The organism is Campylobacter concisus (assembly GCF_002914195.1).
Taxonomy (GTDB): Bacteria; Campylobacterota; Campylobacteria; order Campylobacterales; family Campylobacteraceae; genus Campylobacter_A; species Campylobacter_A concisus_M.
The window spans coordinates 1-57,671 of sequence record NZ_PPAU01000140.1; the positions used below are offsets into that span (position 1 = coordinate 1).

50 protein-coding genes, 4 tRNA genes, 1 other RNA gene and 2 pseudogenes (1 of these 57 running past the window's edge) are annotated in these 57,671 nt (G+C 37.6%); 26 read left to right on the top strand and 31 right to left on the bottom strand.

Translation table 11 applies throughout. The features are described 5' to 3' along the window. Positions 1 to 363: 363 nt before the first annotated feature. From CYP28_RS10935 to CYP28_RS09535, 4 genes and pseudogenes are all read left to right on the top strand, one after another. Positions 364 to 975 (top strand): annotated as a pseudogene (locus CYP28_RS10935) (nitrate- and nitrite sensing domain-containing protein); the annotation flags it as partial. Positions 976 to 1,530: 555 nt separating this feature from the next. Continuing rightward, positions 1,531 to 2,142 (top strand): annotated as a pseudogene (locus CYP28_RS10940) (methyl-accepting chemotaxis protein); the annotation flags it as partial. 194 nt (positions 2,143 to 2,336) lie between these two features. Continuing rightward, positions 2,337 to 3,053, top strand: a complete 717-nt coding sequence (locus CYP28_RS09530) for a transporter substrate-binding domain-containing protein (protein ID WP_103593984.1) — start codon at positions 2,337 to 2,339, stop codon at positions 3,051 to 3,053. Between the two features lie 74 nt (positions 3,054 to 3,127). Next, positions 3,128 to 5,866, top strand: a complete 2,739-nt coding sequence (locus CYP28_RS09535) for a M16 family metallopeptidase (protein ID WP_103593985.1) — start codon at positions 3,128 to 3,130, stop codon at positions 5,864 to 5,866. A 167-nt stretch (positions 5,867 to 6,033) separates the two neighbouring features. Here the strand turns inward: CYP28_RS09535 and CYP28_RS09540 are convergent, their stop codons facing one another. From CYP28_RS09540 to CYP28_RS09550, 3 genes are read right to left on the bottom strand one after another with little or no spacing between them, the layout of a single operon-like run. After that, the gene (locus tag CYP28_RS09540; protein ID WP_103593986.1) at positions 6,034 to 6,921 is read right to left on the bottom strand and encodes a hypothetical protein; all 888 of its coding nucleotides are present in this window, start codon (positions 6,919 to 6,921) and stop codon (positions 6,034 to 6,036) included. A 51-nt stretch (positions 6,922 to 6,972) separates the two neighbouring features. Then, positions 6,973 to 7,194 carry a hypothetical protein gene (locus CYP28_RS09545; protein WP_021091847.1) on the bottom strand — a complete coding sequence of 74 codons (222 nt, stop codon included), beginning with the start codon at positions 7,192 to 7,194 and terminating at the stop codon, positions 6,973 to 6,975. 33 nt (positions 7,195 to 7,227) lie between these two features. Next, positions 7,228 to 7,521 carry a putative quinol monooxygenase gene (locus CYP28_RS09550; RefSeq protein ID WP_103593987.1) on the bottom strand — a complete coding sequence of 98 codons (294 nt, stop codon included), beginning with the start codon at positions 7,519 to 7,521 and terminating at the stop codon, positions 7,228 to 7,230. Between the two features lie 161 nt (positions 7,522 to 7,682). Here CYP28_RS09550 and CYP28_RS09555 point away from each other — a divergent pair, with 161 nt between their 5' ends. After that, positions 7,683 to 10,136, top strand: coding sequence for a molybdopterin-dependent oxidoreductase (locus CYP28_RS09555; RefSeq protein WP_103593988.1), 2,454 nt, complete (start codon positions 7,683 to 7,685; stop codon positions 10,134 to 10,136). 48 nt (positions 10,137 to 10,184) lie between these two features. Here the strand turns inward: CYP28_RS09555 and CYP28_RS09560 are convergent, their stop codons facing one another. The 14 genes from CYP28_RS09560 to CYP28_RS09625 all read right to left on the bottom strand — a co-directional run bounded on the left by CYP28_RS09560 (position 10,185) and on the right by CYP28_RS09625 (position 26,089). Next, entirely contained in the window at positions 10,185 to 12,017 is a 1,833-nt protein-coding gene (locus tag CYP28_RS09560; RefSeq protein WP_103593989.1) for a dynamin family protein, read from the bottom strand. Continuing rightward, on the bottom strand, positions 12,010 to 14,097 hold the full coding sequence (locus tag CYP28_RS09565; protein WP_103593990.1) for a dynamin family protein: 2,088 nt from the start codon (positions 14,095 to 14,097) through the stop codon (positions 12,010 to 12,012). The genes CYP28_RS09560 and CYP28_RS09565 overlap by 8 nt, the downstream gene beginning before the upstream one ends. A gap of 96 nt (positions 14,098 to 14,193) precedes the next feature. Continuing rightward, positions 14,194 to 15,201 (bottom strand): tRNA (adenosine(37)-N6)-threonylcarbamoyltransferase complex transferase subunit TsaD, encoded by a 1,008-nt coding sequence (gene tsaD, locus CYP28_RS09570; RefSeq protein ID WP_103593991.1) that lies wholly within the window; start codon positions 15,199 to 15,201, stop codon positions 14,194 to 14,196. After that, complete coding sequence (locus CYP28_RS09575) at positions 15,198 to 16,490, bottom strand: M99 family carboxypeptidase catalytic domain-containing protein (RefSeq protein ID WP_103593992.1); 1,293 nt, start codon at positions 16,488 to 16,490, stop codon at positions 15,198 to 15,200. Before CYP28_RS09575 ends, tsaD begins: the two co-directional genes overlap by 4 nt. Beyond that, a complete protein-coding gene (locus tag CYP28_RS09580; RefSeq protein ID WP_103593993.1) occupies positions 16,490 to 17,725 on the bottom strand; it encodes a uracil-xanthine permease family protein in 1,236 nt (411 codons plus the stop codon). Before CYP28_RS09580 ends, CYP28_RS09575 begins: the two co-directional genes overlap by 1 nt. Further along, positions 17,712 to 18,821 carry a 1-deoxy-D-xylulose-5-phosphate reductoisomerase gene (dxr, locus tag CYP28_RS09585; RefSeq protein WP_103593994.1) on the bottom strand — a complete coding sequence of 370 codons (1,110 nt, stop codon included), beginning with the start codon at positions 18,819 to 18,821 and terminating at the stop codon, positions 17,712 to 17,714. Before dxr ends, CYP28_RS09580 begins: the two co-directional genes overlap by 14 nt. Continuing rightward, positions 18,803 to 19,534, bottom strand: a complete 732-nt coding sequence (locus CYP28_RS09590) for a phosphatidate cytidylyltransferase (protein WP_103593995.1) — start codon at positions 19,532 to 19,534, stop codon at positions 18,803 to 18,805. Before CYP28_RS09590 ends, dxr begins: the two co-directional genes overlap by 19 nt. A 232-nt stretch (positions 19,535 to 19,766) precedes the next feature. Then, on the bottom strand, positions 19,767 to 20,330 hold the full coding sequence (locus CYP28_RS10710) for a restriction endonuclease (protein ID WP_343219161.1): 564 nt from the start codon (positions 20,328 to 20,330) through the stop codon (positions 19,767 to 19,769). Between the two features lie 51 nt (positions 20,331 to 20,381). After that, positions 20,382 to 20,666: a winged helix-turn-helix domain-containing protein gene (locus tag CYP28_RS10715; RefSeq protein WP_180997966.1), complete on the bottom strand. Its 285-nt coding sequence runs from the start codon at positions 20,664 to 20,666 to the stop codon at positions 20,382 to 20,384. Positions 20,667 to 21,028: 362 nt separating this feature from the next. Further along, entirely contained in the window at positions 21,029 to 21,748 is a 720-nt protein-coding gene (locus CYP28_RS09605; RefSeq protein WP_021091811.1) for a fumarate reductase iron-sulfur subunit, read from the bottom strand. Continuing rightward, the gene (locus CYP28_RS09610; protein WP_072595155.1) at positions 21,741 to 23,759 is read right to left on the bottom strand and encodes a fumarate reductase flavoprotein subunit; all 2,019 of its coding nucleotides are present in this window, start codon (positions 23,757 to 23,759) and stop codon (positions 21,741 to 21,743) included. The genes CYP28_RS09605 and CYP28_RS09610 overlap by 8 nt, the downstream gene beginning before the upstream one ends. Before the next feature lie 14 nt (positions 23,760 to 23,773). Then, complete coding sequence (locus tag CYP28_RS09615) at positions 23,774 to 24,472, bottom strand: fumarate reductase cytochrome b subunit (RefSeq protein ID WP_103580243.1); 699 nt, start codon at positions 24,470 to 24,472, stop codon at positions 23,774 to 23,776. A gap of 119 nt (positions 24,473 to 24,591) precedes the next feature. Next, on the bottom strand, positions 24,592 to 25,407 hold the full coding sequence (gene lgt / locus CYP28_RS09620; RefSeq protein ID WP_103593997.1) for a prolipoprotein diacylglyceryl transferase: 816 nt from the start codon (positions 25,405 to 25,407) through the stop codon (positions 24,592 to 24,594). A gap of 40 nt (positions 25,408 to 25,447) precedes the next feature. Then, entirely contained in the window at positions 25,448 to 26,089 is a 642-nt protein-coding gene (locus CYP28_RS09625) for an IMPACT family protein (RefSeq protein ID WP_103593998.1), read from the bottom strand. Positions 26,090 to 26,215: 126 nt separating this feature from the next. On the opposite strand from CYP28_RS09625, the gene galU reads away from it, so the two are divergent. From galU to CYP28_RS09705, 16 genes are all read left to right on the top strand, one after another. After that, positions 26,216 to 27,037: a UTP--glucose-1-phosphate uridylyltransferase GalU gene (galU, locus tag CYP28_RS09630; RefSeq protein WP_103593999.1), complete on the top strand. Its 822-nt coding sequence runs from the start codon at positions 26,216 to 26,218 to the stop codon at positions 27,035 to 27,037. Continuing rightward, complete coding sequence (locus CYP28_RS09635; protein WP_103594000.1) at positions 27,034 to 28,254, top strand: glucose-6-phosphate isomerase; 1,221 nt, start codon at positions 27,034 to 27,036, stop codon at positions 28,252 to 28,254. The genes galU and CYP28_RS09635 overlap by 4 nt, the downstream gene beginning before the upstream one ends. A 3-nt stretch (positions 28,255 to 28,257) precedes the next feature. Then, positions 28,258 to 28,803 (top strand): DUF1287 domain-containing protein, encoded by a 546-nt coding sequence (locus CYP28_RS09640; RefSeq protein ID WP_103594001.1) that lies wholly within the window; start codon positions 28,258 to 28,260, stop codon positions 28,801 to 28,803. Positions 28,804 to 28,864: 61 nt separating this feature from the next. Beyond that, entirely contained in the window at positions 28,865 to 30,454 is a 1,590-nt protein-coding gene (gene abc-f / locus CYP28_RS09645; RefSeq protein ID WP_103594002.1) for a ribosomal protection-like ABC-F family protein, read from the top strand. A 660-nt stretch (positions 30,455 to 31,114) separates the two neighbouring features. Beyond that, complete coding sequence (locus CYP28_RS09650) at positions 31,115 to 32,515, top strand: aspartate ammonia-lyase (RefSeq protein ID WP_103594003.1); 1,401 nt, start codon at positions 31,115 to 31,117, stop codon at positions 32,513 to 32,515. Between the two features lie 91 nt (positions 32,516 to 32,606). Beyond that, entirely contained in the window at positions 32,607 to 34,094 is a 1,488-nt protein-coding gene (locus tag CYP28_RS09655; protein WP_103594004.1) for an anaerobic C4-dicarboxylate transporter, read from the top strand. Positions 34,095 to 34,387: 293 nt separating this feature from the next. Then, positions 34,388 to 36,661, top strand: a complete 2,274-nt coding sequence (phsA, locus tag CYP28_RS09660) for a thiosulfate reductase PhsA (protein ID WP_103594005.1) — start codon at positions 34,388 to 34,390, stop codon at positions 36,659 to 36,661. Between the two features lie 9 nt (positions 36,662 to 36,670). After that, entirely contained in the window at positions 36,671 to 37,234 is a 564-nt protein-coding gene (locus tag CYP28_RS09665; RefSeq protein WP_103594006.1) for a 4Fe-4S dicluster domain-containing protein, read from the top strand. Beyond that, the gene (gene nrfD, locus CYP28_RS09670; protein ID WP_103594007.1) at positions 37,227 to 38,162 is read left to right on the top strand and encodes an NrfD/PsrC family molybdoenzyme membrane anchor subunit; all 936 of its coding nucleotides are present in this window, start codon (positions 37,227 to 37,229) and stop codon (positions 38,160 to 38,162) included. Before CYP28_RS09665 ends, nrfD begins: the two co-directional genes overlap by 8 nt. A gap of 90 nt (positions 38,163 to 38,252) precedes the next feature. Continuing rightward, positions 38,253 to 38,921 (top strand): response regulator transcription factor, encoded by a 669-nt coding sequence (locus CYP28_RS09675; RefSeq protein WP_054196949.1) that lies wholly within the window; start codon positions 38,253 to 38,255, stop codon positions 38,919 to 38,921. Beyond that, positions 38,905 to 40,011: a sensor histidine kinase gene (locus CYP28_RS09680; protein ID WP_103594008.1), complete on the top strand. Its 1,107-nt coding sequence runs from the start codon at positions 38,905 to 38,907 to the stop codon at positions 40,009 to 40,011. The genes CYP28_RS09675 and CYP28_RS09680 overlap by 17 nt, the downstream gene beginning before the upstream one ends. A 49-nt stretch (positions 40,012 to 40,060) precedes the next feature. Further along, positions 40,061 to 41,071: a Holliday junction branch migration DNA helicase RuvB gene (ruvB, locus tag CYP28_RS09685; RefSeq protein WP_021090089.1), complete on the top strand. Its 1,011-nt coding sequence runs from the start codon at positions 40,061 to 40,063 to the stop codon at positions 41,069 to 41,071. A gap of 23 nt (positions 41,072 to 41,094) precedes the next feature. After that, positions 41,095 to 42,174: a cytochrome C gene (locus CYP28_RS09690; protein WP_103594009.1), complete on the top strand. Its 1,080-nt coding sequence runs from the start codon at positions 41,095 to 41,097 to the stop codon at positions 42,172 to 42,174. A 202-nt stretch (positions 42,175 to 42,376) separates the two neighbouring features. Further along, positions 42,377 to 43,417, top strand: a complete 1,041-nt coding sequence (locus tag CYP28_RS09695; RefSeq protein ID WP_103594010.1) for an AI-2E family transporter — start codon at positions 42,377 to 42,379, stop codon at positions 43,415 to 43,417. A gap of 14 nt (positions 43,418 to 43,431) precedes the next feature. Beyond that, positions 43,432 to 43,803 carry an HIT family protein gene (locus CYP28_RS09700; protein ID WP_103594011.1) on the top strand — a complete coding sequence of 124 codons (372 nt, stop codon included), beginning with the start codon at positions 43,432 to 43,434 and terminating at the stop codon, positions 43,801 to 43,803. A gap of 85 nt (positions 43,804 to 43,888) precedes the next feature. Then, on the top strand, positions 43,889 to 44,683 hold the full coding sequence (locus tag CYP28_RS09705; protein WP_180997923.1) for a cache domain-containing protein: 795 nt from the start codon (positions 43,889 to 43,891) through the stop codon (positions 44,681 to 44,683). Between the two features lie 44 nt (positions 44,684 to 44,727). Here the strand turns inward: CYP28_RS09705 and ssrA are convergent. Both ssrA and CYP28_RS09715 read right to left on the bottom strand, forming a co-directional pair. Then, positions 44,728 to 45,086: a transfer-messenger RNA gene (gene ssrA, locus CYP28_RS09710) on the bottom strand. 26 nt (positions 45,087 to 45,112) lie between these two features. After that, positions 45,113 to 45,517, bottom strand: a complete 405-nt coding sequence (locus CYP28_RS09715) for a histidine phosphotransferase (protein ID WP_035167557.1) — start codon at positions 45,515 to 45,517, stop codon at positions 45,113 to 45,115. Between the two features lie 86 nt (positions 45,518 to 45,603). Here CYP28_RS09715 and panB point away from each other — a divergent pair, with 86 nt between their 5' ends. Further along, positions 45,604 to 46,413, top strand: a complete 810-nt coding sequence (gene panB / locus CYP28_RS09720; protein ID WP_103594013.1) for a 3-methyl-2-oxobutanoate hydroxymethyltransferase — start codon at positions 45,604 to 45,606, stop codon at positions 46,411 to 46,413. 37 nt (positions 46,414 to 46,450) lie between these two features. Here the strand turns inward: panB and CYP28_RS09725 are convergent, their stop codons facing one another. The 11 genes from CYP28_RS09725 to CYP28_RS09775 form a co-directional block, all read right to left on the bottom strand. Beyond that, positions 46,451 to 47,470, bottom strand: a complete 1,020-nt coding sequence (locus tag CYP28_RS09725) for a bifunctional 3,4-dihydroxy-2-butanone 4-phosphate synthase/GTP cyclohydrolase II (protein WP_103594014.1) — start codon at positions 47,468 to 47,470, stop codon at positions 46,451 to 46,453. A gap of 265 nt (positions 47,471 to 47,735) precedes the next feature. After that, positions 47,736 to 47,812 (bottom strand) — tRNA-Asp (locus tag CYP28_RS09730). A gap of 9 nt (positions 47,813 to 47,821) precedes the next feature. Beyond that, positions 47,822 to 47,897 (bottom strand) — tRNA-Val (locus CYP28_RS09735). An 18-nt stretch (positions 47,898 to 47,915) separates the two neighbouring features. Continuing rightward, positions 47,916 to 47,991 (bottom strand) — tRNA-Glu (locus CYP28_RS09740). Between the two features lie 13 nt (positions 47,992 to 48,004). Further along, positions 48,005 to 48,080 (bottom strand) — tRNA-Lys (locus CYP28_RS09745). A 567-nt stretch (positions 48,081 to 48,647) separates the two neighbouring features. Continuing rightward, positions 48,648 to 48,908 (bottom strand): 30S ribosomal protein S18, encoded by a 261-nt coding sequence (gene rpsR, locus CYP28_RS09750; protein WP_021091467.1) that lies wholly within the window; start codon positions 48,906 to 48,908, stop codon positions 48,648 to 48,650. Between the two features lie 15 nt (positions 48,909 to 48,923). Then, a complete protein-coding gene (locus tag CYP28_RS09755; RefSeq protein ID WP_103594015.1) occupies positions 48,924 to 49,481 on the bottom strand; it encodes a single-stranded DNA-binding protein in 558 nt (185 codons plus the stop codon). Between the two features lie 13 nt (positions 49,482 to 49,494). Beyond that, on the bottom strand, positions 49,495 to 49,914 hold the full coding sequence (rpsF, locus tag CYP28_RS09760; RefSeq protein ID WP_103594016.1) for a 30S ribosomal protein S6: 420 nt from the start codon (positions 49,912 to 49,914) through the stop codon (positions 49,495 to 49,497). 77 nt (positions 49,915 to 49,991) lie between these two features. Further along, positions 49,992 to 50,990, bottom strand: a complete 999-nt coding sequence (holA, locus tag CYP28_RS09765) for a DNA polymerase III subunit delta (RefSeq protein WP_103594017.1) — start codon at positions 50,988 to 50,990, stop codon at positions 49,992 to 49,994. Continuing rightward, positions 50,983 to 52,902, bottom strand: coding sequence for an RNB domain-containing ribonuclease (locus tag CYP28_RS09770; RefSeq protein ID WP_103594018.1), 1,920 nt, complete (start codon positions 52,900 to 52,902; stop codon positions 50,983 to 50,985). The genes holA and CYP28_RS09770 overlap by 8 nt, the downstream gene beginning before the upstream one ends. After that, positions 52,899 to 53,717, bottom strand: a complete 819-nt coding sequence (locus CYP28_RS09775; protein ID WP_021091523.1) for an HDOD domain-containing protein — start codon at positions 53,715 to 53,717, stop codon at positions 52,899 to 52,901. Before CYP28_RS09775 ends, CYP28_RS09770 begins: the two co-directional genes overlap by 4 nt. A 142-nt stretch (positions 53,718 to 53,859) precedes the next feature. Between CYP28_RS09775 and ilvC the strand changes: the two genes are divergently transcribed. From ilvC to ruvX, 4 genes are read left to right on the top strand one after another with little or no spacing between them, the layout of a single operon-like run. Continuing rightward, a complete protein-coding gene (gene ilvC / locus CYP28_RS09780; RefSeq protein ID WP_103594019.1) occupies positions 53,860 to 54,882 on the top strand; it encodes a ketol-acid reductoisomerase in 1,023 nt (340 codons plus the stop codon). A 3-nt stretch (positions 54,883 to 54,885) separates the two neighbouring features. Further along, positions 54,886 to 56,277 carry a divergent polysaccharide deacetylase family protein gene (locus tag CYP28_RS09785; protein ID WP_103594020.1) on the top strand — a complete coding sequence of 464 codons (1,392 nt, stop codon included), beginning with the start codon at positions 54,886 to 54,888 and terminating at the stop codon, positions 56,275 to 56,277. Beyond that, positions 56,274 to 57,044: a DNA-processing protein DprA gene (locus tag CYP28_RS09790; RefSeq protein ID WP_103594021.1), complete on the top strand. Its 771-nt coding sequence runs from the start codon at positions 56,274 to 56,276 to the stop codon at positions 57,042 to 57,044. Before CYP28_RS09785 ends, CYP28_RS09790 begins: the two co-directional genes overlap by 4 nt. After that, entirely contained in the window at positions 57,041 to 57,424 is a 384-nt protein-coding gene (gene ruvX / locus CYP28_RS09795) for a Holliday junction resolvase RuvX (RefSeq protein WP_087583917.1), read from the top strand. The genes CYP28_RS09790 and ruvX overlap by 4 nt, the downstream gene beginning before the upstream one ends. 21 nt (positions 57,425 to 57,445) lie before the next feature. On the opposite strand, the gene CYP28_RS09800 is transcribed toward ruvX, so the two are convergent. Further along, on the bottom strand, positions 57,446 to 57,671 hold the end of the coding sequence (locus CYP28_RS09800) for a hypothetical protein (RefSeq protein WP_103594022.1). It continues 575 nt past the right edge of the window; only the last 226 of its 801 coding nucleotides appear in the window; its start codon lies beyond the right edge, outside the window; it ends in the stop codon at positions 57,446 to 57,448.

A 57,671-nucleotide genomic window follows, 5' to 3' on the forward strand; every position in this document is an offset into this window, starting at 1 on the left:
TAATAACTTTGTTAAAAAACTACTACTATTTAATAAAGCTAAATATAAATTAAAATTTTACATAAATGCGTTAATCAATATTTTTTATAAAAATAACCAAAAGTATTTTTTGGTTGATAAATTTTAAGTATTAAAGTCATACGACTTTATTTTTGAAGCAGATATTAAGAAAAACTAAAAGGAGAGAAAATGAATAATCTAGGTATTAAATCTAAGATTATGGCGATAGTTATCGTCAGTCTTATTGGCCTTGGTATCATGAGTGCATACATGCTAAATGGTATCTTAAAGACTCGCTCAAAAGCAGAGTTTAGTGAGAAAATCGTGGATACAATCATAAATCAAAATAATTTTATCCATGAGATGCAAAAAGAACGCGGATTTAGCTCAGGTGTGTTAGCAGGAGGGGATAATAAAAATTTATTAGAGCAGCGTAAAAAAGTAGATGCTGCGCTTGATAAGCTTGAAGAGAAAAATGAAATAGCTCCAGAGATAAATAGTATCCGCTCAAATGTAGATCAAAAAAGCGGCAATGATCTAATTAGTCGTATAACAAAAATTTTAAGAAAAGAGGTCATTGCTATAAATGGATATAGTGATAAGCTTGAGCCTAGCTTGGTAGATGATCTAAAGCGTATCATTATTGTTGGTGAGATAAAAGAGTCTTTTGGTATTTTGCGTGCTACTTTAAATGGAATTTTTACTAAAAAGAGCATAAGTAAAGATGACTATAACAAAGTAGTTGCACTAAATAGTGTTATAAATAAATTTATGCAGGATTTTGACGATTACAATCCAAAAGAATTTAGCGATGAATTTGATGCCATCGCTAGAAAAAAGGCCGATTTTATAGATGCTATAAATATTATTAAAAATGTAGTTACTACTGAAGATGCATCTTATGACGCAGCGAGTTGGTTTTCAAAGATAAGCATTTCAATAGATGCTATGAGAGAGCTTGAGCTTAAACTACTTGATAGTATGCAAAAAGATGCACAACATATAAAAAGTGAAGCAAATGCCCAACTTATTTTTAGCTCAATAGTGATTGCGATTTGTATTTTGCTTATGTTGCTAGTATCTACATTGATAGGTAAAAATTTGATCTCTGGCATAGATCAGACTAAAAATGGCTTAGTTAAGTTTTTTGACTTTTTAAATAATAAAACTAATAAAGCTGAATTTTTGGATCGTAGTGGTAGCGACGAGATCGGACAGATGAGTGCGCTGATAAATGAGAATATCAAACAAATCGAGGCAAATTTATCTGAGCAAAATAATTTCATTAAAGAAGCAAATACTTTTGTAAATCAAATCGGCAAAGGTAACTACGTAGCTCAGCTTAATGCAGATACTTCAAACCCTGCACTTAGCCAGCTAAAACAAACTTTCAAAGACTTACAAATCGCACTTAAACATGCTATTGCGGAAAATGGCGATGACGTGTTAAATCTACTAGAAAGCTTTAAAAAACAAGACTTTACTAAAAGGCTTGAAGATGATGGCAAAATGGCGGTTGGTATAAATGCTCTTGGTGAAGAGATAGCCAAGATGTTAAGGGCAAATTTAGATCAAGCTCATGTGCTAGAAGAAAAGGCTGAGGCTTTAAGCCAGTCAATGAAAGAACTAACTCAAGGCGCAAATGTACAAGCAAACTCACTTCAAGAGTCTGCTGCCGCAGTAGAGCAAATGTCAAGTTCAATGAATGCAATATCTCAAAAAACATCTGATGTTATTAGACAAAGTGATGAGATTAAAAACATCATAACTATTATTAGAGATATAGCTGATCAAACAAATTTACTAGCTCTTAATGCCGCAATCGAGGCAGCACGTGCAGGAGAGCACGGCAGAGGCTTTGCGGTTGTTGCAGATGAGGTTAGAAAACTAGCAGAGAGAACTCAAAAATCTCTAACAGAGATCGAAGCAAATACAAATGTACTAGCTCAATCAATCAATGAAATGAGTGAATCTATAAAAGAGCAAAGTGAAGGAATTAACATGATAAATCAATCAGTTGCTCAAATAGACACACTTACAAAAGAAAATGTAGTAATTGTCAATAAAGCAAATGAAGTAACATCTGATGTTGACGATATGGCTAAGGCAATAGTAAACGAAGTTAGAAAAAGTAAATTTTAATCTTTGACTTACTCTTAGAGCTCCTATTATTCTATCCCTTAAAATAATTAAGGGATAGAACTTATCTATAAAAATTTATATGCTACTTTGCTATACGATTATTTATAGCATTTTTCTTTTATTACGGATTTAAACAATTTTTAATATAGAAATACTGATAATTAAGCCACTAAATCACCTTAAAGGACACTATTATGAAAAAGATCTTTGCTCTTTTACTCACAGCTTTTGTTGCTCTTTGTGCAAATGAGCTAAAATTTGGCACAGCGGCGAACTACCCACCATTTGAATATATCGATGAAAATAACAAAATAACAGGCTTTGACATCGAGCTAATCGATGAAATTTCAAAGCGTGCAGGCTTTTCATATAAGATCATAAATATGAGTTTTGACGGCCTTATCCCAGCACTTAAAGCTGGCAAAATAAATGGCATCATAAGTGCGATGAGTGCGACTTCAGATAGATTAAAATCGATTGATTTTACAAAGCCATACTATCTAACTGAAAATCTTTATCTAAAGAAAAAAGATAATGACGCATTAAAAGCTAAAGAAGAGCTAGCTGGCAAAAGAGTTGGCGTGCAACAAGGCACCGTCCAAGAGATAGCAGCAAATGCTATAAATGGCGTAAAAGTAGTGCCTTCAGAGGATACTGTGCCACTTATCATGGGATTAAAAGTTGGTAAATTTGATGCAGTCATCCTTGATAGCTCTATCGGATATGGCTTTATCAAGAAAAATCCAGAACTCGAAGCATTTTTCAAAGAAGTTGATGGTAGCGAGGGCTTTTCAATAGCTTTTGATAAAGGAAAAGAGAGCGCGTTAATAGAAAAAATAAATCAAATTTTAGATGATATGAAAAAAGACGGAAGCTACGAAGCTTTACTTAAAAAATACGATCTAAAATAATCTTCTAGCCTGCAAATTTGCAGGCTTATACTAAATTCTGCTTTGTCTATCGATTAAAATTAAAAAGGAAAATAATGAGAAAAATTTTGTTGCTTTTTTGTCTAGTAATGGGTCTTTTTGCGCTTCAAAACGATAAAGATATGTTAAATGGAGAGCTAAAAAACGGGCTAAAATACTATATCAAAGAGAATAAATTTCCACAAAAAACAGCTATTTTTTATCTTGTTATAAATTCTGGTTCAACTGATGAAAAAGATGGCGAGCAAGGTCTTGCTCACTTTTTGGAGCACATGGCATTTAATGGTAGCCGTGATTTTAGCAAAAATGAGCTCATTAAGCAGCTTGAGAGCCTTGGTGTAAAATTTGGAGCTGATCTAAATGCACAGACGAGCTACGATCAGACGAGCTATGTCTTAACGATTAATGTAAATGAGAAAAATTTACAAGATACGTTTAAGGTCTTTTCGAATTGGATAGATGGCGTTAAAATCGATCCTAAGGAGCTTGATAAAGAGCGTGGCGTCATAATGGAAGAGGAGCGTCAGAGAAATACGCCAGGATATAGGCTTTATTTGGCTCAAACAAAGGATATTTTTGAGGGCAGCATCTATCTAAAAAGAGTACCAATAGGCGATATGAACGTCATCAAAAGCGTAGATGCTAAGCACATGCAAGAATTTTACGAGAGGCTTTATCAGCCAAGATTTATGAGCTTTGTTGCTGTTGGCGACTTTGATAAAAATGAGATAAAAAACTTAATCGAAAAAAGCTTTAGCCAAGCAAAAAATACAAATTCTTACATTCATCCAGAAAAAAATATTAGCTTTAAAAATGGTTTAAATATTTTTAACTATGACTCGAATGAAACTGGAATGGAGCTAGTTAGACTTAGCTATTTTGATAAATTTAGTCCAGTTTTAAATGAAGCTGATGCAAAGAGAAATCTAGAAGATGCACTTATCGCAAGCCTAATAAATATGCTTTATGAGCAAAAAAATGCAAATAATTCATCAAATTTAAGCACTGATTTTATAGCTCAAACACTTCAAGCAAAGCAGAAAATTTATAGTTTTGAAACAAATGTACTTGGAGGCGATTTTAACGCAAGCCTTAAAGATATGCTTGGTGTTATAAAAGGCATTAAAGAGTTTGGCTTTAATAAAGATGATTTTGAAGATGTAAAAAAGGCGTTTGCGGCAAATGTAGATGCAAAATTTAAACGCTCAAAGACTAAAAAATCAAGTGCTTACGCAGGACAAATTTTAAATATGATAGAAAATGGTGGCTTTGTGTTAAGCGACGAAGACGACAAAGAGCTTAGTTTAAAGCTATTAAACGAGATTACATTAGCTGACGTGAATGATAGATTTAGGCAAATTTTGGCCATTTCTGATGAACGTGTAAGAATTTTTAGCAAAGATGGTTATAAGCTTAGCAAAGATGAGTTTTTAAAGCTTTTTGCCAAGGCTCCTGCTTATAACACAAGTCTATCTGCTAGCAACAACGATAAGAGCCTAGGCAATGAAAATTTAGAGCCAAAAGAGATAAACTCAAGAAGTTTTGATGAAAAAAATGGAATTTATACCTACAAAATGTCAAATGGCTCGCAAGTTATCTTTAAGCCACTAGCTACTAAAAAAGATAGCGTTTTGTTTGCAGCCGTCAGCAAAGGAGGCACATCAAATTTGACTGATCCAAAGCTTGGTAGCTTTGCAGTTGCGCTTACGAACGAGAGTGGCGTTGGTAAATTTAATAACTATGAGCTCTCAAAGGCACTAAATGGAAAGATCGTAAGCTATGAAAAGGGCATAGAAGCGCTCACACAAGGTATTTATGGCTCATCAAGCACCAGCGATCTTAGCTCACTGCTAGCTGTTATAAATTTAGAATTTAACGCTCCAAAAGCCGATGCAAACGTGCTTGAGAGGATAAAGCAAAGAGCAAAAGATGAGCTAAGTAAAGAGCAAAATTTGCCTGAATATAAATTTAGCACCGAATTTAGCAAGTTTTTTTATGAAAACAATAAACGTGTCGCGCCGCTTGAGATGGCTGATATCGATGCGTTAAAGCTAAATGAGCTAAAAGAGATTATCAAAGATAAATTTACAAACGCAGCCTCATATACTTTTGTAATCATCGGTGATACCGACGAAGAGAGGCTTTTGCCGCTTGTTAAAAAGTATATTACCACTTTGCCAAAGCTTGGCGAGGCTGAAAATTTTAAAGACGATGGCGTGCGAAGTATCAAGGGGCAGCATACATTTACAAGGGAGTATCAAAGCACAAAAAGAAGCGATGTTAGCATAAACATCATAAATTCTGATGCAAAATATAGCTTTGAAGGAGCGATTAAACTAAGGGCATTAAGCGAAATTTTAAAAACAGCGCTTCGAGAAAAGATCAGAGAAGATAAGGGCCAAACATACGGTTTTAGCCTAAATACCAAGCTCTCACGCTATCCTTTTGAGCATTCAGATATGCTAATTAGCTTTACTTGCGATCCTGCAAATACAGACAAGATCATCGCCGAGATAAAGCAGATAATAGCTAGCATAAAGCGTAGTGGTGCGATCTTGCCAAAGCATTTGGAGGACTATAAAGCACAGAGTGAAATTTCTATAAAAAAAGATTACGAAAAGCCTGAGTTCTGGCAAAAGCTCATCATCTCAAATAAAATTTTTAACACGCCACTTTATACGGCTGATGAGTACATAAGTGCGGTAAAAGCTATCACAAATGAGGACATCAAAGAGGCTGCAAAGCTATATCTTGATGAGAAAAATATGGTGATAAGTATAAATAATCCGAAGTAGAAATTTTGGGGGCAGCTGGCTGACTCTTAAAATTTAAACGCGAGTAAAAATTTATTAAGATAAGCTAGCTTTTTAAATTAGTTGGCTAAATTGGCTTTTTAAATTCAAATCTAAGTAGAAATTTAAAGAGCCAAGCTAGCCCCTAAAATTTCAGCCTAAAGCCAAAGCTAAGCGAGAATATCCTTTGGCTTTAGCTTGTTTAGCTTTTGTACTAGATCATCAAAGCTCGCTCCATTTTCGACCTCGCGCCTGATAAATTCCTCAAAAAACTCACGTTTGATATCTTTATCTGTGTAAGTTACGCTCTTTTTGGTAACTTGCATAGGCTTAAATTTCTCTTCTTCTATCTCTTCATCGCCATTTTCTCTAACTGGCGTAAGAGCGATATTTTGAAGCACATCAGCGATGCTCTCGCCCTTTTCATAACTTGTTTTTAGAAATTTTAAAAACTCATCTTTGCTATTTTTATCAGCGTAGCTTACGCGGTGCAACATAGGCTGACCTAAGAATTCTATACGTTTTTTATCCGAGCTTTGCTCGTAATGTAAAGCCCCGTCTTTAAAAGAAATTTTTACATTTGCATGCTCGCCAAGTATCCTTTCGGCGGTAAATTCCAGCCATTTATCTTTAAACTCATCGATACTTAGATCAGAGTCTAGTAAATTTGTAGCCTCACGGCTTAGATAAAGAGCACCAAAAGCATTGTTAGTTATTTTGTTATTTACGTTCATTTTGTGATTTTTGATGAACTCATCTACGCTAAAGCCGTTTTTCTCGCTAGTGATGATGGAGTTTAGTCGCCAAAGCTTCGTACTATCAATGAAATTTTTAAGGCTAGAGATTTCATCTTTGTTCACCCCACTATCAAGTCCATTTATCTTGCCCCAGATAGAAATTTTATCATTTGATGAGTAGCCAGAGAGCGGTAGATGCTTGATGTCCGCAGTTTCAGCGGGAATTTCTACTTTGTTTAAATTCGTGTTTGTGGCTTGGCGCTTACTAAAAGCGTCTTGATAGCTAAAGCTTTGGTTAAATCCATTTAGTGCGTTTATCATGTCAAATCCTTTAACACTATATCGGCAAATGGATTTAAATTTTAAGTGGAATTATTTTTTATTGCGGTATTTTTCAAAAATGGCGATCATTTGGTATGAGTTTTGGGCGATTTTAAATTTATTTGGATTTTTGCCAAGTAGCTCTTCTCTTAAAGAGTCGATAAATTCCCTATCTTTTTTGCAAGCCTCAAAGCTTACTCGTCCCCTAAGTACGGCCATAAATATAATATCAGCAGTCGCATTTATCATCTCAAGCATTTTTTCTTCGCTCATTTTTTGTGGATTTTGCCCTTTTTAAAGCAAATATTATTCCTTTACGCTTACAAAATTTACTATTTTTACCTCTTGGCTCTCTTTGCAAGCCTCCAGCGCAGCTGCGTTTTTCACCATATGAACGCTTTTCATATGCTCTTTTTGGCTTGCAAGATCTTCCCAAATTTCCATAAAGCAGTATTCATTTTTACCGCCCACAACCATGCCGCACTCGTAGCTTATGCAGCCTTTATCTTTCCTTGAAGCTGGCACGATCTCTTTTAAAATTTCTTCAAATTTTGCTTCAAAACCAGCTTTAATTTTTAAGTTTACATAAAATCCAATCATCTGCCCATCCTTTAAAAATTTTTGGCTAAAATAGCACAATTTAGATGCAAGTTTGCGTATTACATTACAAGGCCTTTAAACGATGAAATGATACAAAACCCTAAATTTATAATTTCTAAAACCAATCAAAAACAATAAATTTAACCAAAATCGGAGAGAAAATGAAAAGACGAGACTTTTTAAGATTAAGCGCATTAGGCGCGGCTAGCCTTCAAGCAAAAGAGCTTGGAAGCGCAGAGCAAGCGTTATTTGACAAACAAAGCGGACTAAGCGCAAATAAATTTGGCCCATTTTACGTAAGAACTATCGCAGGGCGCGTGGTCGAGACCGTGCCATTTGAGGGCGATGCTTATCCAAACGAGCTAAATAACGCAGTCATTGACTACATCCAAAACGAGAGCAGAGTAAAATATCCATTTGTTAGAAAGAGCTTTTTAGCCAATCCAAACAACCCAAAACCAGAGCTTCGTGGTAAAGAAGAATTTGTGCGTGTGAGCTGGGACGAGGCCATAAAGCTAAGTGCAAAAATTTTAAAAGAAAATTTTGATAAATACGGTGCTGAAGCGATCTACGGACAGGTTTATCAGTGGGGTAGCCTTGGCAAAGTTGGCCACAGCCAAAAGACCGCAAAAAGGCTACTTAATGTGCTTGGTGGCTACGTAAATGAGCTAGGTGGCTACTCATACGGCGCAGCGACTGTCATTATGCCTCACGTCACTGGCTTTGTCGATCCTGCGCTAGTGCCAACAAAGTGGGAGGCTATCTTAAAAAACGCCAAAACGATCGTATTTTGGGGCACAAACCCAGTCGTTTCAAACAAGATCGCCATTGGCGTGCCACTTCACAACTCATATAAATACTATGATGAGATCAGAAAAAAAGGCGCGAGTGGCGAGATGAAAATTTATAGCGTCGATGTTTATCACAACGATAGCGCAAAGTACTTTGACTCAAAATACCTTGAAGTCGTGCCTTGCACCGATACAGCTATGATGATAGGTATGTGTAACTACCTTTATGAAAAAGGGCTTTACAGCAAAGAATTTATAGAAAAATACACAGTTGGCTTTGATAAATTTAAAGACTATATGCTTGGCAAAACTGACGGGGTCAATAAAAATTTAGCTTGGGCAAGCAAAATTTGTGGCGTGAGCGAGCAGGATCTTGCTAAATTTAGCGAAGATCTAGTCAAAAACGACTCAGTGATAATTAGTGGCTACGCCATTCAAAGACAAGATCACGGTGAGATGGCATACTGGGCGCTTGTGACACTAAATGCGATGCTTGGACACATCGGTAAAGAGGGTTGTGGTTTTGTCACAAATGACGGCATGCACAAAAATGCTGATGAGAGCTTCATAGCGCCTAAACTAGCGACATTTGAGACGAAGGTACCTCAAAAATTTATTGATAGCGGGCTGGTACCAAGGACAAAGGGCTATGACATGCCAAACTCAAGGCTAATAGACGCGCTTCTAAGCCCAGGCAAGGAGATAACAAGAAACGGCAAGAGCTATAAACTGCCAAAGATTAGAGTGATGTTTAACGCAAATGGCTCGACTTTCACAAGGCATCCTGACGCAAATAGAGCGATAAAAGCTATGCGAAACGTTAATGCTATCATCACTTGCGAGCCGTTTTGGACAAGTACAGCTAAATTTAGCGACATTGTCTTGCCAGCTGCGCTTGAATATGAGCGAACAGACATCGAGATGGCAAACTCAACGAGTGAGTATCTATTTGCGATGAAGCCGCTTGTTAAGCCATTTGGCGAGAGCGAGAGTGACTTCGAGATCGCAAGGCTGATTGCCAAAGAGTGGGGCAGGGAAGAGGCATTTAGCGAGGGTAAAAGCGAGCTAGAGTGGGTCAAGACAATATATGAAGATGCCGTTAAAAAGGCTATCGAGCTTGGGTATGAGAGTATGCCAAGTTTTGAGGAATTTTGGGAGAAGGGATACTTTAGATTTGACAAGATCGATGAGAAAAAACGCTACTTTACAAACTATAAGAAATTCCGTGACGATCCAGTGGCAAATCCGCTAAAAACGCCATCTGGCAAGATAGAAATTTACTCTGAGACGGTTGCTGGCTTTGGCTATGATGACTGCCCACCGCATGCAGCTTGGCTTGAGCCATTTGAGTGGCTTGGCGCAAAAAATAAAAAATACCCTATCGCCATCAGCGGCGCGCACTCTAAATTTAGGCTTCACTCACAGCTAAATAACTCCGTGCTTCGCAACTTTAACGAGATCGCAGAGCGCGAGCCAGTGCTTATAAATCCAAAAACAGCTGAGGCTAGAGGGATAAAGATGGGCGACGTGGTGCGTGTATTTAACGACAGGGGAGAAATTTTGTGCGGTGCCTTTGTGACCGAGGATGTGCCACAAAATGTCGTAATAGTAAGCGAAGGTGCGTGGTATGACCCTGAAAAACCGGGTGAAAAGAGCCTTTGCTTGCACGGAAATTTAAATGTGCTCACAAAAGACGTGCCATCAAGCAAGATGAGCCAGAGCAACACCGCTCACACAAGCCTTGTGGATGTCGAGAAATTTAAAGGCGTGCCAAAGCGTGTAACTGCATTTGACGCACCAAAGATCGGCATAATGCACGCATAAAATAAAAGCTATCCTTAAATGGATAGCTCTAAGTTTTAAAAATTTTATTTATCTTAATAGCAATGAATTTTCACAAAGCTCTTCAATCTTTGAAATTTGCTCTTTAACTCTTGCTTTTAAGTCATCAAGCATTGCTATTTTTAAAGTATAAATTTCATTAAAATCGCTCTTTATATCAAGCAAAATTTTATTTAAAAACGAGCTATTTGAGCACATTAAAGCTTCAAATTCATAAAGGCTAAACGCATCAAGCATACGCTCATAGACGTCTTTTGCACTTGGAATATAAAGTGGCGTATTCATCTGCAGATGCGACTCTAGCGTCTTTTCTATCTTTTGTTTTATAAAATAAACCGCGAGTTTGAGCGCGTTTTCATAGTTTGAGGCTAGCTTTATATCAAGCTTTTCAAAGAACAAAGAGACCTTTTGTATAGCCTTAAATTTAGCCGTTTCATACTCTCTTAAAAAATTTTCATATGTCCGTCCGGCATAGGTATTTATGGATTTTGTTTCGTAAGCCAAGACTTGATCATCAAAGCTAGCGTAATTTTCATAGCGAGATTTGTATATTAAAAATTTATCCTCTAAATTTTTATAAAGCTCATTAAATGCCGAGGTTATTGCATTTTCTAGCTCTTTTAGATCTTTTTTGTAGCGTTTAAAAAATTTATTAAAAACCACATCTTCGTATATAAGTTTTGAAAAGACTTCGTCGCTATCAAGACTTATTACCTCAAAATTTTCACGCTTATAAATTTCTTTGTTTAAAAGCGTCTTTGAAGCGTTAAATTTTGTTTTTGAAAAAGGCTTAAGTAGCTTAAATACCTCATCGGCAGCAAGTTTTATAACTTCACTCATTTGACTATATCTTAAAGCGATCTTTGGTTTAAACTCCTCTTTTATCGCCTCCAGCCTATCATCTAATGAGCCACTAAATTCATCTAAAATCAACTGCGCATTATCATAAATTTCTAGATGTTTTTTCTGCTCGTTGGTTAGGAGTTTTACGATCTTTTTTGCCCTTGCTTTTATGAAATTTTCTTTAAAGCTCTTGTCTAAAAAGCACTCTTTAATAGCCTTTAGAGCTTCATTAAAATTTGAAGCTTCAAGTAGGCTTTTATCATTATTTATAATGCCAAGAAGGGCTTGCTTTGATGATATAGCGATGATATCCTCAAAAAGCTCGCCATAAGTTTGCCCAGCGTGTTTTAGCAAACTTTCAAGCTCTTCCTCACTTAGCTTATCTTTTTGGTTGATTAGGCAGATCGCTTTTAGATCATTGGCTTTTAAAATTTCTTTGATACTTTCAAGCTCGCTTGCCTTTGCGGCGTTATTTGCAAGGCTTAGCCATATAGCGCCACTAACCTTTTTTAGTGTATTTTTTGTCTCTTTTGTGTCAGCGTCTCTTAGCGAGTTTAACCCAGGAGTGTCGATGAAATTTATCTCTTTTAAAATTTCACTTGGCGCATAAAGCGTCATACCAGAAACTTGCTCGCCTAGCTTATTTAGCTCGGTTAGATCGCTACTTGCTAGCAGGCTTTCGCTACCGTTTATAAATTTCACGCTTAGAAGTGGCATCTTTGCAAATTTTAGCCTCACAGCCTTTGCGGTGACTGGAGTTAGTCCTGATGGCAAGATATCTTGACCAAGAAGTGCGTTTAAAAACGTTGATTTTCCACTTGAAAATTGACCAATAACAGCTATTAGCGGTGGTTCATTTAGAGTGTCTATTAGTAAATTTAAGTTATCTTTTATCTGCTCGCTTATATGCAAACTAGGATCGTTTAGGTCATTTACGAGCCTAGCTAGCTCACCCTTAAAATCATTTGTAAAGACCTTAAAATATCTCGCTTTGTAGGCATTTATAAACTCATTAAACATTTTTAATATCCTCTAAAAGTGAGCAAATTTCATCTTGCAAGGAGGTCTTTTGCTTAAGCTTTGAAATTGAGCTTTGATTTTGTAAATTTAGCTCATTAAGTTTTTCATTGAGAACTAAAAGCCTTTTATTTAAAGCCTCTTTTTGACTCATTTCATAAGCCTTTACTCGCTCTTTTAGCAGCTTTTTTTCATGTTCTGCTAGCATCTCACAAAACCGCGATATGCTTTTATTGTTAAGTAAATTTTGTCTTAAACTTAAAAGTGCCTCATCTGGCTCATTTTTGCTTAAAATTTTGGCTTCAAGCTCATCTAAAAGCTCACTAAAATCAAGATCCACGCCCATTTGCTTTAAAAAGTCATTTATACTAAAAATTTTATTTTCACTCACATTAAAGCCATCAAAACTTAAAGCGATATTTTGCTCGCATGACTTTATCTGCACCAAAGTTTCATTTCTAGCCTCTCTCATGAGTACCGCAACTCCGTCACAAAGTGTAGTTTTTGCTATTTGTGTAAGACGTTTTAGATTTAAATTTTCTCTTTTATTTTTGCAGTAAGTGATCTCGCTCTTAAGCTTTTCATTTAGATTTTGTAGTAGTGCTTCAAGCCCCATTTTATAGATATCTTTTGCATTTTTATCATCGAGTTTTTTTAGCTCGCTTTCTAAAAGCCTTTCAAGTTTTGTGAAATTTTCATTAAGAGAATTTTTGATATTTGCTTGCTCGTTTTGCAAAGCTTCTAGCTCTAAACCAAAGGCCTTAAGCTCTAAAATTTCAGCCTTTGTGACTTCGAGCTTTGCTTTTAAAATATTTTGCAATTCTTTTTGATATGAGCTTAAAATTAGAGCTGATTTTTTAGAGTCTTTGCCAAAAAGTACATCGTAAAGATACTCTTTAAACTCCGGCACACCACTATTTAAAGCGCCATCAAGATAAGCTTTCGCGCTAAGCACAAAATAATCTATCTTTATATCATTTATCTGCTCGCCAATCGCCTTTTTTACGTAGTTAAGCGTTTCATTAATATCCTTTGCGTCTAACTCGTCAGCGTGAGTTAGCACGATAGCAACTCTTACGATGTGCGAGTTTTTAAGGCATTTTTTCAAAAATAGTGCGTCTTTTTGCGTTGCACTTTGCGAAGCATTCATGAGATGAGCCAAAAGGTCGCACTCTTTCATAAAATTTGTAGTTATTTGCTCTCTTAAAACGATCGCATCATCTATGCCCGGAGTGTCTATAATGCAGACATTATCTCTTAAAAGCTCCAAGTCATCATAAAGCTCAACGCTTTTTACGAGATTTGCTGTTTTTGAGCTTGAAGACGTATAGTTTTTGATCTCATCTAGGCTGATCTCTACGCTACTAGCTGGTAAATTTTCGCTTGAAAGTCCAAGCTTTTCTAGCTCGTCTGGGCTATAAAAATTTACCTTTGCATGGCTATTTGATGTGTACTTTAAGATGGTTAAATTTACAGTCTCAGGTACATTTGAAGCACCAAGAACACGTTTGTTTAAAAGGGCATTTAAAAGGGTTGATTTGCCAGAGTTTATGACGCCACTTACTGCGATGTTAAAAAGCGTTTCATTTGATCTTTTTTTAGCGTTTTTTAAAGCTAGTAAAAATTCTTTATCTTCATCAAGCATGCTTGCTTTTTCATTTATCTCATTTAGAAAATCCAAGCTCTTGTGAAAGTGATCTTTTGGCTTCGCATTAGAAATTTCAGCTTTATTTTGATTTGAGTTTTTGCTTATAAATTTTATTAAAAAATCAAATTTTTCATGGCCAATTATCTTTTCATCACGTAGCTTTTGTAAGCGGGTTACAAGTTCATCGCTTGAAATTTTTGCCTCATTTAGTGCTTTTAGCGTAGCTAGCTGGGCACTTTGTATGCTAAAGATATCAAGTCCAACGCCTAGCTTTTTTAAGATAGTTCTAAACTCGGCAAGGGCCATAAACTCATCTAAATTTTTCTCATCACAAGATAAAAGAAGCGCCAGTAGATCTGGGTAGAAAGGCACGCTCGCATCAGTGTTGGCGTAAATTTTATTTAAATGCCAAGCGTGATTTAAAAACTCGTCCATTAAAGATTCTTTTTTTGAAATTTTTTAGATTTTATTACGTTTTTACTTACGAAGCTATCAAGATTTAGGCGCAAAATTTTATGTTTTTTAAAAAGTTTAATTTAACTCAAGCTTTTTAAAGCTAACTCTTGGATTTATATTTAGCTCGCTATGGCTTACAAACTCGCCTTTTAGGTACTTCTCACGCCCCGCTCTTGCTATCATCAAGGCGTTATCAGAGCAAAACTCAAGTGGAGCTAGTAAAAGCTCGCACTCATTTTTTTGACAAAGCATCTCAAGCCTTTTTCGTAAATTTAGATTTGCACTTGCTCCGCCAACTACGCCAAAACGCTTAAAATTTCTTAAACAAAAGACCTTTTCAAGCTTGTTTAAAATGTGCTCACAGGCAGTATTTTCAAAGGCGTAGCAAATATCTGCGATATCCTTTTGTGTGATACTTTTTAGCTTTGAAATTTCAACTCTGACTTGGTTTTTAAGCCCTGAAAAACTATATTCAAGGCGTTTGTCATGAAGAAGTGGAATGGTAAAATGAAACCTCTCTTTGTCTTTGCAAAGTAGGGCATTTTGCTGAACTACGACACCGCCTGGATAGCCAAGATCAAGCATTTTAGCAATCTTGTCAAAGCTCTCACCAAAGCTATCATCGCTAGTGCTTGCTAGCTCAATGATTTCACCCTTTTCGTCAATCTCTAAGATCATCGTATGCCCGCCACTAACTAGCAGGACGCCAAGTGGAAAGGTGACTTCGCGATTTAAAAATAGTGAGTAGATGTGGCCAACTAGGTGATTTACAGCGATTAGCGGGATATTAAGAGCCACGCTTAATGCTTTTGCCATGCTGACGCCACCTATTAGGCTCACACTAAGACCCGGCTCATTTGTTACAGCGATCGCTTTTATTTCTTTAAAATTTGGCAAGATATCCTCTAAAAGTGCCGGTAGTGCCTTTGTATGAAGTCTTGCTGCAAGCTCAGGAACCACGCCACCAAAGATAGCGTGCTCCTCCTCTTGAGAAATTTTTTTATAATAAGTCTTCTCTAAAGTGCGTTCATCTATTAGTGCGACCGAGCTATCATCGCAGCTACTTTCGATGCCAAGTATCATTTAAACTCCGCTAAGATCATGCCAGCAAATTTCTCTTTGCCATCTTCGTTTTTATAAAACTCGACTCTATAAATTTTGCTATCTTTATCGATGCTATAGCTTTTATTTAGGCTATTTTTAGCCACTTCTTGCTCGCTCTCATCTATACTTTTTGTGCCATATCCTATGACGTTTACGCGCACGTTTTTAAGTGATTTTATTTTAAAGCTCTTTTTCACGCTAAATTTATCGCCACTTTTTAATTTAAACTCGCTACCGTCGCTTATTAGTAAAATTTCCTCAAGTGGCTTTGCAAACTCAAAATATTGTGGTTTTAATCTAGTAACAAAGCGGTTGCCGTATTGCACTTTGAAGCTACCATTTTCTTTTATGACGGCTATTAGCGGATTTGGTGAGCTGTAATTTAACTCGCCTTTTTTAAGCGGGACAAAATTTATTAAAGGCTTTAGATTTTTAAGACTTATCGCGTATGAATTTTCAAGCTCGAGTCTAATCTCTTTTTCGATTGCCTTTTTTACGCTTTTAACATCAAGATTAAACGGCCTAGTAAAGCTAATGCCAGCCTTTTTCATATATTCTTCAATGGCGATTAGATGATAATAAGTCCTTTGCTCGGCGTTTAAATTTTTACTAGCTTCGTTTGCAAAGGCTGATTTATTTTGAGTGATAGCATAGTAAGTTAGGCTTTTTAGCATCTCTTTATCACCCATTGCAGTATGCGTATTTTTGATGTGATACTGGTGTTTTTGATCTATTAGATGCTTATTTAGCACATCTTTTACGCTTGAGGCGATACTTTCAAGCTCTGGATATTTTGAGCCAGGAAGCGTGCTTTGATCTATTATGCAAGTATTGCCCCATTTATCTGGATTTTCGTCTTTATTTATAAATTTATCTCTGTAATAGCCACTTCCATCGTGTAAATTTAAGATGAGCGTGACGTTTTTATCGGTGATGACATCTTTTATCTTCATTACTGAGTTGTAATCAGGATCGTTTTTATCGACATGGGCAAATTTTCTATTCATATCGCCTTTTGTGCCACGACTTCGCTCGATTATGCTTGGGAAATTTAAATTTGGCACGACCCAAAGCGAGCCTTTTGTGATGTTGTAGTCGGTGGCTACGATAGAGGCTGCCAAAAATCCACCTGGCTCATCGCCTTGAATGCCACCGATTAACAACATCGTGTTTTCGCTTGGCTCACCTTTTTTGATAAGCGCATAGTCTAAAGTATTGGCTAAACTAGCAGTGGCAAAGGTTAGTAAAAAAAGTAAAAATTTACGCATTAATATCCTTCGTAATGCTTTGTTTTTGGTAAAAGCAAATTTAAAACTATGCCAGTAACTGCACCAAGTCCGATACCTGAAAATTTAACCGCTCCAAGGTCAAGCACCATGCCACCGATGGCAAAGATGAAGATGAGGGCTACGATTATCATGTTTCTAGGGTCTGCAAGATCGACTTTATTTTTTATAAGTGTTTCCATACCAACGCTTGCGATGATGCCAAAAAGTAGCAGCATGATACCGCCGATGACTGGGGCTGGGATAGTTGAGAGCACCGCTCCTAGCTTACCAACGAAGGCTAGTACGATGGCAGTGATCGCTGCAAAGGTCATGATCGCTGGATTATAAGCTTTTGTAAGGCTAACTGCGCCTGTGACCTCTGAGTATGTAGTGTTTGGCGGGCCACCAAAAAAAGCAGCAAGCGAAGTGGCAAGACCATCTCCAAGGAGCGTGTTTTTAAGGCCTGGATTTTTTAGAAAATCTTCTTTTGTAACATTTGAGATAGCAAGCATATCGCCTATATGCTCGATCGCTGGAGCGATAGCGATAGGTATCATATAAATGATCGCTTCAAACTCAAATTTTGGTGTAGTGAAATTTGGCATTCTAAACCAAGGTGCATTAAAGATAGGGGCAAAATCAACCATGCCAAAGCAGTAAGCTACGATGTATCCGACGATAATACCAAGCAAAATAGGTATAAGCCTAAACATGCCACGCCCAAGCATCATTACCAAAATAGTAGCCACTAGCGAAATGCCAGCGACAATCATCGCCTCATTTTGAGTATAAATTTCAGTGGCCGATGTTGCCATTTTGACGGCATTTGGAGCAAGGATAAGGCCTATTGTCATGATGACTGGACCAACGACAACTGGAGGCAAAATTTTATGCAAAATTTTCTCTCCGCCAAATCGAACCACAAGGCTTAAAACAACGTAGAAAAATCCAGCAAATATAACTCCACCCATCGTCACGGCTATGCCCCATTTTTCGATACCGTACTGAAGTGGCGCGATAAAAGCAAAGGAACTTGCTAAAAAAATAGGCGGAACATTTTTTCTAGTGATTAGCTGAAAAAGTAGCGTGCCAAGACCGGCTGTAAAGAGAGCTACATTTGCATCTAGTCCCGTAAGTATCGGCACTAATACCAGTGCACCAAAGGCGACAAATAAAAACTGAACGCCGATTAAGCTTTGTTTGGGATCAAATTTATAACCCTCATACCTTTGCATTTAACATCCTTTTTGCGTAATTTCTAACTTCTTTATCAGCTTCAAAAATTTCATCAATATTTGAAATTTTAATATTTCTAAAATTTTTAACAGAGCTTAAAACGAGCCTTGAGATATCCAAAAACGAGCATTTTTTCTCTAAAAAGCTAAATACTCCAATCTCATTTGCAGCATTTATCACTACACCTAGATCAGGGTTTGCTAGTACTTCATCTTTTAGCGAAAAAATGGGATATTTTTTAAGGCTGATTTTATGAAATTTTATATTTTTTAGATCAAGTAAATTTGCATGTGAAACGATATTTTTACTGATATTTTCAAACATAGCATGAGCGATAGCTAGCTTCATATCAGGTCGCGAGAGGTGCATCGTACTTGAGCCGTCTATAAAATCAACTACGGCATGTATCGCAGAAGTTGGCTCTATCACAGCCTCGATCTCCTTGATACCATAAAGCCAGTAAGCTTCCATCACCTCAAAAAGCTTATTTGCCATCGTCGCACTATCAATCGTTATCTTTGCGCCCATATCCCAGTTTGGGTGTTTTAGTGCGTCACTTGGCGTGGCGTCTTTTAGAAATTTGATCGACTTTTTATAAAATGCGCCGCCACTTGCTGTAATGATGAGTCTTTTTGGTACAGTTTTGTTTTCAAGTAGAAATTTAAGTCCAAAATGTTCGCTGTCTATTGGTAAAATTTCTCTAGTTTTTAGAAATTTGCCGCCAACAACAAGGCTCTCTTTGTTTGCAAGCGCAAGTCTTTTGCCAAGAGCTTGTGTCTTTAGACTAGGAGCAAGGCCGGCAAAGCCAACAAGGGCGTTTATTACCTTTTTTGAGCTTGAAATTTCTAGCATTTGTAGTAGTCCAGCCTCACCAAAAAAGATATTTTTAGCTTCTACGTTTTTTACATTTTTAGCTAGTTTTTCATCGCCTATACAGACAAATTTTGGTTTAAATTTTAAAATTTGCTCATTTAGTAAATCTACATTTTTAGCGCAGCTTAACGCCTCAACCTCTACGCCAAATTTTTCGCAAAGATTAAGGGCGTTTTTGCCTATTGAACCAGTTGAGCCAAGTATTACCACGAGAGCGACCAAAGTAGGGCAACTACGCCAAATAAATAGCCATCTATCCTATCAAGCATGCCACCGTGTCCTGGGAAGAGCGAACCACTATCTTTGACGCCGCAAAGTCTTTTTAGGTAACTCTCAAACAGATCTCCCCAAACCGCAAACACGCAAACTAAAAAGCTTGAGAATAAAATTTGAAAAAATCCTTCAGTTACAAAATTTCCAACAATGCAGCCAATTACAGTGCCTATCGCCACACCGCCTGCTGCACCTTCGATTGTTTTATTTGGTGAGCTTGGGCTAAATTGATGTTTGCCAAACATTTTGCCAACAAAAAATGCGCCACTATCGCTTGCAACTACGCTTAAAATAAGCCATACAAGATAGCCTACGCCATACTCTGAGTAAAGCATCCACATCATAAAGATAGGCGTGGTTGGATAGACAAAAGGTGCGACTAGCTTTAAATTTTCACTTTTTATGTGAGCTAGGATCGAAGCAACCAGCATGATAGCAAGGATCGCTATGAAAATTGGATTTGTAAAATATGTAAGCACATAAAAAGCAAGTGCGGCAAAAACTAGCTGTTTGTGATCGATATTATAAAGCTTGAGCGACTCATTAAATGCAAAATAAAGCACAGCGCCGAGCAAGATAAAATTTAAAATATAATTATCAATAAAAAAAACTACTAAAATAGCAACAAACATCAAAACGCCAGTGATTATGCGAGATTGCATATCCTCTCCTTAAAATCGTTATTTCACTGTAATTATAACACTTAAAATTTAGACGGCGTTTATAAGAGTAAAATTTGGTTTAAAAAGCATTTTAAGCTGGTAAATTTAGACTATTTTGGCATTAGTAAAGATTTAAATTTGTCTTTTAAACTCACAAATAAAGCAAGACCGAAATGATCCCAAGTAGCAACTTGCAATAAATATACGTAGTAGTGCTTTATGGCTTAAAATTTTAAAAATTATTTTCCTCAAAAAAGTCGGTGTCGATTTTGCAAATTTCATATATTTGGCTTGTCTGAATTCCGACTTTGTATTTTATCATTAGCTCTGCAAGCTTGTCGCCATCTATCAAAACCACGCTAAAATTTTGATTATCTTTGGCGAAATTTTCAGCTTCTTTAGTAAATTTTGCCGTAGTGATAAAGACGCCTTTTTTAGTATTTTTATTTGAAATAGCGCCGATAAACTGCTGAATTTCTGGCCTACGGATATTAATGCCGTCTTTGTATCTTTTTGCTTGGATATAAATTTTAGAAAGCCCAAGTTCATCTTCGTCTATGATGCCATCTATCCCGCCGTCTGGGCCTTTGTTTGTGAGGTTTCCAGCTCCATAATTCATCTTTTCAAGTAGCTTTGTTACAAGGTATTCAAAAAATCTTGGCTCTTTTTCTAAAATGCTAGATAAAATTTCACTTTTTAGCTCTTCTTTTATCTTGCAAAGCGCTTCATCTATATTGTCATCTGGAGTATTTTCTGTGGCTTCTTTTTTCTCTTGCCTTATCTCTTGTTTGTAAATTTCATCGTACCAAGAGAGAAATTTGCTCTTTTTGTCCTTGCTACTTACTAGCTATTTGCCAAAATTTGTTATGGCAAATAGGCTTCTACCAACTTTTTGAAGCGGTACTTTTTCTGGCTTTGATTTTACTTGTGCTGTTGTAGCCAGATAGGATAAAGCCCAGCCCGTCCTGCTTATATATGTAAAAGTTCCACTTTTTATTTTTTGTAAAATATCTTCGTCTTTTAACTTAAAATACTCAATTATAAATTTAGAAATTTCAGCTCTATTTGCCTCTTTCTTTTGTGCGACAAATTCTAAAATAGGTAGCATCATATCTTTATAGCTTGGTAACATTTTATATCCTTAAATGAAGCAAATTTTTGAAATTATATAAATTTTTTGGCTTAAAAGCTATAATCAAAACATGAGATGTCTTGGCCTAACAAATTTTCTTTTAGAAAATAGTAGCTTATTTGTAAATACCTTTGCTACGATATTTGCGCTAATTTTTTGTTTTGTTTCTGGTGTTGGAATCGTCTTTATATTTATCGCATTTCCACTTGGTTATATAATGGGCACACTCTTTTCAATCCCATTTTTGATATTTTTATTTTTCTTATTTTTATCTATTGATATCTTTTTATGCCTTTTGGCATCTATTTGCAATCTTTTTTAATAAATTTAGAAGTAAATTTGGGGCTTTTACAGCCCCTTTGCTACTTTATAGCAGCCATTTTTCTACGCATATAAGCTATGCGGCTTTGAAGTGGTAAGTGTTTAGGGCAGTTATCCTCGCAACCTAGTAGCGTCATACAGCCAAACACGCCGTCATCGTCGCCGATAAGCTCATAAAAGTCCTCGTCGGTTCGTTTATCTAATGCGTCGATTTTAAATCTAGCTACGCGGTTAAGTCCGACCGCACCTATAAAATCAGGCCTCATGATAGCCGTACCGCACGCAGCTACGCAGATACCGCACTCGATGCAGCGGTCAAGCTCAAATACTTCCTGCGCTACTTCAGGTTCAACCTTTTCCTCAAGCTTAGAGATATCGGTCTCGTGATCTGTATGTATCCAGCTCTCCACACGCCTACTCATCGCATTCATCCAGTTGCCGGTGTCTACGCTTAAGTCTTTTAGTAACTTAAATACCGGCAAAGGCATAAGCTCAATTACTCCGCTTTCAAAATCTTTAGTAAGAGTTCTACACGCTAATCTTGGCTTGCCATTTACAAGCATGCCACAACTTCCACAAATTCCAGCACGACAAACAAAGTCAAAGCTAAGATCTGGGTCAAATTTCTCGCGAATCATATTTAACGCGATAAATAATGTCATACCATCAGTCTCTTCTAGCTCGTAGGTCGCAAAATGCGGCTTTGAAATTTTGCTTAACGGATTATATTTAAATGCTTTTATGGTTATTTTTCTACTCATATCCTATTCCTGCTCTTTCGTTCGGTGCTTTGTATTTTGGTTGAAGATCATAGTGCATTAAAGCCTCTTGAATTTCTTGTCTGCTCTTACCTTCAGCTTGCATTTTCTCACGAATTTCATCAACCTCTTTTTGGCGGATGGCACTATCTGGATGCTCAATAATATTACCTTTCGCACCATAGCCTCTAAATGCTGGTGGCATCTCCATTTTCATAATATCAAGTGGCTCATACACGATAGTCGGTAGCGTATCGCCCTCCTTCCAACTGGTTAGGGTTCTGTTTAGCCAGTTTAGGTCGTCGCGTTTCGGATAGTCCTCGCGGCAGTGAGCACCACGGCTCTCGGTGCGATCAAGCGCGCCTTTTGCGATACAAAGGGCCAGTTTTAGCATCTTTGGTACGCGGTAGGCCTCCTCAAGCTCAGGGTTGCCAAATAGCGCCTTGTTTGTAACTTTGACGTCTAAAGATTGTTTATAAAGCTCTTCTAGCTCTTTTACCGCTACGGCTAGACCTTCGCCTGTTCTAAAGATCGCCACGTGCTCCCACATGATGTCTTTCATCTTGTTTTTAATCTCAAATACGTTAAATTTGCCCTCTTTTTCGACTAGGCTCTTTAGATAGTCTTCCTCTTTTTTAACGAATTTTTCGATATCTGCGGTATTTATATCTATCTCGTGGCTGCCGCAGTAGTCGGCAAAATAGTCCCCAACGATCATACCAGCGACCACCGTTTCTGAAACGGAGTTACCGCCTAGACGGTTAAATCCGTGCATATCCCAGCACGCAGCCTCGCCGGCGCTAAATAGACCCGCTAGCGTCGGGCTCTCGCCAGTTGGCTTAGTTTTTATGCCGCCCATAGAGTAGTGCTGCATAGGAAGGATCGGCGCCCAGCCTTTACCGCGTTGGCGACCGTTTTCGTCGGTATATACTTCGGTATCGGCAGGGTCGATGCCGTTAAAGATTTCACAAATTTCTTGAACATCGCGTAAATTTTTCTCTATATGCTCGCGTCCTAGGATCGAGATATCTAGCCAAACGTGATATCCGTACGGGCTAGGTACGCCCTTACCAGCGCGGATATGCTCCATGATACGGCGACTTACGACGTCGCGGCTAGCTAGTTCTTTTTTCTCAGGCTCATAATCAGGCATAAAGCGGTATCCGTCCACGTCGCGTAAAATTCCGCCGTCGCCGCGGCAACCTTCGGTTAGCAAAATTCCGCTTGGAACGATCGGAGTCGGGTGAAACTGCACCGCTTCCATATTTCCTAGCTGAGCAACGCCGGTCTCAAGAGCAATGGCCGCGCCGATACCCTCGCAAACTACTGCGTTTGTGGTGTGTTTATAAACCCTACCGTAGCCACCCGTAGCGATTAGCGTGCCTTTTGCGACGTAAGCCGTGATCTCGCCGTTAACTAGATCGCGAACGATCGCGCCGTAACAGCGGTTGTTTGCGTGGATTAGTGCGATAGCTTCTTTTCTGTCATGAATTTCGACGTTGTGCTTTAGAGCTTCGTTCGCTACGGCAAAAAGCATAGTGTGACCAGTGGCGTCGGCCGTAAAGCATGTTCTCCATTTTTTAGTTCCGCCAAAGTCGCGTGAGTGGATAAGGCCGTGAACCTCTTCTTTTTCTACGATAGTCGTTTTTTGAGCGTTGATGATAGCGCTTCTCTCGCCTTTTGTTATACGAGTCCAAGGCACGCCCCAAGCAGCTAGCTCGCGGATCGCCTTAGGCGCGGTTTGACAAAACATACGCGCGACTTGCTGATCGCAACCCCAGTCGCTACCTTTTACCGTGTCGGCAAAGTGTACGTCCTCGTTGTCGCCTTCGCTCATTTTTGAATTTCCCAAAGAGGCTTGCATACCGCCTTGCGCAGCCGCAGAGTGTGAGCGTTTTACAGGTATTAGGCTTAAAACGACGGTGCTTAAGCCCTTTTCTCCAGCAGCCACAGCAGCTCTAAGACCAGCTAGACCACCACCAATTACCAATGCATCATAATATTTTACATTCATCTTCTAGCTCCTTTTTAATGGCTGATCCACACGAAATCGGCGATTAGCGCAATTATAGCAAGTATGCCATAAACGGCAAATACAATTGTTTTTGCCTTATTTCTTTTGGCAAACATTTCGTGCTTATTTGCACCATCAATGCTTATCCATTTGACATACAAGCGGTACATACCGATACTAGCGTGAACGACCATAAAAACAAGTAGCGCGAAGTAAAAAAATTCTAATTGATGAAATGCAGCCGCTGATTTGTCGGCAGTGATGTGTCCACCAAAGACTATATCCACTAGGTGTGCGCTGGCTGCAAAAAATAGAGCAAAACCGGTTAAAAACTGAAACCACCAAAGCGTAGTATCAAGGTGCTTCATGCGGTCTTTGTGGCCTCTAAACATTAGATATTGTCTGTAGTTTGCTGGAAATTTTCTCATAGCTAAAAATGCATGAGCGATAAAAATGGCAAATATTACCGCAGCTATGACGTTAGTGATCCACCAAGTAGCTTCTCCAAATAAAAATTTAGCCTCCGCAAACCCTACGACAGCGTTAAATGCGTCTTTACCAAGTAGTATAGTAGAAGTAAAAACCATATGGCACAATATAAAACAGGCCAAAATAAACCCTGTAATACTTTGCCATCTATCCCAAGCGGCTGGAGTGCGACTTTTTTTGTCGTCCGACCGTTTTCCCAAAAAACCTTCTATAAGCCCGGTCATGAGCCCTCCTAAGAAATTTGAAATAAATTATCATTTCTTAATACTAATTTAAATATTAGTATTAATTGATAAAGCTAATACTATCAGATTTTTACTTTAATATTTTTTAAACACTTATATTAGAGCTTTGAAAATTTTTTATAAAGCATGGCATAAATAAAAATTCCAAAACCACACATGATAAGTGATAAAATTTGACCCATTGAAAGATTAAAAATAATAAATCCAAGCCCTGAGTCAGGCTCTCTAAAAAACTCGCAAATAAATCTTGCAAAAGTGTATAAAATAGCATAAAGCGCGATCAGCTCGCCATTAAATTTCTTAAATTTTCTATATAAAAATAAAATAATAAAAATAACTAAACCTTCTAAGAATGCCTCATAAAGCTGACTAGGATGTCTTGGTTGCCCAAAAACATTTATCGCCCAAGACACATCCGTAACTCGTCCAAAAAGCTCTTGATTTAAGAAATTCCCAATCCTGCCAAATGTATAGCCAAAAGGTATGCAAACGGCACAAAGGTCAAGTAGCTGCCATAAATTTTGTTTATACCTTTTGCAAAATAGATATGTCGCAAGCAAAAAGCCAACTACTGCTCCGTGGTAACTCATGCCACGAATTCCTATAAACTCGCCGTTATGAAATGGATTAAAAATTTGCCAAGGTTGTGTCAAGTAGTAGCTTACTTCGCCTGAATAGACTAAAACCCAGCCAAGCCTAGCGCCTAAAATAACGCCTATCTCTACCCAAAAAAAGTAATTATCCAAAAGCTGATTTGAGATTGGGATTTTATCTTTTTTAACGAGATATTTTGCCATGGCAAGCGCCAAAACAAGGGCTAAGATATACATAAGCCCATACCAGTGCACGCTAAAGCCAAAGACGCTAAAGGCGACTGGGTTAAAGTGGTTATAAATGTCGTTCCAAATTTCCATTTTTACTTTCTTTTTAAAATTTTTGCGATTTTACAATGATTTAGCTTTGATGAGCGAATAAGCTCTTGCCACTAAGCGCAAGGGCTAAAAATTTAAACTCACTTGCTTCAAATTCTTTGCAAAATTTAAACAGCTCGGCAAACTCAGCCTCGTTTAAATTTATGCTCCAAATCGCTCCAAGGTCATTAAATTCTCTTTCAAACTCGCTTAAATTTTTAGTAGCAAAATAGTGCTCAAAGCGGCTCATCAGCGAAAATGGCGTAAAAAATTTGATCTCATCTTTTATCTCAAATTTCATCACGCCACCATCTTTTATCGCTTCATTTATCACCTCATTTACGGCTCCTGAGTAGGCTCTGACTAACCCTCCAGTGCCAAGCTTTATCCCGCCAAAATACCTGACTATTAAGACGCCAACATTTATAAGATCAGCGCCCCTTAGCGCGTTTAGGCTTGGCTGACCGCTAGTGCCCTTTGGCTCGCCGTCATCACTTTGATTTTCAACGATTTGTCCGTATTTGTTTAATTCCCTTGTCGCCCAAACTACATGAACGGCCTTAAAATGCTCCTCTTTTAGGCGTTCATGCAAACTTTTAAATTCGCTTATCGGGCACAAAAATGCTAAAAAATTTGACTTTTTTATATCAAGCTGGGCTTTAAAAATCCTATCAATCGTCTGCAAATTTGCTCTTTTTTTAAAATTTTAAAAATCTTATCAATTTGCTAATTAAAGCCTTGTAAATTCAGAGAAATTTATATTATTAAGGAAAAGATAGTAGAATTTTGCAATTTTTTATGAAGGACTAAAATGATACAAACTTGCCTATTTCCAGCAGCTGGATATGGAACGAGGTTTTTGCCAGCCACAAAATCGCTCCCAAAAGAGATGTTGCCGATCCTTACAAAACCGCTCATTCACTACGGCGTTGATGAGGCGCTTGAGGCTGGCATGGATAATATGGCCTTTGTCACAGGACGCGGAAAAAGGGCGCTTGAGGACTATTTTGACATCAGCTACGAGCTAGAAAAAGAGATCGCAGGCAGCTCAAAAGAGTCACTGCTAAGCGAGGTTAGAAATTTAATGAGTTCGTGTACATTTTCATTTACGAGACAAAATGCTATGAAAGGGCTTGGGCACGCCATTTATACGGGCAAAATGCTAGTTCGAGATGAAGCATTTGGAGTCATTTTGGCAGATGATTTATGCATAAATGAAAATGGTGAGGGCGTGCTTTCACAGATGGTTAAAATTTATGAAAAGTATCGTTGTAGCGTCGTTGCAGTAATGGAAGTGCCAAAAGAGCAGACCAAGTCTTACGGCGTCGTAAGTGGTAGGTTTATAGAAGATGATCTTATAATGGTCGATGATATGGTTGAAAAGCCTGATCCTACCGAGGCTCCGACAAATTTAGCGATAATCGGGCGCTACATCCTAACGCCAGATATTTTTAACATCTTAGAGCGAACAAAGCCAGGCAAAAACGGCGAAATTCAGATCACAGACGCGCTAAAAACGCAGGCAAAAGAGGGTATGGTGATAGCTTATAAATTTAAGGGCAAGAGGTTTGACTGCGGCAGTATCGACGGCTTTGTCGAGGCTACAAATTTCTTTTACGAGCGCAGTAAATGATAGAGACTTCATTTAAATTTAACTTTGCAAGCAGCGATGTCATCGACTCCTACGCCAAACGCATAAACGACGAGTACGAAAGCGGCGAGATAGGCTACTACCACCTGCCAGCTCTTGGGCAAAATTTACTTGGCGAGACCCAGGAGTATGAAAAAGGGCTAGCTCATATCAAAAATGTCGTGTTAGTTGGCATTGGCGGCAGCAGTCTTGGCGTAAAGGCGCTAAAATCAATGCTTGAGGGCACAAAGGGGATAAAAAGAGAGCTTTTATTTTTAGACAACGTCGATCCTTGCAGCTACAAAAGCACGCTTAGTGGGCTAAAATTTGACGAAACACTTTTTATAATAAGCTCAAAATCAGGCAACACGATCGAGACGATCACTATTTTTAAGTGCTTGCTTGATGATTTTAAGCCTCAAAATTTAGGCAAAAATTTCCTCATAATCACCGATCCAGGCACAAATTTAGAAAATTTCGCTAAAGAAAATGGGATTAAATTTTTTAATATCCCAAAAAACGTGGGCGGGAGATTTAGCGTGCTAAGTGCGATAGGTCTTGTGCCTCTTGGTATCTGTGGCTACGATATAAAGGCACTTCTAGAGGGCGCACTTGCTTGTAAAAAGCAATACATCGAGCAAAAAGATAGCTCAATAGTCGCTAAAGCCTACCACTACGCCACTAGCAGAAATGCCAGTATAAATGTCATTTTTAGCTATTGTGATAGATTTTTTGAATTTAACGACTGGTACGTGCAGCTTTGGGCGGAGAGCCTTGGTAAAAAAAGAGGCTATAAAAGAGTCGGTCTTACGCCAGTTGGACTTGTCGGCAGCCGTGATCAACACAGCTTTTTGCAGCTTATCATGGACGGCGTAAAAGATAAGAGCGTGACATTTATAAAGATAAAAGATCACGCGAGCGACAAGGCTATCCCAAATTTGAGCCTAAAAGGGCTTGAAGAGTGCGATTTTGTCGCAGGTCTAAGCCTAAATGAGCTTATAAATTTGCAGTGCGACGCGACGGCTATGGCACTGGTGCAAGAGGGCATAAGTGTCGATACGATCACGCTTGAGAGGCTTGATGAGTTTCATGCTGGCTGGCTCATTTTTTACTACGAGCTATTAACCTCGGCCACTGGTATCATGCTAGGCATCAACACCTACGATCAGCCAGGCGTTGAGATAGGAAAACGTATCTTAAAAACCATGCTTTTAAAGTAGCAAATGAAGAAATTTCTACTTTTGGCTCTTTTTGCCACGCAAATTTTTGCCTTTTCGGCGAGTAAATTTGTAAATGACGCTAGGTCGCAGATCGGTGTGACGCTAAGTTACGATCCAGGCTATGAGCGGCTCGCCTATCCTATGGGTGACGTAGATATCAAAAAGGGCGTTTGTACCGACGTTGTGGTAAGGGCACTGCGTTATCAGGATATGGATCTGCAAAGGCTTATTTTTGAAGATATGAGTAAAAATTTTTCAGTTTATCCTAAAAAATGGGGGCTTAAAAAGGCTGATAAAAACATCGATCACAGGCGTGTTTTAAACATCGCTACCTATCTAAAAAGAAAAGGTTTTGAGGTGAGTGATGATAAATTTTTACCAGGGGATATCGTCACATGGATGCTGCCAAGAAATCTACCTCACATCGGTGTGATCTCAGATAAATTTGAAGGCCAAACACCGCTTGTCATCCACAATATCGGCTCTGGCGTCCAGGAAGAAAATATACTTTATAACTACAAGATCACAGGTCATTTTAGACTAAAGTAGCAAAATGGCTTTTTAATCAAATTTTAGGCAAAATCGCAAAAAATAAATTCAAGGAAAAATAATGTTAGAAGTTAGGGGACTTACTCAAAGATTTGCAAGCAGTTTGCTATTTGAGGATGTAAATTTAAAGCTAAATCGTCACAACAGATACGGACTAATCGGTGCAAATGGCGCTGGCAAATCGACATTTTTAAAAATTTTAAGCGGAGCTATCGAGCCAACTAGCGGCGAGATCATCATAGAAAATGGACTAAAAGTTGGCGTGCTTGGGCAAGATCAGTTTGCGTTTGAAAATTTCACGCTAAAAGACGCGGTACTTTATGGCAACAAACGCTTATACGACGCTGTCAAAGAGAAAGAAAAGCTCTATATGAGCGAGGAATTTACAGATGAGATAAACGAGCGCTTAAGTGAGCTTGAGATGATAAGTGCCGAGGAGGACCCAAGCTACGAGTACGAGACTAGGATAGAAAAAATTTTAAGCTCGCTTGGGTTAAATGAATTTGATAAGCTAATGAGCGAGGTCGAAAACTCAGATAAAGTTAAGGTTTTGCTAGCTCAAGTACTATTTCCAAAGCCAGACATCTTATTCTTAGACGAGCCGACAAACAACCTTGATATAGACGCGATCGCATGGCTAGAAAACGAGCTAAACCGCCACGAGGGCACGCTTGTGGTTATCAGCCACGACAGACACTTTTTAAATAGAGTTTGCACAAACATTTTGGATGTGGATTTTAAGAAAATTCGCGAGTTTTCAGGCAACTACGACGACTGGTATATGGCTGCAAATTTGATCGCAAAGCAGCATGAGATGGAACGCGATAAGAAACTAAAAGAGAAAGAGGAGCTGGAGAAATTTATCGCGAGATTTTCAGCAAATGCGAGTAAGGCAAAGCAGGCGACCTCTCGTGCAAAACAGCTTGAAAAGCTTGATATCGCAGAGATTGCAGTATCAAGCAGGCGTGATCCAAGCATACTTTTTCGTGCAAACCGTGAGATAGGAAACGAGCTAATAGATCTTAAAAATGTAAGTAAGAAATTTGATGATAAGGCGATATTTGAAAATTTTAACTTTAAGCTTGAAAAGGGCGACAAGCTAGCCATCATCGGCCATAACGGTGTTGGTAAAAGTACGCTTTGCAAGATCATAATGGGCGAGCTAAAGCCTGATGCGGGCGAGGTACATATAGGCGCAACCATCGAGCTAGGATATTTTGCGCAAGATACGGTAAATAAGATAGATGGCGAGCTAAAGCTTTATGAGTACTTGCAAGATGCTAAAAACAAGGACATAGACGAGATCAGAAAGTGCCTTGGTAGGATGCTCTTTAGCGGCGCTGAGCAAGAAAAGGCAGTAGGCGCGCTAAGTGGTGGCGAAAAACACCGAGTAAGGCTAGCTCAGCTCATGCTTCATAGACCAAATTTACTTGTCATGGATGAGCCAAATAACCACCTAGACCTTGAAGCTATCATCGCGCTTGGCGAGGCGTTTTATAACTTTAACGGCTCAGTCATCTGCGTGAGCCACGATAGGGAGCTAATAGACGCCTTTGCAAATAGAATTTTACACCTAAAAGGCAATGGCGAAGTGGTTGATTTTAAAGGCACATACGAAGAGTATAGAGCAAATTTAGGGCTTGAGAGCTAAAATTTGTTATTTCTTGCTCCTGATTGTGGGGCAAGATCAAAAATTTATATTTACTACAAATTCTTGCAAATATTAATCTAACCATATAAATTAAAAATAGCTTATAAAAATTATTAATATCCAATAAAAAGACTTTATAAATAAGAAAAAAAATTAATAAGAAATTTCTAAAGTATTAGTAAGATTTATAAAATGAAATTTATTAAATAATATTTTTACGATGCTTAATTTAAGGGATTTATTTAAAAAATTAATAAATTTACTTTGTGATATGGTGATATTTACTTAGTTTTTACTTTCTAAAGTAATATTAGAAATAAAATTTAACTTTATTTTTTATATTTTTGGATATAAAAAGTGTGATTTAATATTTATTTTATATTATTTTTCTATATATTTACCTTTTAAGCTTAAAAATTTAAATAAATTTGAGCTAATTATGAGCTTTTTATATAATAAAAAAGTGATATTATTATTAAAATAACAATTTATCTAAGCTATATTATTAAATATAGCTTAAAAGCTACTATAAATTTTTCTCCAAAAGTCGTTTTATCTAGGCTAAAAGTCAAAGCTTAAAAAAAATAAGTAGTAATTAATATTTAAAATATTAAATATCTATATAATTTCATTAATACATTTTTTATAAGGAGAATGGTTATGGCAACCAGAAAAGAACACGATTTTATAGGTGAGTTGGAAATCTCTGACGATTTTTATTATGGTATCCAAACATTTAGAGCTACCGAAAATTTTCACATGAGCGGTAGAACTTTAAAAGAGTATCCATACTTTGTAAAAGCATTTGCGCAAATCAAAAAAGCAGCCGCACTTGCAAATAAAGAGGTTGGCGTTTTAGATCCTAAGATCGCTGATACGCTAGCAAAAGCCGCTGATAGAGTAATAGCAGGTGAGTTTTTAGATCAATTTGTGGTTGATATGGTTCAAGGTGGTGCTGGAACTAGTACAAACATGAATGCAAATGAGGTTATTACAAACATCGCGCTTGAGAGCATGGGTCATAAAAAAGGTGAGTATCAATACATCCATCCAAACGATCATACAAACCTTGGACAAAGCACAAACGACACTTACCCAAGCTCAATAAAAGTAGCAACTTATGCAAAACTTACTGATTTGCTTGCTGCGATGAATCTACTAAAAGACGAACTTGAGAAAAAAGCAAAAGATTTTAAAGATATCATTAAAATGGGTAGAACTGAGCTTGAGGACGCAGTTCCTACAACACTTGGAAATACATTTAACGCATTTGCAAGCTATATTAAGAGCGATATAGAAAAGATAACAGCTGCACGCGAGTCAATGACATATCTAAATATGGGTGCAACTGCGATTGGTACAGGTATTAACTGCCACCCTGATTATAAAAATGTAGTTGTTAAAAAGTTAAAAGATATCACTGGTGTTGATTTCAAAAAAGCTGATGATTTCATCGCAGCCACACAAGATACAGCAGACTTCGTTCACGTAAGTGGAGCGTTAAAAACTGCAGCAGTTAGACTTTCAAAAATCGCAAATGACCTTCGTTTGATGAACTCAGGTCCAAGATGTGGCCTTGGTGAGATAAATTTACCGCAAATGCAACCAGGTAGCTCAATCATGCCAGGCAAAGTAAACCCAGTTATTGCTGAGGTTGTAGGCGAAGCGTGCTATGAAGTAATCGGTAACGACGTAACTATCATGCTTTGCTCAGAAAGAGGCGAATTTGAGCTAAATGCATTTGAGCCAGGCATCGCTTATGCGCTATTTAACTCTATATTTATCCTTGAAAACGCGATGAAAACACTAGCTGAAAAAGCTGTAAGAAAACTAACAGCAAATCCAGACGCTTGCTTAAAATCAGTTCTAGGCTCAGTTGGTATCGTAACAGCATTTAACCCATACATTGGCTACGAAAAATCTGCAAGCATCGCTAAAGAGGCTTTGCAAACTGGTAAAGCAGTTGGTGATATCTGCCTAGAGAGAGGTTATCTAAGCAAAGAAGAGATCGATAAAATTTTAGAGCCAAAAAATATGCTAAATCCAAGCATGGTTAGGTAGAAATTTAAGCAAAGTATTATTAAAAGCGTGTCAAAATTCTGACACGCTTAAGTAAAAATTTTAGTTATAAAATTTAATAGAGGAGTTTTCAATGGATATTTCATTGATATTACAGTTGATCGTGCTCTTTGGTGCGATATTCTTGGGTGTTAGACTAGGCGGTATGGCCATTGGTTATGCTGGTGGCATTGGCGTCGTAGTTTTAACTTTAGGACTTGGATTAAAAGCAGGTAGTATACCTTGGGATGTTATTTTAATCATTATGTCCGTTATAGCTGCTATTACAGCGATGCAAGTAGCTGGTGGCCTTGATTATTTGGTGCAAATAGCCGAAGGGATACTAAGAAAACATCCAAAATACATAAATTTCTTAGCCCCAGTTGTCACTTACTTGCTAACTGTATTTGCCGGTACTGGACACACAGCTTTTTCTATGATTCCAGTTATTACCGAAGTTGCAAAGACACAAAATATTAAGCCTAGCGCGCCTCTTAGTATAGCTGTTGTTGCTAGTCAGATAGCTATTACTGCAAGCCCAGTTTCAGCAGCGGTTGTATTTATGGCTGGTGAGCATGCTTTGGGTGGACTTGGCATTAGTTATCCATTACTATTAGCTATCTGGATACCTACAACTTTTATTGGTTGTATGCTAACAGCTCTTGTTATAAATATATTTTATAATCTTGATCTAAGTAGCGATAAAGAGTATCAAAGAAGACTTAAAGAAGGGCTAATCAAAGATGTTAAAATCGAAGAGAAAAAAGAGCTTCCAAAAGGAGCTAAACTATCTGTTTTAATATTCTTAGTCGGTGTCATCTCTGTCGTTTTATATGCTACTGCTATTAGTAAAAACGTAGGCTGGATAAAACCAAGCTATGTAACAGGCTATGAAAAAATTTATGAGACCAAAAGTCCAGATAAATTTAATGAACTTGTCGCAAAAGATATAAAAGTCAAAACTGACTCAACTACTAATGTAAAATATGTAGAAGATCCAGGTAAGCCTACAAAGACGTTGGTATTAACTAGAGATAACGCCATTATGAGCTTTATGCTAGTTATCGCTACTTTAATCACACTAACTTGTGGCGTTAAAGTCGATAAGCTATTTAATACAGCTACATTTAAAAGCGGTATGACCGCGTGCGTCTGCGTGCTAGGTGTAGCGTGGCTGGGAGATACTTTCGTGGTAAATCACACCGATGCGATCAAAAATTTTGCCGGCGATTTTGTTAAAGACTATCCGTTTATGCTAGCTGTTGCGCTATTTTTTGCTAGTATGCTTCTTTACTCTCAAGCCGCTACCGCAAAGGCGCTTATTCCTACAGTTATAGCCGCACTTGGTTTAACTACTGCAAATAACGGTGACGCATATATTTTAGTTGCATCATTTGCTGCAGTTTCAGCATTGTTTGTGCTACCAACATATCCGACACTACTTGGAGCCGTTCAAATGGATGATACTGGAACAACTAGGATAGGTAAATATATATTTAATCACTCATTTTTTATTCCAGGCGTTTTAGCTATTGCTTTTTCTGTTGCACTTGGATTTTTGATAGCTCCGATACTTTTATAAGTATTTTAAATCAAACTTAAGCCGAGATCTCTCTCGGCTTTTTAAATCCCTTTAAAATTTTTAATTTCTATTCAAAATCCTTAATTAAAATTTTATATTAAAAATTTTTATAAGATTGCGCTAAAAATTATATTAATTAAATTTATCATTTTTAGAATTATATTCATTTTGATATTAGAACAACAATTATTTAAAATTAAAAATCTAAATATAAATATTAAGTAAAATTTAATTTTATTTTCAACTTTAAATACTAGAATAACTAAAGGCAAATATCTTTTAAAGGGAGAAAGATGAGCTTAAATAGACGAGAATTCTTAAAATTCGGCGCTGGAGTTAGTATGGTTGCATCGTCCTTACCGGGTGGTGCTTTAGAAAATGCTGCAAAGCAAGATGAGAAGTACGTCCATAGCTTTTGCGAGATGTGCTCTTCAAGATGCCCCATCGAAGCAAAGGTCGTTGATAATAAAATTTGCTTCTTAAGTGGTAATCCAAAAGCTGGCGGTACGGCAACTTCGCTTTGTGCAAGAGGTGGCTCTGGTTTTAGTCAGCTTTATGACAAAAATAGAGTCAAAAAGCCGTTGATTAGAGCTGGCGAGAGAGGAGAAAATAAGTGGCGCGAGGCCAGCTGGGACGAAGCACTTGATCTAGTTGCTTCAAAAATGCTTGAGATCAAGCAAAAGTATGGCCCTGAAAGTTTCATTTTTACCTGTAAAAGCTCGCAAACACATAAGCTAATGGTAAATTTTGCCTCATCTTATGGCTCGCCAAACTGCTTTTCACACTTTTCATGCTGTCCTATCACATATCAAATGGTCTGTGAGCAAATGTATGGCATAGCTAAGCTAAAAAGAGACTTTGCAAACGCAAAATATGTTGTAAATTTTGGTCACAACCTCTTTGAAGGTATCGTCATAGCCGATGCTAAAAAGCTTGCTAAATTTGCAGCCAAAAAAGATACAAAGCTACTTGTGCTTGAGCCAAGATTTAGCGTGGTGGCTTCAAAGGCTGATGAGTGGCTACCAGTTAGACCTGGCACTGATCTAGCTTTTGTGCTAGCTATCATAAATACATGGATACAAAATGGCACTTACGATAAAGAATTTATTGAGAAATTTACAATTGGCTTTGATGAGATCGTTAAAAGCGTAGAGGGCAAAACGCCTGAATGGCAAGAGGCAATCACTGGCATAAAAGCAAGTGATGTTAGACGCATCGCTGATGAAATTTATAAAGCTGCCCCAAGAGTTATTTTTGATTTTGGGCATAAGACAACCACCACAAAAGCTGAATATATGAGGACAAAGGCCATCATGGTGGCAAATGCGATGATGGGTAACTGGGAGGTTAAAGGTGGTCTTTTTGGTGGCAAAAACGCAAAAACCTTTAACAAACTAGTCGGTGAGGATAAATTCCCAGTTCTTAAAAATCCAGATGAGAAATTTAAAGTGCCAAAAGTCACTAGACTAGACTTTGCTGGCGAGACTGGTAGGCATAAATTTGTAAGTAGAAAACATGGCGTTTTGATGGATATAAATGACGCTATCTTAAACGAAAAGCCTTACGCCATAAAAGGCTGGTTTAACATTCGCTTTAATCACCTAATAAACGTTGCTGAGACGATGAAGAGCATAGAGGCGATGAAGAAGCTTGATTTTATCGTGGTAAGCGATGTTTATCTAAACGATATGGCGACATTTGCTGATGTTATCTTGCCTGAGAGTAGCTACCTTGAGCGCGACGAGGGCATAGAGGATAAGTCAGGTCTAAAGCCAGCTTATATGATAAGAAATAAAGTTATTGATCCAGTTGGCGACACAAGAGATGGGGCGTTTATCTTTAGAGAACTAGCACGCCGCATGAAGATAGATGAGCTTTACACTTGGAACGACATACGTGAGTTTAGGATGCAGCAAGCTGGCGGAGATGTAAATTTACTTGCTACGCTGGAAAAAGATGGCTTTATCACGTGGGATGAGCCGGGAATTTTGTTTAGAGAAAAAGGTATGATCGATAAATTTGTCGCTAAATATCCAGTTGCTTCTAAATTTGTAGGCGAAAATGGTCTAATGGATGATATGGCTAAGCTTAAAACAAAAAGCGGCAAGATAGAGCTATTTTTGCCTGATGTTGAGGCGCAGTTTGCAGGATATGGCGCGCTAAATGATAAAGATATGGATACATTTGACGGACATGATCTTTGTCTAACTTGTGGCAAAACGCCTATTCATACCAATGGACATACTCAGGCGGTGCCGTCGCTTCATGATCTTATGAGTGATAGCCCTATCTGGATAAATCCAAAAACAGCTAAACGTAAAAATTTACGTGATGGCGATATGGTTGTGGTGAAAAATAAATTTGGCGAGCAAAAGGGCAAACTCATGGTAACTGAGGGCATTAGGGAAGATACGCTCTTTATCTATCACGGCTTTGGACACATCACTCCAGCTCTTAAGAGTATAGATCACGTGGGGCTAAATACAAGCGTGCTTCTTAATCCAGCCGAAGGACCAGTAGCTGCGACTATGGTTACAAATGTTGGCGTTAGTATAAGTAAAGCGTAAGGATAGAAAATGAAAAAATATATGATGATACATGATGAAAATTTATGCATCGGCTGTCAAGGCTGCTCGGTAGCTTGCAGAAGTGCAAACAACGTACCAAGGGGACTTTACCGCTTACAGGTGCATGCGAAGATGAGTGGGACATTTCCAAATTTAAAGACTGATTTTTTACGTCAAAGCTGTGTTATGTGCGAAGATGCACCTTGTGTTGAGGTTTGCCCAACTGGCGCTAGCTTTAAAACAGCTGACGGCGTGACGCTGCTTGATCATAGAATTTGTGTTAGTTGCAAATACTGCATCCTGGCCTGTCCATACGACGCTCGTTACGTCTTACCAAATGGTGAGATAGGCAAATGCACATTTTGCTATGAGAGTAGGCTAGAAGAGGGCAAAGAGCCAGCTTGCGTTAGCGTCTGCCCTACAAATGCCCTAACTTTTGGCGATGTAAATGATGAAAACTCTAAAATTTCAAAGAAATTAAAAGAGAGTAAATACTACTTGCCAAAAGCGGAGTTAAACACAAAACCTTCACTTGCGATGATCGCAAATACAAAAGGAGCATACCATGAATAACATGTCAGGAAGCCTAGCTCAATACTCTGAAATTTACTGGGGCTGGCCGATAGCCGTTTATCTATTTTTAGCAGGACTTAGTGCGGGTGCTAGCATCGTTGCTGTGCTCATTTCAAAAAAATATGGCAAAGAGAACTACTACTTTAAAGCAGCCACTCTTATCGCTCCAGTGGCGATCGTCCTTGGACTTGCTCTTTTGGTGCTTGATCTTGGCAAGCCGCTTAGCTTTTACTGGATACTCTTACTTTACAACTTCGACTCAGTTATGTCAATAGGCGTTGCGCTACTTCTAGTTTATACGCCTCTTAGCGTTATATACGCGCTTGGTGCATTTAAAAACGAGATCGCAATGATTAAAATTTCTCTTTTTGACGTGGTTGCAAATTTTGCTAGCAAGCTTTCAAGCCTACTTGAAATTTTGCTTTTTATCCTAGGCATTGGCGTTGGTGCATATACAGGCTTTTTGCTAAGCGCGGCTCACAAGATCGCACTTTGGAATACATCAGTCTTGCCGGTATTATTTTTAGTATCAGGCTTGAGCTGTGCTGGTGCATTTACGTTACTTGTTGGCGTGCTAAAAGATAAGGCAAAAAGGCAAAACGATATTGCACACTATTTATTAAAATTTGATTTTTTTGCGATTATTGCCGAGTTTTTGCTCATAGTCGCTCTATTTATGGTTGTAAAAAGCGCAAGCACAAGTGGTGCGGAGAGCGTAGCAAACGCACTTAGCGTAAATTCTCTTGGGCTGATGTTTTATATTGGCGTCATTGGTTTTGGTATGGCTTTGCCTATCATTTTAGACTTAAGCGTTTTAAAGGTGCATGATTTTAAACGCGAATTTGCCGTGATCAACGCATTATTCGTAATATGTGGTGTCTTTTTACTAAGGTGTTACATTGTCTATGCGGGGCAAATTTTTATTTAATGCTTAAAAAATAATTTTAATTTTGAATTTACCTATTAAATATTACAATAGGGCTAAATCTTAATAAGACTTATTTTTTAGGAGAGAGATTTGAAAATTTTGCTTTTAGAAGATGATTTAGGGTTTCAAGAGAGTGTCTGTGAGTTTTTGCAGACGCTTGGTTATGAAGTTACAGCAGTGAGCGATGGCCAAGAGGCGTGTGATCTGATAGAGAAAAATTTCTATCATCTTTTTATACTTGATATAAAAGTCCCTGGCGTAAATGGACATGAGGTTATCAAGTACATAAGGAGTTTAAATCCAAACGCTCCTATCATGATAACAACATCTTTAGTTGATATAGGCGATATGGCTATTGGCTACGAGCTTGGCTGTAACGAATACCTAAAAAAGCCATTTGAGCTTGCTGAGCTTAAATTTAGAGTAGCTGAGCTTATGAGAAAATACTATGGAACTGACGATAAGAACATAGTAAAGATCAATGATGAGTTTAGCTTTAATCTAAACAAGCGTGCGCTATTTAAAAACGGCAAAATGGTCGATCTTAGCGCAAAAGAAGTCGCACTTGTTGAGTGTCTAGTTTCACATCTAAATTCTTACGTCAGCATGGAAGAGCTAAGAGATCTTGTCTGGAATGACAAAGAAATAGAAGGCGCTGATATCAGAATGCATGTTTTAAAGATAAGAAACAAAACAACTAGTGACTTTATCACTTCAAAGAGGCGTATAGGCTACAAGATAGATGCACAAGAGCTTTAAGATCCAGATCATAGCGACATTTGTGATAATGTCGCTTTTTTGTTTTCAAAGCTTTGTGATCTTAAATTTAAGCCAAAAAAATAGCACTTCAAAAGCTCTTTTTGGCGCGATGAAGCATGAAACTATTATCAAAAATTCGTTTTTAAAAAATGAAAATATAATTCCTTCTTTAAAGTATAAATTTGCGATCTATGATGTAAATTTTAATCCGATTATTTCAAATCTCTCCAGGCAGCCAAGCAACTTTAAATTTGTAACACTTGAAGAAAATGGCTACTTGTTTTATAAAAGTTTTTTTATAAAGGATAAAACGCCTTATTATATTGTCGTTGAAAAAGAGCTTGATAATGAAAAAAGTATATTTCTAGCAGCACTTATGCTACTTGTCATACTTGTGGCTGTGCTTTTTATCGTATATTTTTTATATCTAAGTAGCGTTAAGCCTTATAAAGAGTTTCAAAAATATATGAACAACTTCTTTAACGACGCCATGCACGAGCTAAAGACCCCACTTGGCGTAGCTGGCATGAACCTTGAGATGCTTGGACTTGAAAACAAGTATATAACTCGCATCAAAAACGCCCTAAAACAGATGCAAATAACCTACGAAGATGTCGAATACTTCATAAAGCGTGGCTATATAAAATTCCCACTTGAGCACCTAAATTTGGGCGAATACATAATAGAGCGAGTGAAATTTCTCTCAAGCGTGGCTGATGTTAAGCACATCGTGGTAAAGACAAATTTAGAAAGCGATGCATTTACTATGCTAAGCAAGGTCGAAGCTCAGCGCATCATCGACAACACCATAACAAACGCCATAAAATACAGCCAAAAAGAGAGCGAAATACTAATAAATTTAAGCTTTGAAAATGACCGGATAAAGCTTAGCGTGCAAGACTTTGGCAAGGGGATAAAGGACGTTAAAAAGGTCTGGAAACGTTATGTAAGAGAGGATGAAATCCAAGGCGGCTTTGGACTTGGGCTAAATATCGTCAGTGAAATTTGCCAAAAACATGGCATTACATACGGCGTTGATAGCGTCTACGGCGAGGGTAGCACCTTTTACTATAAATTTAAACGAGCTTAAATTAAGCATAAAAGCGTAAAATGAAGCCTTAAATTTAGAAGGAAAAACTTTGGATAGAATCGTTGAAATCGAAAAAGTAAGCTTTGAAAATGACTTTGAAGTATCGCTTAGACCGACAAAATTTGAAGACTACATCGGACAAGAAAAGATCAAGCAAAATTTAGATGTCTTTATAAAAGCAGCCAAAAAGCGAAATGAGTGCCTGGATCACGTGCTATTTTACGGTCCTCCAGGACTTGGTAAAACCACACTCGCTCACATCATCGCAAACGAAATGGGCGTAAGCATCAAAATGACCGCAGCTCCCATGATAGAAAAGAGTGGCGATCTCGCGGCGATCCTTACAAATTTACAAGAAGGCGACGTGCTTTTTATCGACGAGATACACCGCCTAAGCCCAGCTATCGAAGAGGTGCTTTATCCTGCGATGGAGGACTTTAGGCTAGACATCATCATAGGCTCAGGGCCTGCAGCTCAGACTATCAAGATAGACTTGCCAAAATTTACGCTTATTGGCGCAACGACACGTGCTGGCATGATCTCAGCGCCTTTAAGAGATCGCTTTGGGATGGACTTTAGGCTGCAGTTTTACACAAGCAGCGAGCTAAGCCGTATCGTGCAGATAGCCTCTGCCAAACTTGGCAAAGAGTGCGATAAAAATGCCTCACTTGAGATCGCCAAACGCTCACGTGCCACGCCAAGGATCGCTCTTAGACTGCTAAAGCGTATCCGCGACTTTGCCGAGGTAAATGACGAGCAAATCATCAGCCACGAGCGCGCAAAAGAGGGACTTAATGCGCTTGGTGTAAATTCGCTTGGATTTGACGAGATGGATATTAGGTATTTAGAAATTTTAATGCAAGCAAGGCGCCGTCCGATGGGGCTTAGCACGATCGCTGCGGCACTTAGTGAGGACGAGGGCACGGTTGAGGATGTCATCGAGCCATATCTGCTTGCAAATGGCTTTATCGAGCGCACCGCAAAGGGCAGGATCGCAAGTGCGAAGTGTTTTGAGACCTTTAACGTCAAGATCGACATCGAAAAAGGGCTTTTTGAGTAGCGAAATTTAAATTTGGAGCAAAAATGGGCGAGCCACATCTTTGTCCTAAGTGCAAGCAAAGGACGATTTACTTTGACGGGATCTGCTACTGTTGCAGGCAAAAAGAGAAGCTGGAGTTTTATGAAAATTTAAACAAAGACGAGATCAAACAAAAGCTAAAAAATGTCCTAGCCCACATAGAGGATATTGGTAAATATGATGAAATTTATAGCGATCTTGTCTATATTTTCTACCTACACGGCATTTGCGACGAGCAGATCATAAGAGAAGTGACCAAACAGGGCGAATACTATCCATTTGAAATTTATAAAAACGCCCCAACTGACGTAAGAGATGAGCTCATAAATAGTCTAAGTGGCGCTGAAAACACTGTAAAAACAAATCACATCCTCTGTGCACTTGCGTGGCAGGGCGATGAGGTAGTGAGGGAACTATTTTTTAAGCTTTATAATGCGCCAAAGCCTTGGAAGGCAAAGCTTCACGTTGATATGAATGGATACGCACAGGTTGCAGGCTGGAGCTTTGATAGCAGTGGCAAGAGAAGAAGCCTAGTTTTTGATAAGTGCTTTACCTGCGAGCCAAGCCAAAGCGCAGAGGCAAGCGTTAAATTTAAAGCATCAAATGATGAAAAATGTAAATTTTGTAGCGGCGAGATGCTAGAGCTTACCATCAAAAAAGAGAGCCTAAAGCGATTTGGGCTAGAACTTAAAAATGACGCTGTGCTTAAATTTTGTCCGACATGCGTGGGCTTTGTGCAGTACTTTTGCCAAAATGACGGAAAAAGCGTGCAAACAGAAGTGGTAGGCGAGGGTGAGAGCGAAGACTATGTAAGAGACGCTGTGGCGGTGCTTGACGGGCAAAAATTTGAGCTAGCAAACGAGGTCTGTATGCACTATGCGGCTATGATTGATGGTGAAATTTTGCTTGGAGGATATCCGCAGTGGCAGCAAGACAGCGAGTATCTAGCCTGCCCAAAATGTGGTAAAACGATGAAATATCTAGCGCAAATTCCTTTTGGTGGCTTGATAGACGGCGAGGGCACGATCTATATGCAAATTTGTGATGAGTGCGAGGTCGTCGGAGCAAATTTTCAGTGCACGTAAAAGGCTAAATTCATAGAAGCTTTTGAGCTAGAAAATTTACGTAAGGCATAAATTTATCTGAATTTGCTAAGCATCAGTGCCACGCTAAAATGCCAAAAGCCCACTCTTTGCAAATTTGGTGCCGAAGCGTTTTAGCAAATTTATCAAGCAAATGAGTAGCTTTGATAAATCTGCTATAATTACCCCATTTTAAGGGAGCGAGATGAATAATAGGCTGTTTTTTGGAATTTTTGCGTTTTGTGCTTTGGCTTTGGTGGTCTATCTTTTTAAACCATTTTTACTTGACATTTTTATCGCAGCACTGCTCGCAGTGGCTGTTGCAAACGTGCAGATCGCATTTTTAACGCTTACTAAAAACCGCAAAACGCTCTCGTCAGGTCTTACGACATTTGCGCTTCTTTGTTTATTTATCGCGCCACTTCTTTACGCAGTCGTAGAGATCGCAAAATACGCAGCTGGCTTTGACATAAACAACGTCACAAAGACGATCGAGTTTATCAAAAACTACGACTTTAGCCTGCCAGAGTCGATAAATTTCTTAGAGCCAAAGATCAAGGAATTTATAGGCGGGCTTGATATCAAGATGCTATTTTCGCAAGTCGCTGCTAATCTTGCAAATTTAGGCAAGCTAAGCCTTAAATTTGGCGTTGATATGATCATCATCCTGGTCTTTTTCTTCTTTTGCAACCTTTACGGCAACGAGCTTATAAACTACCTAAAAGAGGCGCTTCCGCTTAAAAAAGAGGACACTGAGTCGATACTAAGCGAGGTTGGCAACGTGATGGGCGTCGTTTTTTACTCAACCATCGCAAATATGATCATTCAGGGCTTTTTGTTTGCCATTATCACCAGTTTTTACGGCTATGACGGCGTGCTAACTGGCATCTTTTTTAGCTTCGCTTCACTCATCCCAGTCGTTGGTGGCTTTTTGGCGTGGGCGCCTATTAGTATTTATGAGTTTGCAAATGGCAATACAGCAGCCGCTATCACGATCGCGCTTTACACTATTATCGTGATCTCATTTGCCGCAGATACGCTGCTAAAGCCGCTTGTCATTAAATTTATAAACTCAAAGCTGGTCAAAATACCAACAAAGATAAATGAACTTCTTATATTCTTTGCGATGCTTGCAGGTATCACGACATTTGGGTTTTGGGGTGTGATCCTTGGACCAGCGATCGTGACATTTTTTATCTCGACTATCAAACTTTATACGCTTTTAAGAGAGAGAAATTTTGTATAAAAATAGGAACAAATATGATCTATGAAGATAAATTTATAAAAATCGAGCGTGAAGACAATGAGCTTCCATGGATAAAAATTTTTACCATTAAGCCATTTTGTGAGCTAAGCGATTGCGATGAAGCGAGTAGGGCAAGGCTATTTGAAGCGATGCTAGTAGCTGAAAAGGCGATGCTTGAGTTTTATAAACCAACCAAAATAAACATTGCAAGCTTTGGAAACTACGTGCCACACGTGCATATTCATGTTATTGCTAGATTTAGTGATGACGCATTTTTTCCAGATAGTGTGTGGGCAGCTGCTAAGAGGAAAAGCGAGCTTGTGTTGCCAGAATTTGATAAATTTGCAAAATTTTTAGAAGAAAAGTTAAGGGCTAGTTTTGAATAAATATAAAAAATATCTTAATTTCTATATCGTTTTTATCTTTATCATAGTACTTGGAGGGCTTTTTTACTTTCTTTACAGCTCTTATATGGCTGAAAAGTTGCAAAATAATATGCGAGTCTTTTTTGATTACCAGGTAAAACAGCTTAATAAAAGTATAGATGATGAGAAATTTTCATCAATGGCGATCTCTATCCTGCTTGCTCAAAATGAGTCTATACAAATGTGCTTGCTAGGGCAAAGCCGCGATGAATGTATAAAAAATATCGAAAATTTAACCAAAACCCTTGGCGCAGCATCGATGTATAACAACATTAAGCTTCACATTTATGATAAAGATCTAAAAAGCTATGTAAGGAGTTGGGATCTAAACAGATATGGCGATATGATCGCTAGTAGTAGGTTTTTAGTGCAAGAGTCAAGGCATCAAAACAAGCCCATGGTCGGCATCGAGGCGTGGTATGCTGGAACACATATAAGGGCTGTCTCAAACGTAGTACGTGATGGTAAAATTATTGGCAACATCGAGGTTTTATTAAATTTTGACTCACTTGGAAATTATTTTAAAAAGCAAGGAATTGATCTATTTGTTCTTTTGGCAAAAGACAAGATGCCGTCACGTAAAAGCATTCCGAGTGATCAAATTTTAAATGATTATTACATCGAAAATTTAAGCAGTGCAAATTTAAACATAGTAGGTTTTTTACGTGATATTAATTTTAAAGAATATGAATTTTGCGTTTATAAAACACACTACTTTTGCGTGGTACCACTAATAGATGCTAGCAACACACAGATAGGTTACTACGTGCTTCATGTAAATACCAATGAAAAAGAGCGAAATATTTCACAAAATTATTTTGAGTCAGAAGAACTTTTTTAATTTAAGCTATTTAATAAAATTTTTATTTGTATTTTAGATAAAAATGGTGGAAGCGAGGGGGATCGAACCCCTGTCCAAAAACAAAATGCATACAGCCTCTACACGCTTAGCAAAAGTGAAAATTTCATCTAAAAAGGCTCACTTTCCAAAACCAAAATTTAGACTAAGACTAAAATTTCAGCTAGCAAGCAGTCACTTTGCGAGCCTACTCTAGCTAAATTACTTGCCTTTGTCCTAGCTAGAATTAGACTAAGCAAGGCTCAACTGAACTTACGCAGCTTTAGCGTAAGCAGGAGCGAAATTAACGTTGTTTGCGTTTAAATTTAATTTGAGCTTTTTACGCTTTGCTCAAAGCGACGTGCCACCATACACACTCTGCTCCTGTCGAAGCCAAGTCGCTCCCAAAAAATAAAATGGTTAATGAATTATTTAGTTAAGTTTTGCAGGCACATCAATGATTTTTGGTTCAAGAACGCTAAAATATTCAAAATCGTTCTCGACGTCATCTTTATATTTATTAAACTGATCGCTAATAAGTAGCAACCAATCTATAAATTTATCATTTGCTGGCCCTTTTAGACTTCTTGCCTCTTGGGTTATCTCTTCAGCTAAAGTTGTAAGCTTTAATATCGGATCAAGATGCATGAATCCTGCTGCTGACTTAATATTATGAAAAATCCTAGTAAGCTCTAAGATACTATCTTTATATTTATCAGCTCTTCCTAAATTTATTATCAAAGGCTCGAGTAAATCGCACATTAAAGCATAGTGAGATAAAAATTCTTCAACTATATCATAAGAGTAATCGATTTCAAGCCTTTTTAATATACCCATTTTTATGTCCTTAAGAAATTGGCGTAATTGTAGCAAAAATTTGATAAAATTGTTAGCCTTTTAGCTAAAAATCCTTGGAGCTTGCAATGAAAAATGAAAAAACTCAGAAGAAAAAACTAAGCATAAATGATATAAAAAACAAAAAAGGCATTGAGCCTATTGTAATGATAACTTCCTATGATGCGTTATTTGCTAAGCTTTTTGATGATTATGCTGATATTATTTTGGTTGGCGATAGCTTAAATATGAGTTTTAATATGCAAGAAAGTACGATAAGTGCGGACATGAATACCATGCTTTATCATACAAAGGCCGTTTGTAACGGAGCCAAAAATACTTTTATCATGGCTGATATGCCATTTGGTAGCTACACAAATGAAAAGCAAGCGATAAAAAATGCGATGAAATTTTTCAAACAGACAAATGCCGATGCGGTAAAACTCGAAGTTGGCATGCACCAAGTAAATTTAGTGAAGCGCCTTTGTGAAGAGGGCATAAACGTTATGGCTCACATTGGCTTAAAGCCTCAGTTTTATAAATTTGAAGGCGGTTATAAGATAAAAGGCAGAAGCGAGATCGAGGCGAAAGAATTAATTGAAGAGGCTTTAGCGTTTGAGCAAGCTGGAGCATTTGGTATCTTACTTGAGGGCACGATGAGTGGCGTGGCCAGTGAGATAACAAAGCAAGTTCATGTACCAGTTATTGGTATCGGATCCGGAGTAAACGTCGATGGGCAAGTGCTTGTGTGGTCTGATATGCTTGGGTTTTTTGAAGACTTTAAACCAAAATTTGTAAAAAGATATCTTGATGGAGCGGATATTGTAAGAAAGAGTGTGCAATTCTACGCAAATGATGTAAAAGGCAAAATTTTTCCAAGTGAAGAATTTTGCTATTAGGATGATTAATATCCGCATTAAATAGAACGTGACAAAATTAAATTTCTTTATAGCCCTTTATATCAAGTCCAAATCCTGCAAGGCTTACAAATTCTTTATTTTTATTTGAGCTTAAAAGCTCGATTTCGCTTATGCCAAAATACTTTAAAATTTGTGCCCCAATGCCATAATCTTTTTGTGAGCTTGCATCGCTTTTATTGCTGTCTAAAAATAGCAACACTCCGCCATTTTTACTTAAAAAATCCAACGACTTTAATAAATTATCAAATTTATCTCCGCTTAAAAGCTCATGGTCTTTGCTTATTTTTTGAAATTTTACATTAGTTTGCGCTTTTGTCTCTCCAAAAACATAGGCAGCGTGATTTTTATTTTCGTGATCTTTTATGTCATATCTTTTTGCTTCAAAACCACAGATTTTTACACTCTTTGCAGGCGAAACTTCTATTAAGCTTTCGTGGCTAAGTCTGTATTCTACTAATTCAGAAACGCTTATCATATTTAGGTTAAATTTTTTACAGAATTCCTCCAAATAATCACGTCTTGCCATTGTGCCATCTTCTTTTACGATCTCACAAATCGCTGCCATTGGACTAATGCCAGCGAGTTTGCAAAGATCAACTGATCCTTCAGTGTGACCTGTACGAACGAGGACACCACCTTTTTTTGCAATAAGCGGAAATATATGCCCAGGCCTTACAAAATTTTCGGGCACTGAATCAATACTGGCAGCAAGTCTAATCGTCATATCTCGCTCATAAGCACTTACGCCTGTCGTTGCTTCCTTTGCATCAATTGTGACAGTAAATGCGGTTTCGTGACTGGATGTATTTTTAGAAACCATTAGTGGTAAATCAAGTCTTTTTGCGTTTGCTTCATCCATCGCAAGGCAAAGCACGCCTTTTGCATGAGTGATTGCAAAATTTACCTTTTGCATATCGCTGCTTGCCGCTGAAAAGACCAAGTCTCCTTCATTCTCACGGTCCTCATCATCGACCATAATTACCATTTTGCCATTTTTTATATCTTCAATCGCTTTTAATACATTTTCAAATGCCATAAATTTCCCTTATTAAATTTTTACAATTATATTGATTTTTTGATAACTTAGAGATAAAAATATTAATTTTGATTTGTCTTGTATCAATTATTTAGAAATTTTAGAAAAGATTTATTTTTAAATATATGCGATTTAGTGGCGATAACTTAGGTTTTATTTTTCAATTTATTTTATATGTAAAATTTTAAAACATAAATTTTTAATAAAATACACTATTTTTAAGAATTTCAGTAATTATGAAAAATAAAAGTCAAAGAATAAATGATGGCGCAGCGGACGGGGCTCGAACCCGCGACCTCCGCCGTGACAGGGCGGCATTCTAACCAACTGAACTACCGCTGCACCTAAAAATGGTGGTCGCTATAAGACTCGAACTTATGACATCCACCTTGTAAGGGTGGCGCTCTACCAACTGAGCTAAGCGACCTAAAAATTTAAAAATATCTGGCGACCCTTAGAGGATTTGAACCTCTGTTTCTACACAGAGAAAGTAGAGTCCTGAGCCACTAGACGAAAGGGTCATAAACCCAAAAATGGTGTCCTGCGTTGGATTCGAACCAACGGCCCCCTCATTAAAAGTGAGATGCTCTACCGACTGAGCTAGCAAGACATTTGCTTAAAAAAGAATTGAGATTATACAAAAAACATTACTGCATGTCAAGAAAAGGATGCTTAAAATTTGTTTTTAGTTAACATTGTTGCATGGTTAGGTTGGTTTGGTATCAGTTGATTTGAAAAATACATGATAAATACCACTTGCAAGATATATGAACACCAAATGGATGAATATTGGGTTTATTTAATAAAATTTATTTAAATTTAAGTATCTTGTCTTTTAGCCTCATGTGAGCAGCTATTGCTATACGATAGATGATGCGTGATTCGTGGTAAAAATTGTGAATAATATTGATCAACGATATTGATTGTATATATATGGCTAAATAAATTATTTTGAACTAATAAATTGATGCTATAGAGTTATTTAAAGACAGCATATATTTGAGATGTCTACTTGAATAAATTCTAATTGCCTCGTGTAAGTTAAACCAAAATTATAGATAGTGCTTGAAAAATATTTTAAACTGCAGTCAATAAATAAAAATCTATAAGAACATAAATCTAGGATATTTAAGATTAGGATTAAACCCCATTAATAGGGGTTTAATAAGTTAAATAATTATAGTCCATCAAAAGGATTTGAAACTACATCTTTGCGATCTACTATGTAAGGTATAATAGCTGCATGACGAGCTCTTTTGATCGCTTTTTCTACCATTTCTTGATGTCTTTTTGATGTGCCAGTTAAACGTCTTGGCATGATTTTAAATCTCTCTGATAAACAATACTTTAAAAGAGAAGTATCTTTATAGTCTATAAAATCAATTTTTGCTTCTGTAAATTTGCAATATTTACGTGAATATTTTCTTTTTTCTGCCATTTTCTATCCTTTAAGTTAAAACGGTATTTCGTTGTCGCCATCAAAATTATCGGCGTCAATGTTTATATCAGGGATTTTTTCCTCATAGTACTCTTCTTGTACTTTTTTATTTTGTGGTTGCATTTGCTGTCTTTGTGGTGCTGAATTTTGATATCCACCATTACCATAGCTATTATTTGAACCATTATTTCGTTGTTGTGAGTACGAACTATTTTGATTAAATCCACCTTGGCTTTGTCCATTAGTTCCGCTATTTCCGCCAAGCATCTCCATATTTTCAACTACGATTGAGTGCTTTGAACGGTTTTGTCCATTGTTGTCGGTCCATTGATCAAATTTTAATCTTCCTTCAACCAAAAGTTTGGAGCCTTTGCTTAAATATTGATTTGCTATCTCAGCTGATTTGCCAAAGAATGATATGTCAATAAAGCATGTCTCTTCACGTTTTTCGCCGTTAGTATTAAATTTTCTAGTAACAGCAATACCGGAATTTCCTATAGCAGATCCACTAGTAGTGTATCTTAGCTCGATATCTCTTGTTAAATTCCCAACCAGTACTACTTTATTGAACATTTTTTATCCTTGATTATTCTTCTGTAAAAGTTTGCTCGTCTACTTTTTCAACTCTTGGCTCACGCGGTACTCTTGGCTCACGAGGCTCTTTTTTTATAGTTTGTTTGATACCTTTGCAAAGTCTTTCCCAAGCTGCGATTTCGCGTTTATTTTCATATTTAACGCTTAAAAATCTTATGATATCTTCAGTGATCCTTACATTTCTTGTAAGCTCTGCAAGAAGTGCCGGTGGAGCTTTGTAATAGATAACAAAGTATGTTCCACGCTCGTATTTTTTGATGGTGTAAGCTAGCTTTCTAGTGCCCATCTCAACGACAGCAGCGATCTCGCCGCCGTTTTTTGTTATAACTTCTTTTACGAAGTCAACTTTAGCTTTAACTTCCTCTTCCGTTAATGTCGGCTTAAGAATAAATAAAAGCTCGTAATGTTTCATTTCTTCTCCTTATGGATATTTAGCTCACTTTGTGAGCAAGGATTTTGCTTTAAGCAAGGGTGGATTTTAGCTTAAAGTTACTTAATATTTGCTGTTGATATGAGATGTTGTAAATTTAAAATAGTTGATAATACAAAAATCTCTTTATCCATTTTTGTGTTTGTTTTTAGCTCTAACTCGGCTAAATTTAGTGTTTTAAATATCTCTAAATAGGCATTTAAATTTAGTTTTAAGCTATTTGCTTTTAATAAATTTGCCACATTTACAGGCGGTTGATAACCGATTGCCTCATCTAAATTCAATCGACCATTTATCTTAATGTAAGAGTAAATTTTAAATAGCCTAAAAAATGCTTTGTAAAGTGAGTTTAGAAGTAAAATTTCATTAAAATTTGGATCTTCTAGATAGGTAAAAAAGTCGTTTTTTATGTCTTTTAGGGCCATAAATTTGTTAAAAAAATCATCAAAATTTATCCCACCAAGTCCAAAAACCAGCCTTTTTACATCATCTTGTTCAATGTGTGTGTTTAGGCTCTTTAGCTTTGTTAGCTCGCTTGCTGCAAGGTATAAATTTTCATTATGCGTAAAGTAAAGTTCATAAAGTGCGTTTTTGGTTATGTTTAGGCCTATTTTAGCTGAGCTTTTAGCTAGCAAATTTATCGCTTCATCTGGAGTTGAGGGCTTGAAAAATCTAGCAAAATTTGTCCCAAAAGCCTTTTGCGTATCAAAAACTAGTTTCATATCGGACTCATAAAGCTCAAACAAAAAGTAGTTGTCCTGGCTTTTTGAACAAAGCGAGATGAGCTCTTTTAGCTCTTTTGCTGGGATCTTTTTGTCACTTTTTACATAGAGGATATTTTTGCCGCCAAAAAGTGACTGTTCGCTTAGGTGAGAGCTTGCCTGGGTGTAGTTGTACTCGTCAAAATAAAGGCTTAATAAATTTGCATCTTTGCCAGAGTAAAAGCTCAAAATTTCTTTGCCAAAGAGCTCGATCTGAAACTCGTCCGCCCCAAAAAGTAAGAAGTAGTTGCTTAAATTTGTATTTGCTAAATTTAGCTCTAAATCTTTTCTATACATCGATCTTTCTTACTACTTTTGCAAAAATTTTAGCACTTGCAATGTCGGCCTCTGTGATCTTTACGACAAGCTTTTGAAGTAAATTTGCGCTGTATCCAGTGATGAAAATCCTAGCTCCAACAAAATGATCATCAAGCTTAGCAACCAAGACATTTTGGTTTTCGCTCACATAGCAGCGCACCTCTTTGCCGATGTTTGCGGCTGCCCAGCGTGCAAATTTCCTATCCATAAAGTCGTAGGCTACCTTATCAGCTTCTCTTTCAAGCTCGCTTAAATTTGCGCAGGTGCTTTGGATGTTTAAAAGCAAGAAGTTGTAAAGCTTGTCATCTTTTGAAATTTTAGCCTTTAAGAGCCTATGTAAAATAAGGTCAGAGTAGCGTCTAATAGGGCTTGTAAAGTGCGTGTATCTATCAAATCCAAGCCCAAAGTGGCCTAAATTTTCACTTGAGTACTCAGCTTTTTTTTGAGACTTGATGATGAGTTTATCTATCTCCTCGCGGTTGCCCAGTTCATCGGCTTTTATTTGGATCTTTCTTATCAAATTTGCAAGGTCACTCTCGTAGGTAAAGTCAAGCCCCAGAAGCTGCAAGTCTTCAAGCAAAGTATCTATCTTTTTAAAATCAGGCGATGCGTGGTTTCTAAAAACGCCCTTTGTGATGAGCTTTGCGGCGGCTTTGTTTGCCAAAAGCATGCAGTCCTCAACAAGTCTGTGCGAGTCGGAGTCGCTTTCAAACCTAGTTTGCGAAATTTGTCCCTCATTATTAAGGCTCATTCTAAGCTCTTTTGTCCTAAAGTCAAATGCGTGCAAAAGCCTTTTTTTGCGAAGCTTTGTGGTGAGTTTAAAAAGCGGCTTAATCCATGAAATTTCACACTCTCTTTTGCCTTCTAAAATTTCATCAATCTCGTCATAGTTAAAGCGCCTTTTTGAAAGGATGATCGTCTCAAAAAGCTCCTCTTTTTTTACCTCATTATTCGCATCAAGTGAAATTTTAAAACAAAATGCAAGACGCGGTACATTTGGCTTTAGCGAGCAGATATTTTCACTAAGCGCGCGCGGCAACATCGGTACTGAGATGTGCGGAAAGTAGATAGAAAAGCCTCTTTTTTTAGCCTCGCTGTCAATAGCGCTATATGCGGTCACATACTCGCTTGCATCAGCGATTGCGACGTAAATTTCACGCTTTTTCTCATCGAAATATATGGCGTCATCAAAGTCTTTGGCATCGACTGGATCGATCGTGCAAAACTCTAAATTTCTTAGATCAACTCTATTTGGATACATGCTAGCATCGACTTCGTCGCCAAAAGCCTTTGCCTCAAGCTCACAAGCCTCGCTAAATTTATCGTTTTTATTATAAATAGCAAGCGAAATTTTTTCATCACTTAGCGGATCGTCTAAATTTCCTAAAACCTCGACTATCTCGTTGTTTAGGTTGTTTATCTTAAGCAGCGTCCCAAGAGGAAGCATCTTTAGGCTTTTTTGCGTCGCTTTTAAGGTAGTGCTTAGTCCAGTTTTTAAATTTACCCCTAAAATAGCTGCTCCAAAGCGTTTTGTATAGACTACGCTTGTTTCATTTGCAAGCTTTAGGCTCATTACTATCTTAGCACTTTGGCGTTTTTTCTTAAGCGGCAAAAGCTTTGCTAACACGATATCGCCAAGGTGAGAGTTATTTAAATTTTTATTTTCTACGATGATGTCTTGCTTGAAGCGTTTATCAAACGGCATGATAAAGCCAGTTGCGTTTTGACTGATGTCTAGCTTGCCGCAGACGTAGCCATTATTTAGGTAAAATTTATCTTTATGTGAGCTTACGGCACCAAGATTTAAGAGATTTCGTAAAATCTCTTTATCTTCGTTTGAAACTTCTTTTTCCTTGATGCCAACTAGTAGTGATGTTAGAAATTCTTTCACAAATTATCTTTGACTTTAGCGACAGCCATTAAAAATGTATCGTGTCCAAAGCCGTATTCATCAAGAAGAGGTAGGGTATTTTGTATGCTTATATCATCAAGTTGATTAAAGATATTTACAGCCGTTTTTATCACTTTTAGGGCTTTTGCGTAATCTTTTATATGATCTGGTGCCTCTTCCGGATTATTTGAATAGAGTATTGAGCTGCTAAGCTCTGTCTCAAGGTTCCATTGTTCAAAAATTTTAGCCGTAACTTCTTCATTTGACATATCTAAAATTTCTGTTTCAAATAGAGCAAGATCGATTGGGCTAGATATATTTTTAAGTTTTTCTCTAAATTCGACGTCTTGCTTATTTTCAGCTAATTCGTGAGCAAGAACTATCTTGCCAATCTCAAGCATAAATGAAGCTGGAGAGAGAATTTCTAAGCTTTTAGGATTAACTTTAGAATGCCAATTGTACATCAGTGCATTTTGTATTATCGAGATATTTAAAAAATCTTGTGTAGTAATGCCATAAGGCTCTAAATTTATAGAAAAGCTCTTTTTAATCGTACTTGAAAGCGCAAAACCTCGAATAGTAGCCATACCAAAAAGAGAAATAGCTCTTGCGATGGTTGTAATCTCTTGAGAAAACCCATAAAGTGGAGAGTTTGCTGAACGCAAGATATTTGCTGTTAGCATCGGATCCTTTTCGACCACTTTTGTAAGATCACTTATTGAGCTATTTTCATCCGCATGTAAGCGTTGAATTTGTATAACTGTGTCATCTAATGGTGGAAGTGCTTTGATTTTTTTAAAAACTGATTCATTCATTGAGTTATCTCTTTTTTTGAAATTTCAGCGTATTTTATCAAAATAAATTATCATAAAACTTAAAAAGAGTTTCTATATATTTCAGCCGAATTTTTGCTGGCTAAAGTTATAATTTTGCCAAATTTTAATAATAGGAGTAACAATGGCTATAAATGTTTATTATGATAAAGACTGCGATTTAAGCCTTATTAAGAGCAGAAAAGTAGCAATCATCGGCTTTGGTTCACAAGGTCATGCACATGCTGAAAATTTAAGAGATAACGGTGTAAGCGTTGTAATTGGCCTTTCAAAAGGTGGCAAAAGCTGGGCAAAAGCTGAAGCAAAAGGCTTTGAGGTAAAAACCGTAAGCGAAGCTACAAAGGGCGCTGATGTGGTTATGATTTTAACTCCAGATGAGCTTCAAGCAGAAATTTATAAAAATGAGATCGAGCCAAATTTAAAAGATTACGCTGCTATCGCGTTTGGACATGGATTTAATGTGCATTTTGGACAAATCAAAGCTCCAGCAAATATAGATGTCATCATGATCGCTCCAAAAGCTCCAGGACACACAGTTAGAAGCGAATTTGTAAGAGGCGGTGGTATACCTGATCTTATCGCTGTTGAGCAAAATGCAAGTGGAAAGGCAAAAGAGATCGCTCTAAGCTATGCTTGCGGTATAGGCGGCGGCAGAACCGGCATTATTGAGACAACATTTAAAGATGAAACTGAAACAGATTTGTTTGGTGAGCAAGCAGTACTTTGCGGTGGTCTTTGCGCACTAGTAAATGCTGGTTTTGATACGCTTGTAGAGGCTGGTTATGAGCCTGAGATGGCGTATTTTGAATGCTTGCATGAGCTAAAACTAATCGTTGATTTGATGTATCAAGGTGGTATGGCCGATATGCGTTATTCTATCTCAAATACCGCTGAATACGGTGATTACGTAAGCGGTGTAAGAGTGGTTGGCGAAGAGAGCAGAAAAGCTATGAAAGAAGTTTTAAAAGAGATTCAAAATGGCAAATTTGCAAAAGACTTCATCCTAGAGAGAAAAGCAGGATATGTTAGAATGAACGCTGAACGCGGTATAGCTGAGAGAAGTTTGCTAAATCAAACTGGCAAAAAACTTCGCGCGATGATGCCTTGGATAACTAACGGCAAACTTATAGATCAAAATAAAAACTAAGCCTTGAGCGAAAAAAATACTACAAAGAAGCGACCTACAAAAAAGAGTGCAGGTCGCTCTCACAACAAAACCTATCTTGGTATCGGCATTATCGCAGCTATTTTGATAATAGCACTTAGCGTAGCCCTTAGTATAAAAAATAATGGTACAGAGCAGTTAAGCAAAACAAATGAGCCAAAGATAGAGAAGCAAATTTCTAAAAAAGCTGAGCCAAAGGTTGCCAGTAAAGAGAAAAAACAAGAGTACGAAAAGAGAAAATACCCTCTAAAATTTGATGAAGATGAAAATTTAAGTAAAATTTTTACTGATCCTAAGCATAAAAGTGAGCTTGCTTTAAATTCAAAAGTTGAGCCAAAAGAGCAAAAAAAGATAGCTGAAGTAAAGAGTGAAGCCAAAAAAGAAGAGATAAAAAAAGAACAAAACGATACTAAAAATTTACTTGCAAGTTATAAAAATACAGAGCCTAGTGTAATAGAAAATGAACAAAAGATAGAGCCATTTTATAGCTCAAAAATCGAACAAAAAACTGAGTTAAAACCTCAAAATTTTGAAGTAAAAGTCGATCAAAATAAAAGTACTGAAATAGAAAAAAAAGAGAAATTTAAAAACGAGAACATAAAAGTCGAGCCAGCTAAAAAAGCTGAAAATTTAACTACCAAAAAGATAGAAAAAACAAAATATGAAGAAAAGAATGTAAAAAAAGATAGCTTTGAAGCGGTACCTTTTACGCCAAACGCTAGCATAAAAGGGCGCGCAAAGCTCGTTATCGTAATAGATGATGTGGCGACATTTGAACATGCAAGTATGATAAAATCGCTTGGCTTAAAAATTACGCCGTCTATTTTTCCAGCGACAAAGACTCATCCAGATACTCCAAATATCGCAAGAACATTTGAGTTTTACATGATACATCTTCCGATGCAAGCAAAACACTTTGATAGCCCAGAGATAGGCACTCTCACGATCAATGAGAGCTTTGAGAGCATGCATGAAAAGATAAAAAAGATACGCAAAGACTTCCCGCGTGCAAAATATACAAACAACCACACAGGGTCACGCTTTACAAGCGATTTTGACGCTATGGATAAGGCTTATAGGGCGCTGATAGAGCAGGGCTTTGTCTTTGTTGATAGCAAAACTATCGCCCAAACCGCAGTAGCAAGAGCTGCAAAAAAACATAATCAGCCATACATCTCAAGAGATATATTTTTAGACGACGATCCATCGGCTAGTGCTGTTAGGCGTGAACTTGTGGCTGCTGTAAATTTGGCTAAAAAAAGAGGCTACGCGATCGCCATTGGGCATCCAAAGAAAAATACGATCGCAGTGATAAAAGAGAGTAAAAATAATCTTTTAAAAGATGTTGATGTGGTTTATTTAAAAGATATTTTATGAGACTTGACTTTATCCCAGAGCCACTAAATAGACTAAAAAATCCACCAAAACAGCTAAATTTTATCGGAGATACTTCACTTTTATCCTTACCAAAGATCGCAGTTGTTGGCTCAAGAAAGGCAAGTGTTTATACAAAAGAGTGTGTTGCGGCACTTTGCGCAGTGCTAAAAAGTGCAAATGTTTGCGTGGTAAGTGGTGGAGCAATCGGCGTTGATATCGCAGCTCATAAAGCTGCTATGCCACGAACGATTGGCATTTTTGCGAGCGGACTTGATACCATCTATCCAAGCCAAAATAAAGTGGCAATAAATGAAATTTACGCCAAAGCCTTGGCCCTTAGTGAGTATGATGAAAGTGAGCCGCCACTTGCTTATAGATTTTTGGAGCGAAACCGCATAGTTGTGGGACTTTGTGAAGCTCTGGTTGTTGCGCAAGCTGATCTTAAAAGTGGTTCTATGCAAAGTGCAAGGCTTGCAAATGAGCTTAAAATTCCAGTTTATGTACTGCCACAGCGCATGGGCGAAAGCGATGGGACAAATTTTTTGCTTGCAAATAAAAAAGCCGAGCTTATCGATGACTATCATAAATTTGCTTCAATTTTTGGTGAGATAAAAGAGCAAGAAAAAACTAGTGACGAGATTTTAGAATTTTGTAAAAATGGCGTAAGTCTTGATGAAGTTTTGGCAAAATTTGGTGATATCATCTATGAGTACGAGCTTGAAGGGCTAGTTGAAATTTCAAATCTAAGAGTAAAGAGCGTGCTATGAGAGAGAAATTTATGGCTATTGATGTTGGGCTAAAGCGAATAGGACTTGCCTTTGGTTTTGGCGAGATCGTGACTCCGCTTGAGCCAGTGCTTAGAAAAAATAGAAACCAAGCCGCAAGAGATGTGAGCCAAAAGGTAAATGAATATGCCCCAGATACGCTGGTGGTGGGTGTGCCAATCGGCGGTAGTAGCGAAGATGAGATGAGAAGACGCATCGAGCATTTTGTCTCACTTCTTGATGTAAAGGCAAATATTGTCTATCAAGATGAAGCTTTTAGTAGCAGTGAAGCTAGTGAAATTTACACAAATACAAAGCGAGATGGTAGGCTAGATAGCATTTCAGCCACTATTATTTTAAAAAGGTATCTTGGGATAAATTAAAATCATAAGGTAAAAATTGGTCTATTTCTCAAGAGAATTTTTAAAAGCTAGCTGAAAGCTATCTGTGCTAAAAGGCTGCTTTAATACTGTGATATGATTTGGCAGATCATTGGCCGACTCATCGCTTTTACAAATGGCTACAATACGAAAATTTTTAATATTTTTAAACTCAAGTATATCTTCTAGCATCGCTTCATTTTTTAAAATTTTACTATCGATAAAAATAACAAATGGGGTAAAAATAGAA

Excerpts from the sequence above, each read along its gene's own strand:
- CYP28_RS09530 (WP_103593984.1), top strand. The coding sequence starts at position 2,337 with ATGAAAAAGATCTTTGCTCTTTTACTCACAGCTTTTGTTGCTCTTTGT.
- CYP28_RS09635 (WP_103594000.1), top strand. The coding sequence starts at position 27,034 with ATGATAGAGACTTCATTTAAATTTAACTTTGCAAGCAGCGATGTCATC.
- CYP28_RS09665 (WP_103594006.1), top strand. The coding sequence starts at position 36,671 with ATGAAAAAATATATGATGATACATGATGAAAATTTATGCATCGGCTGT.
- CYP28_RS09535 (WP_103593985.1), top strand. The coding sequence starts at position 3,128 with ATGAGAAAAATTTTGTTGCTTTTTTGTCTAGTAATGGGTCTTTTTGCG.
- CYP28_RS09680 (WP_103594008.1), top strand. The coding sequence starts at position 38,905 with ATGCACAAGAGCTTTAAGATCCAGATCATAGCGACATTTGTGATAATG.
- ruvX (WP_087583917.1), top strand. The coding sequence starts at position 57,041 with ATGAGAGAGAAATTTATGGCTATTGATGTTGGGCTAAAGCGAATAGGA.
- CYP28_RS09790 (WP_103594021.1), top strand. The coding sequence starts at position 56,274 with ATGAGACTTGACTTTATCCCAGAGCCACTAAATAGACTAAAAAATCCA.
- CYP28_RS09615 (WP_103580243.1), bottom strand. The coding sequence starts at position 24,472 with ATGACCGGGCTTATAGAAGGTTTTTTGGGAAAACGGTCGGACGACAAA.
- CYP28_RS09695 (WP_103594010.1), top strand. The coding sequence starts at position 42,377 with ATGAATAATAGGCTGTTTTTTGGAATTTTTGCGTTTTGTGCTTTGGCT.
- CYP28_RS09650 (WP_103594003.1), top strand. The coding sequence starts at position 31,115 with ATGGCAACCAGAAAAGAACACGATTTTATAGGTGAGTTGGAAATCTCT.
- rpsF (WP_103594016.1), bottom strand. The coding sequence starts at position 49,914 with ATGAAACATTACGAGCTTTTATTTATTCTTAAGCCGACATTAACGGAA.
- CYP28_RS09560 (WP_103593989.1), bottom strand. The coding sequence starts at position 12,017 with ATGTTTAATGAGTTTATAAATGCCTACAAAGCGAGATATTTTAAGGTC.
- phsA (WP_103594005.1), top strand. The coding sequence starts at position 34,388 with ATGAGCTTAAATAGACGAGAATTCTTAAAATTCGGCGCTGGAGTTAGT.
- CYP28_RS09610 (WP_072595155.1), bottom strand. The coding sequence starts at position 23,759 with ATGAATGTAAAATATTATGATGCATTGGTAATTGGTGGTGGTCTAGCT.
- CYP28_RS09715 (WP_035167557.1), bottom strand. The coding sequence starts at position 45,517 with ATGGGTATATTAAAAAGGCTTGAAATCGATTACTCTTATGATATAGTT.
- tsaD (WP_103593991.1), bottom strand. The coding sequence starts at position 15,201 with ATGATACTTGGCATCGAAAGTAGCTGCGATGATAGCTCGGTCGCACTA.
- CYP28_RS09775 (WP_021091523.1), bottom strand. The coding sequence starts at position 53,717 with ATGAATGAATCAGTTTTTAAAAAAATCAAAGCACTTCCACCATTAGAT.
- CYP28_RS09725 (WP_103594014.1), bottom strand. The coding sequence starts at position 47,470 with ATGGCATTTGAAAATGTATTAAAAGCGATTGAAGATATAAAAAATGGC.
- rpsR (WP_021091467.1), bottom strand. The coding sequence starts at position 48,908 with ATGGCAGAAAAAAGAAAATATTCACGTAAATATTGCAAATTTACAGAA.
- CYP28_RS09590 (WP_103593995.1), bottom strand. The coding sequence starts at position 19,534 with ATGCAATCTCGCATAATCACTGGCGTTTTGATGTTTGTTGCTATTTTA.
- ilvC (WP_103594019.1), top strand. The coding sequence starts at position 53,860 with ATGGCTATAAATGTTTATTATGATAAAGACTGCGATTTAAGCCTTATT.
- CYP28_RS09540 (WP_103593986.1), bottom strand. The coding sequence starts at position 6,921 with ATGATAAACGCACTAAATGGATTTAACCAAAGCTTTAGCTATCAAGAC.
- CYP28_RS09545 (WP_021091847.1), bottom strand. The coding sequence starts at position 7,194 with ATGAGCGAAGAAAAAATGCTTGAGATGATAAATGCGACTGCTGATATT.
- CYP28_RS09550 (WP_103593987.1), bottom strand. The coding sequence starts at position 7,521 with ATGATTGGATTTTATGTAAACTTAAAAATTAAAGCTGGTTTTGAAGCA.
- CYP28_RS09755 (WP_103594015.1), bottom strand. The coding sequence starts at position 49,481 with ATGTTCAATAAAGTAGTACTGGTTGGGAATTTAACAAGAGATATCGAG.
- lgt (WP_103593997.1), bottom strand. The coding sequence starts at position 25,407 with ATGGAAATTTGGAACGACATTTATAACCACTTTAACCCAGTCGCCTTT.
- CYP28_RS09640 (WP_103594001.1), top strand. The coding sequence starts at position 28,258 with ATGAAGAAATTTCTACTTTTGGCTCTTTTTGCCACGCAAATTTTTGCC.
- holA (WP_103594017.1), bottom strand. The coding sequence starts at position 50,990 with ATGTATAGAAAAGATTTAGAGCTAAATTTAGCAAATACAAATTTAAGC.
- panB (WP_103594013.1), top strand. The coding sequence starts at position 45,604 with ATGAAAAATGAAAAAACTCAGAAGAAAAAACTAAGCATAAATGATATA.
- CYP28_RS09575 (WP_103593992.1), bottom strand. The coding sequence starts at position 16,490 with ATGCGTAAATTTTTACTTTTTTTACTAACCTTTGCCACTGCTAGTTTA.
- CYP28_RS09705 (WP_180997923.1), top strand. The coding sequence starts at position 43,889 with ATGGCTGAAAAGTTGCAAAATAATATGCGAGTCTTTTTTGATTACCAG.
- CYP28_RS09565 (WP_103593990.1), bottom strand. The coding sequence starts at position 14,097 with ATGGACGAGTTTTTAAATCACGCTTGGCATTTAAATAAAATTTACGCC.
- CYP28_RS09605 (WP_021091811.1), bottom strand. The coding sequence starts at position 21,748 with ATGAGTAGAAAAATAACCATAAAAGCATTTAAATATAATCCGTTAAGC.
- nrfD (WP_103594007.1), top strand. The coding sequence starts at position 37,227 with ATGAATAACATGTCAGGAAGCCTAGCTCAATACTCTGAAATTTACTGG.
- CYP28_RS10715 (WP_180997966.1), bottom strand. The coding sequence starts at position 20,666 with ATGTTACCAAGCTATAAAGATATGATGCTACCTATTTTAGAATTTGTC.
- CYP28_RS09690 (WP_103594009.1), top strand. The coding sequence starts at position 41,095 with ATGGGCGAGCCACATCTTTGTCCTAAGTGCAAGCAAAGGACGATTTAC.
- galU (WP_103593999.1), top strand. The coding sequence starts at position 26,216 with ATGATACAAACTTGCCTATTTCCAGCAGCTGGATATGGAACGAGGTTT.
- CYP28_RS09555 (WP_103593988.1), top strand. The coding sequence starts at position 7,683 with ATGAAAAGACGAGACTTTTTAAGATTAAGCGCATTAGGCGCGGCTAGC.
- abc-f (WP_103594002.1), top strand. The coding sequence starts at position 28,865 with ATGTTAGAAGTTAGGGGACTTACTCAAAGATTTGCAAGCAGTTTGCTA.
- CYP28_RS09655 (WP_103594004.1), top strand. The coding sequence starts at position 32,607 with ATGGATATTTCATTGATATTACAGTTGATCGTGCTCTTTGGTGCGATA.
- CYP28_RS09700 (WP_103594011.1), top strand. The coding sequence starts at position 43,432 with ATGATCTATGAAGATAAATTTATAAAAATCGAGCGTGAAGACAATGAG.
- CYP28_RS09580 (WP_103593993.1), bottom strand. The coding sequence starts at position 17,725 with ATGCAAAGGTATGAGGGTTATAAATTTGATCCCAAACAAAGCTTAATC.